We start from the raw sequence: 56,632 nt of genomic DNA, 5'->3' as shown, positions 1-56,632 counted from the left end.
GGAAGCGCGAGGCCGGGCGGATCATCCATAGGCGGCGATCACCCGGGCTTGGCCCGGCTCCGGCACCGTGATGCCGGCCTGCATGTACTCGTTGAGCTTGTTGCGCAGCGTGCGGATCGAGATGCCGAGGATCCGCGCCGCATGGGTGCGGTTGCCCAGGCAATGGTCGAGTGTGTCGAGGATGAGGTCGCGCTCGACCTCCGCGACGGTCCGCCCGACCAGGCTGCGCGTGACCGCCTCCGCATTCTGAACCGCCCGCGCCGCCGCGCCCGCAGCCCCGCCGAGGGCCTCGCCCTCCGGGGCGAGTGCCTCGCCTTCCGGGGTGCGGATCGCCTCGGGTCCGATCTCGGGCCCGCTCGCGAGCAGCACGGCCCGGTGGAGCGTATTTTCCAGTTCCCGCACGTTGCCCCGCCAGGGATTGGCGACGACGAGCCGGCGCGCCTCGGCCGAGAGCGGGCGGGCCGGGACGCCGTTCACCGCCGCGTATTGGCGGGCAAAGTGCTCGGCGAGTTCGAGGATGTCGGCCGGGCGCTCCCGAAGGGCCGGCAGGCGCAGATGCACCACGTTGAGGCGGTAGAGCAGATCCTCCCGGAAGGTGCCCTTCCGGACCTCCTCGGCAAGGTTGCGGTTCGAGGTGGCCAGCACCCGCAGGTCCACCCGCACCGGCTTGTCGCCGCCGACCCGGTCGATCACCCGCTCCTGCAGCGCCCGCAGCAGCTTGGCCTGCAGCCGCACATCCATCTCGGAGATCTCGTCGAGGAGGAGCGTGCCGCCCGACGCCTCCTCGAACTTGCCGATGCGCCGCGCCACCGCGCCCGTGAAGGCGCCCTTCTCGTGCCCGAACAGCTCGGATTCGAGGAGCGCGTCGGGGATCGCCGCGCAGTTGACGCTCACGAAGGGTTTTCGGGCGCGGCCTGACCTGGCGTGGACATACCGGGCGAGCACCTCCTTGCCGGTGCCGCTCTCGCCGCTGATCAGCACCGAGGCATCCGAGCGCGCCACCTGCTCGGCGAGTTTCACCACCCGCTCCATGGCGGGGTCGCGCCACACGAAGGCCCGGGCATCCGCCGCCACCGCCTCCAGCACCGCGGCGATCAGCTCCGGATCGGGGGGCAGCGGGATGTATTCCTTGGCCCCCGCCTGGATCGCCGCCACCGCCGCGCGGGCATCCGAGCCCGTGCCACAGGCGACCACGGGCGTGCGGATGCGCTCCTCGGCGAGCGCCGCGACGAGCGTCCGGATCGGGAGCGAGACATCGACCATCACGAGGTCGGCGCCCTTGGCGCGCAGGACGGTCAGGCCCTGCTCGATTCCATCGGCCTGGGTGACGGCCGCTCCCCGGCTCATGGCCATCTTCGAGGCGGTGACGAGCTCGCCGTTCAGGCGGCCGATGATCAGAAGGCGCATCGCGGGCACTCCGCTTTATGTCGTCGGGCGCCGTGCGGCGCCGATGGGATCGGGTTCGATTGGCTCAACCGTCGCTCTTGACGATCTCGGTCATGGTGACGCCGAGGCGCTCCTCGACCAGCACCACCTCGCCGCGGGCGACGAGGCGGTTGTTGACGTAGATGTCGATCGCCTCGCCGACCTTGCGGTCGAGTTCCAGCACCGTGCCGGGACCGAGGCGCAGGAGGTCGCCGATCGGCATCCGGGAGGCGCCGAGCACCGCCGAGACCACCACCGGCACGTCGAAGACCTGCTCCAGGTCCGCGGCGCTCTTGGGGCTGGGCGGGCCGTCCCGCAGGGAATCGGCGCCGTTCTGGTCGAGGGCGAGGTCGGCTTCGCTGAGCTGGGGCAGGCCGAGGTCGTCGTCGGGGGCCATCGGGAATCCTTCGGGATCAGGCGGGAGCGAGCGCGGTGGCGAGGGCGGCCTCGATGGCGGCGCGCTCGCGCACGACGCCGCCATCGGCCCATTCCAGGCGGGTGTCGCCCGGTGGCAGGTCGGGGTCGCCGAGCACGATCAGGCGGCCCTCATAGCCGCGCTCGCGGGCGAGGCGCTTGAGGGCCGTCTCGGCCTCCTCCACGAGGCGGTCGTTCACCCGCACGGCGAGATGCGGCACGCCGCGCAGGTGATGCAGGGCGGACCGGGCGGCCTCCAGGATCGCCGCGACCGGATGTGCGTCGAGGGCTTCGCCCGCGAGCTTGCGGCCGAGCGCCACCGCGAAGTCGAGGGCCTGGGCCTCGCGCTCCGCGTCCCGGGCATCCGCCGCCGCGAGCAGGCCGGCGGCTGCGGTCGCGAGGCGGTTGAGGGCATCGGCGAGACGGGCCTGGACCTGCGCCTCGGCCTGGGCGCGGCCCTCCTGCAGGCCGCGCGCATGGGCGGCGTCGAGCTGCGCCCGCAGGGTGGCCTCGGCCCGGGCTTCCGCCTCGGCCTGCGCGGTGGCCTCCGCCTGGGCCGCGGCCTCCCGCGCCCGCGCGGCGCTGCCGCCGGGGACCCGGAAGTCGTTGTCGAAGAGGAAGCGCTGAACCTGAGCCATCGGATCTCGGGGCGGTGAGAGGGGGCTGGTCAGTAGACCAGCTCCTCCTCGGCGCTGTTCTTGGCGATCATGATCTCGCCCTTCTCGGCGAGTTCCTTGGCCATCTCGGTGATCCTGGCCTGCGCCTCATCGACCTCCTTGAGGCGGATCGGGCCGAGGGAGGCTATCTCGTCCTGCAGGTTCTTGGCCGCGCGGCTCGACATGTTGCTGAAGAAGAAGGCGCGCACCGGCTCGGACGCCCCTTTCAGCGCGCGGCCGAGCGCGTCGCGGTCGACGTTGCGCATGAGCGTCTGCACGCTGCCGGCATCGAGCTTCAGCAGGTCCTCGAAGGTGAACATGAGCTGCCGGATCTTCTTGGCAGCCCCCCGGTTGTTCTGGTCCAGGGCGGTGAGGAAGCGCGTCTCCGTCTGGCGGTCGAAGGCGTTGAAGACGTCCGCCATGAGTTCGTGCGCATCGCGCCGGGTCGTCTGCGCGATGGTCGAGACGAACTCGCTCCTCAGCGTCTCCTCGATGTGGCGCAGGGCCTCCTTCTGCACCGTCTCCATGCGCAGCATCCGGTTGAGGACGTCGATGGCGAAGTCCTCCGGCAGGATGGTGAGCACCCGCGCGGCATAGTCCGAGCGCACCCGCGACAGGATCACCGCCACGGTCTGCGGGTACTCGCTGCGCAGGAACGAGGCGAGGATCTCGGGGTCGATCTGGGTCAGGCTGGTCCAGACCCGGCGGGCCGAGGCCCCCTTCACCTCCGCCATGATCAGCGAGACCTGCTCGGGCGGGAAGATCTTGAGGAGCAGCGCCTCGGTGCGCTCGTAGCTGGAGCTGACGCCGCCGCTCGCGGAGAGCTTCGACACGAACTCGATGATGAGCTGCTCCACCGTCTCGACCTCCAGCGAGCCGAGCTGGACCATGGCGTGCGAGACCTTCTTGACCTCGTCCTCCTCGAGCATCTTCCAGATCGGCGCGCCGACCTCGTCGCCGAGGAGCAGAAGGAGCGCCGCCGCCCGCTGCGGGCCGGGCAGCTCGGCGAGGCGCGAATTCTCCATCAGCGCCTCGGCGAGGGCGGGTTTCGGGGACGCGGCCATGCTCTCGTCTCTCAACCTCTCGGGCGGGGCTTTAGCGGTCGTTGATCCAGTTGCGCAGGACTTCGGCGGTCTCGGCGGGGTTCTGCCGCACGATGTCGGCCACCCGCTCTATCGTCTCGGCTTGGAGCTTCCCGTTGATCCTGGCGAAGTCGACGAGGTGCTTGGCGGGGCTGTCGGGGGGCGGCGCGTCCTCCGCGGGCGCGGCGCCCGGCAGGGCGCCCGGCAGGACCGGGATCCCGGCCGCCACCAGCTCGGCGGGCGGGGCGTCGACGGCGATCACCCGCCGCAGCAGCGGGCGCACCACGGCGAGCACCACCACCAGGGTGAGGAGCGCCAGCACGCCGAGTTCGGCGAGGCGCAGCACGTCCTCCTTGGTCGGCTTGAAGGAGGCGAGGAGCCCCTCCTCCGGGATCTCCGCCGGGACCGGGCCCTCGGCGAAGCGCAGGTTGACCACCTCGATCTGGTCGCCCCGGGCCTTGTCGTAGCCGACGGCGGTGCGCACCAGCGCGGTGATGCGGTCGAGCTCGTCCTGCGGGCGCGGCGCATAGACGGGCCGGCCGTCGGGCCCGGGCGTATAGGTGCCGTCGATCACCACCGCCACCGAGAGGCGCCTGATGCGGCCGCCCTCGTTGATCTCCGTCCGCGTCACCCGGGAGATCTCGTAGTTGGTGGTCTCCTCGTTCTTGTTCGACGCCTCGCGGGTACCGTTCTGCTGCGCCGGGTCCCGGGCGCCGGGCAACTCGTTGCCGACGCTGACCCCGGTCTCGCCGGGCCCCTGCGATTGCTGGGTCTCCGAGCGGGTCTGGGTCGAGCGCACGACCCGGCTCTCGGGATCGAAGGTCTCCGAGCGGCTCTCGATCCGGTTCGCGTCGAGCTCGGCCGCGACCTGCACGCGCGCCCGGCCCGATCCCACGATGCCGGCGACGATTCCCTCGACCTGCGCGCGCAGGCGGTGCTCCAGATTGGCCTGCCGCTCGTCGAGGCCGAGGCGGCCTTGCGCGTCCTCGGGCTTCGCGCCGTCGGCGAGGAGCCGCCCGCGCTCGTCCACGATCGAGATGCGGTCGGGCTTCAGCCCCTCCACCGAGGAGGCCACGAGGTGGCGCACCGCCCGCACCTGCCCCGGATCGAGATCTCCCGACAGCTTGAGCACGATCGCGGCGCTCGGCGGCTCGCGGTCGCGGGCGAACAGCCGCTTCTCCGGGATGACGAGGTGGATGCGGGCCGCCTGCACCCGCCCGATCGCCCGGATCGAGCGGGCGAGCTCGCCTTCGAGGGCGCGCAGGTGGTTGACGTTCTGGACGAAGGTCGTGGACGAGAAGGCGTCCCCCTTGTCGAAGATCTCGTAGCCGACCCCGCCCGCGCTCGGCAGCCCCTTGCCGGCGAGGTCCATGCGCAGGCGCGCGAGGTCGGCGCGGGGCGCCAGGATGGTCTGGCCCATCTCGCCCCGCGTCTCGTAGCGGAGCCCGCGCGCATCGAGGTCCCGGATCACCGCGCTCGCATCCTGCATCGACAGGTCGGCGTAGAGCACGCCCATCTCGGGCCGCGACACGCGCAGGATCACGAAGGCGAAGAAGCCCACGAGGGTGAGCGTCACGGCGCCCATCGCGGCAAGCCGCGCCGGCCCGAACTTCGCCACCAGATCGAGAACCGGCTTCACGACGCGCTTGAACCCGCCACCCGGACCGGCCGGGCTCTTAGGCAAAAATTGCCGGGCCGTGGTTAGTAGGCGGTTAACGGCGCGCCGCGACGGCCTGCGGCTCTAGACCCTCAGGTCGAGGCGGTACGCATAGGCGTCGCCCCGGAACAGGCCCTCGACATACTCGATCATCTGGTCGTCGCGGGCATAGGAGCGCCGCTTGATCAGCAGGCAGGGGCGCGGCTCGGAAAAACCGAACACCGCGCAGGCATCGGCGTCCGGCAGCGCGGCCTCGATCGTCTGCTGGCAGCGCACCAGCCGCGCCCCGGACCGACCGAGATGGGCGTAGACCGACCCGCTCAGGTCCGCATCCGCGAGGTCCGGGACCGCCGTGAGGTCGTACCACGCCATCTCCCGCGACAGCGGGATGCCGTCGCCCTTGCGGATGCGCACGAGCCGCAGGAAGGTCGCCTGCGGCGGGCGGCCGAACAGCTCCGCCAGGGCAGGGTCCCGGACGACGACCCGCTCCAGGATCTCGGAGGAGGGCACGCGGCCGAGTTCGTGCATCTCCTCGGTGAAGCCCTTGAGGCGGTCCATGCCGGGACTGAGCCGGGTGCGGCCGGCCTCGACGATGTAGCCGAGCCGCCCATGGGCGCTCAGGTAGCGCTGCCGGCGCAGGGCGTCGTAGCAGCGCTGGACCGTGGTGCGGCTCACCCCCATCGCCTCCGCGAAGGTGCGTTCCGCCGGCAGGGTGGTGCCGGCCGCGAGGGTGCCGTCCTCGATGAGCGCGCGCAGCTGCTCCTCGAGCTGCTGATACAGGGGTTTGGCCGTGTCCTGGCGCAGATGGACGAGGCTCGGCAGCGGAGGAGCCGCCGGCCCATGGCTCCAGCGGACGCGGACGGGATCTCCCTCAGACATCGGGCTCGACGCTCCGCTTCGTGAGGCCCGTCATGACAAGCCGCCCGCCACATGGTGTCGTATCGCCGGGAGGTGCGGCCGCAGGGCCGAGAGGGAGCATAGCCGTGACCGACATCGGAGAGGATCCGGACCTGTTCGTCCTGGGGAGCTTCGTGGCGGCCTGTTCTGCCATGGTTGCGCGGCAGCCGCGACCCGGGGAGACGCTGGAGGCGCAGGCCTTCTGGCTCGATCCCGGTGGTAAAGGACTGAACCTTGCCGTCGGTGCCCGGCGCCTCGGCGCCCGGGTCGACGGTCTCGTGGCGGTCGGCCGCGACCCGTTCGGCGACATGGCGGAGGCGGCCCTGCGGCGGGCCGGCCTGCCGGCCGCGATGCTGCGCCGGGTGGATGCGCCCACGGGGGCGGGGATCGGCCTCGTGGATGCGGCCGGCGAGAACTGCATTGCGGTCTTTCCGGGCGCCAATGCCCATCTCGATTCCGCGGCGGTGGCGCAGGCGGCGGGCCGCCTGATCCGGGCGCGCTGCGTGCTCGCGCAGTTCGAGATCGGCGAGGCGCCGATCGCCGAAGCGTTCCGCCGCGCCCGCGCGGCCGGGGTCGCGACCCTGCTCAACCCCTCGCCGTTCCGGCCGGTTCCGGCGGCGCTCCTCGCCGACACCACCATCCTCGTCCTCAACGCCACCGAGGCGGCGGCCCTGCGCGAGGATCTCGGCCTGCCGACGGGAGCCTGGGAGGATCTCGTCGCGGCGCTGCTGGCGCGGGGGCCGCGCATCGTCGTGGTGACGCTCGGCGAAAGGGGCGCCCTCGCCCGGGAGGCCGGCGGCCCGTTGCTGACCCAGCCCGCCTTCCCGGTCGCGGCGGTGGACACGATCGGGGCGGGCGATGCCTTCACGGCCGGGCTCGCGGTTGCGCTCGTGGAGAATCGTCCCCTCGCCGAGGCCCTGCGCCAGGCCGCCGCCTGCGGCGCCTGCGTGGTCGCCCGGCCCGGCGTGTTCGATGCCCTGCCCGACCGGGCGGCCCGGGACGCGATCCTCGCCGCCGGAGCGTGACACGCCGAAGGCCCTCCTCCCGGGAGGGCGGCGGTGCGGGTCTCCACACCCGCCCGCGGGAGCGCCGGTCCGGCGAACGATCGGCCCCGCTCCGAGTTGGTGAGGGCGAGAGCAACCCGGAGGATGCCATGACCCAATCCGCGACACCCGGCCCGGAGGTCCGGCCCGAATCCGAGGAGCGCATCAGCGGCCAGTGCCTTGCCGACCGGGCGGCCGAATCCGCCCCCGGCCCGCGCCGGCCGGGCGAGGATCTGAAGGCGCGTCAGGAGCAGCTTCTCGACGAGGCCGTGGAGGAGACCTTTCCGGCGAGCGACCCGATCGCGCCGAAGCGGATCACCCGGTGAGCGCCGCTCGCGGGCCGGAGCGCCGCCCGGGAGGCTTCCGGCCGTGAGGCGCCCGGTCAGGGATTGAGCCGCGGCGCGGCCGCCGCGGAGGGATCGCCGCCCGCCCCGAACAGCTTGCGCAGGAAGCCCGGCGCGATGGCCGAGAGCGGGTTCACGGCGACGTTCGGCGCGCTCATCGGGCCCGTCACCGAGAAGTTGATGCCGAACAGGCCCTCGTTGTGGCCGCCGCCGAGCAGCGGGCCGACGATCGGCACCTGCGAGAAGACGTTGTTGAGCCCGTAGAGCGGCACGAAGGTGCCGCGGATGTCGGTGGCGTTGCGGCCGGTATCGAGCCAGCCGCCCAGCGTGAAGCCCATGGCCGGACCCGAGATGGCCGCGTCCGAGAAGTCGATCCGGGTGCCCGTGCGCACGAATTCCGCGGTGAGCCGGTCGAAGCCCACGTCGTTCGCCTCCGGCCGCCGCCCGGGCGAGCGGCCGCCCCGGTCCTCCGGGGCGGGCTCGCCCTGCGCCATGATGCGGCCGAGCGCCGGCTCGTCGCGCAGGGTGAAGGAGCGGATCTGCACGGCGCCCGCCTGCGGCCCGTCATTCATGGTGGTTTGGAGAGAGAGCCGGCCGCCCTGCATGCGCCGGTAGATGTCGAGGAAGCGCAGCACCGCGCCCGCATCGGTGGACTCGGCCGTGAGGACCGGCGTGCCGCCCCGCTCGCCCCGTCCCACCTCGACGCGGACCGAGGCCCCCCGCAGGCGTCCCTGGATGCGGGCCTGCCGCAGGTCGTCGCCGCGTAAGGAGAGCTTGAGAGTCGCGTTCGTCAGCGCCTCGTCGTTGAAGCCCGTGAGGATGGCGAAGCTCAGATCCGCATCGACGTCCCGGGAGGCCGCCTCCTTGCCGCCCTTCCTGGCGGGGGCGGAGAGCGCGCGCAGGAAGGGCCGCGCATCCGCGACCCCGCCCTTCAGCATCACCTTGTAGACGCCGCCGCTGCGCTCCAGCTGGCCGCGCACGTCGTCGCCGGGCGAGAGCTTGAGGCTCGTGAACTCCGCGCGCTCCAGGCCGCCCTCGGCCGAGATCACGGCGCTGCCCTTGGCCGCCACGCTGCCCGCCTCGAGGGCGAGGTCCTTCAGTTCCGTGCCGTTGCCCGTATCGGTGAGCGCGAAGGTGAGCCGGCCGGGCTTGCCCGCAGCCTTGGTCCAGCCGGGCACGAGCCCGTCGATCGAGGCCCGGGTGAGGTCGGCCTCGACCCGGGCGGTCGTCTTGCCGGGGCGGCCGATCGGCACCACGAAGCGCGCCGGCACCGGGCCGGCGAGCGCCGGCGCGACGGGCAGGCCCCGGCGCGCCCGGGCCGCCTCGTCCAGGGTGAGCGCCACCACGGCCTCGCCCGGCGCGCCCGGCTTCGGCTGATGCAGGTCGACGCTCATCGGCGCGCCCGAGAGCCTGGCCTCGCCCTTCATCGAGAAGCCGCTACGGTCGTAGGCGAGGCTGAAGCGGCCGTTCTCCAGCCGGTCCTTGCCGACGAGCCGGTCCACCGAGACGTCGCTGAAGCTGCCGGACATCACCACCGGCAGGTCCGCGATCTCCGGCACCGCGTTGAGGCTCAACGGAAAGTCGATCCGCAGATCCGCCTGGCCGCGGGTCGTGGCCGGATCGATCTCGGCGCCGGTGAGGCCGCGGAACAGCTTCGCCTGGAGGAGCGAGGCGAGCGCGTCCGTGCCGCCGGTCAGGCGCAGGCCGATCTGGGCCGTCACGTCCCTGGGCACCGCATCCTTGATGACGAAGGATCCGTCCTGGAGGGTGAGCGCCCGCCCGTCCGGCATCCGGATCTCGGCCGTGGCGCCGCGGATCGTGGTGTTGCGCCCGGTCACCAGCCCGGAGACGCGCCCGCGGGTGAGCGGTGGCGCCTCCGGCGAGATCACCAGGCTCCCGTCGCTGACCGCGAAGGCGATCCGCACCGCCTTGTCCGGCACCGGGTCGCCGCGGGTGGCCGCGGCGAATTCCGCCTGCGTCATGTCGACGGTGATGTCGAGGCTGTCGAGATGCCCGCCGCGCAGGTTGTCGACCAGGTAGGTGCGGATCGGCGGCGCGATGTGCTCGGGCCAGAGCCGCAGGGCGGTGCGCCCCTCGGCCCGGTCGGCCAGGATGTGCAGGGTGAGGCCGCCCTCGTCGGCGTGGGTGCCCAATGTCCCGGTGATGGTGCCGCTCGCCGTCGGTCCCGACAGGGCGAAGCGCTCGATGGCGACGCCGTCGTCCCGGCCCGAGAGCGTCGCCTCGATGCTGTCGATCCGGATCGGGGCGTCGCCGTCGACGGCGCCCCGCAGCACCGCGTCGCGGCCCGCGAGCGTTGCCGTCCAGGCCGGATCGGCCCCCGCCGCTCCGGCGACCCACTCGCCCGCGAGCCGCACGGCGTTGCCGGCGCCGCGGTAGTCCAGCGCGTCGAGCTTGAGCGCGCGCCGGGCCTCGTCCCAGCTCGCTTCGACCGAGACGCCCTCGATGGTCACCGGATTGAAGTCCTTCTCCTCGATGAGGAGGGTGCCCTCGCTCGAGGTCAGCGAGAGGGACATGGTGTCGAGGCGCGCGCCGTGCATCGCCACCGCGGCCCGGCCCGACAGCTTCACGTCGGTGGTCAGCGGCAGGCGCGACTGGCCGGAGAGGAGCAGCAGGTCGGTGACCGGGAGGTCATCGAGGGTGAGAACGCCGCGCCGGATGTTTCCCGCCGCCCGTTCCACATCCCCGCCGAAGCGCCAGGGGCCGTGCGGTCCCATGATGCGCATCTCGAACACCTTGGCGTCGCGCACCGCGTCGCGGGTGAAGATCCCGTCGACGCGGGGAAACACCGCGCGCTCGGTGCCGCTGTCGTCCGTCAGGGTGAGGCGGGCATTGGTCAGGCGGGCACGGTCGAGGGAGCCGATCACGCCGGCCGGATCGAGGACGAGGCTCAGGATCGAGGCCATCGTGGCCGAGAGCGGCGAGACGGTGCCGCGGGCGGCGTCCACGCCGGGCGGGGTGGTCGGCTGCGCATCCGAGGGATCCGCCGAGGCCGCGATGGAGCCGTCCCGATGGACGACGGCCCGCAATTGCAGGTCGCGGAACTCCACCGAGCGCGGCTGGATCGTCAGGCCGAGCAGCGGGGCGAGATCGATGCTGACCAGGGCGAGCGGCGCGCGCACGACGAGCGCGCCTTCCGGGTTGCGGATGTCGAGCCCGGTGGTGCGCAGCGCGAGCGCCCCCTCGCGGTCGATCTCGATGGCGCTGTCGCGCAGGTCGACGGTCCAGCCCGGGCCGAGCCGCCCGGCGATGGCGGCGGCGAGGCGGGGCTCCAGCCAGGCGAAGCTCATCGGCCCGCTCGACAGGCGCAGGTAAGCGAGGCCGCAGCCGAGGCCGAGCAGCAGCGCGACGGCGAGCTTCAGGAGGAGCACCCCCCGCACGCATCGCTGCACGACCGATCGCCGCCGGGCCGGGCCGGGCGCCACGCGCAGCGGTGCGCGGCGAGGGGGAGGAGCCTGATCCATGCCTGTCATCGCCGGGAGAGGGGCCTGCGGGACTTGTCCGCCCAGTGTCTTCTCCGTCCGGTTACCTGCGATTAATCGTGTGTCCGCATGCCGGACGTCCCGTGGCAGCCCGCCTCGGACGCTGTGCGCCTCCACGGCTGTTCCTCCCCCCGGGCCGTCGCGGCGGCCTCGGCAATGAGGCACACCATCATTCGGCCGAAAGGAAGGCACGATGCCCCTGAATCCTGGCGATCCCGCCCCCGATTTCTCCCTGCCGGCCACCGGCGGCGAGACGATCAGCCTCACCTGCCTCAAGGGCCGCAAGGCCGTGCTCTACTTCTACCCGAAGGACAACACGAGCGGCTGCACCCTGGAGGCGAAGGCCTTCAACGATCTGCGGGACGCCTTCGCGGCCGCCGACACGGTGGTGATCGGGGTCTCGCCCGATCCGATGAAGAGCCACGACAAGTTCCGCGACAAGTACGGGCTCGGCTTCCCGCTCGCCTCCGACGAGGAGAAGGCGATGCTTCAGGCCTACGGCGTCTGGGTCGAGAAGAGCATGTATGGCCGGAAATACATGGGGGTGGAGCGCACCACCGTGCTGATCGACCGCGACGGCCGAATCGCGGAGGTCTGGCCGAAGGTGAAGGTGCCGGGCCATGCCGAGGCGGTGCTGAAGGCGGCCAAGGCCCTGTAGCGCAAGGCCCTGTCGCATCGGTTCACTGCCAGCCGGGCCGCCCCTGGCGGATGGAACCGCGGCTGACCGAGCGCCCCTCCGATGGCACCCTCAACCGTCCTCTTGCTGAGGCGCGGGCGATCGCAGATCGCACTGGCGATCGTAGATCGCGCAGGCTGCCTCGAAGCACGCCTGACCGCTGGTCCGAGGCTCTGGCGGATGGGAGCACCGGTCCGGGGTGCCTGCCGGCTGATGCCGGCCAGAGGGCTGGCTTTCGCCGGCCACCTCAGCATGAGGAGCGGGGCGGCTTCCACCTACGTCAGGTTCTATTGGGCTGCCTGGATCCGCGCCGCCCCGGATCGGAGCGCGCCGCCCGGCTTCGGTGCGTCCCGCCGTGAACGGGGGCGGCGCGCGGCGCCGGAATTTTCGCGGTTCCTTAACCTTAAGGAATTCAATTCGGGGGCATATCTTCGGAATCCCCGATGTCCTCACCTCTCCCCCGATCCGGTTCCTCGCCTCGTCCCGTCCCGGCCGCGGAGCCGGAGGTCTGGGTGGTCCGGCGGCGGACCGCCGCGGCGGCGGGTGCGCTCTTCGCCCTGCTGGCCGTGTGGGCGAGCGCCGCCACGTGGTTCATCGTCTTCCACGACGACGCGCTCGCGCGGTTCATGACCCGCCAGAGCGCGCTGCAATACGCCTACGAGGAGCGGGTGAGCGCCCTGCGTGCCCGCCTCGACCGGGTGGCGACCCAGAAGCTCCTGGAACAGGATGGCGTCGAGACCCGCATCGCCGAGCTGGCGAGCCGGCAGGTCGCCCTGGAGAACCGGCAGGCGATGCTGCTGGGCCTGACCGAGCCGGCGGCCGACGCGGCCCGCGATTCCGCCGCCTCCACGGGCGCCCTCCCCGGCCGCACGGCCCGGCAGAAGCCGGTGCCGACGCCCGAGGCGTTGGGCCTGCGCAGCGAGCTCCCGGATCCGGCCGCGACCCCGGCTCCGGGCCTGAGCCTGCCCCTGCGCGTCGCCGGCCTCGAAGCCTCCCTCGACGCGGTCGCGGCCCAGCAGAGCCTCGCGCTCGACCGGATCCTGCAGAGCAGCCGCAGCGAGGCCGTGCGGCTGCGCCGGGTCGTGGCCGATCTCGGCCTCGATCCCGGCCGATTCGCCCCGCCGCGTTCCGCCGGCCTCGGCGGCCCGCTCGTGCCGGTCGGCGCGGGAGCGTTCGAGACGCTGCTGGTGCAGGCGCAGCGCAGCGTCGGCGAGCGCGACGACTTGCGGCGGATCGTGAGGGGCCTGCCGCTGACCCGCCCGATCGTCGGCGATGCCGGCCTGTCGAGCCAGTACGGCTACCGGGTCGATCCGTTCACCCGGGGGCTTGCCCTCCACACGGGCGTCGATCTGAAGGCGGAGTACGGCGCACCGGCCCGCGCGGCGGCGGCCGGCACGGTGGTCTCGGCGGATTATGCGGGCGGTTACGGCAACATGGTCGAGATCGACCACGGCCACGGCATCGCCACCCGCTACGCCCATCTCTCGGCCTTCGCGGTCTCGCCGGGCCAGACCGTCGAGGCCGGCCAGATCATCGGCCGCGTCGGCTCGACCGGCCGCTCGACGGCGCCGCATCTCCATTACGAGACCCGCATCGACGGCGAGCCGGTCGACCCGCAGCGCTTCCTGCGGGCGGGCGCCTGGGCGCTCGCCGCGCGCTGAGGGACCGGGCAAGACTCTAGTCGATGTCCTCCACGGCCTCGCCGCCGCCATAGACCCTTTGGGCGAGCGAGGCCTCGATGAAGGGGTCGATCTCGCCGTCGAGCACGTCGCCCGGGCTCGTCGACTGGGCCCCGGTGCGAAGGTCCTTCACGAGCTGGTAGGGCTGCAGCACGTAGGAGCGGATCTGGTGGCCCCAGCCGATGTCGGTCTTCGACGCGGCCTCGGCGTTTGCCTTCTCCTCCCGCTTCTTCAGCTCCAGCTCGTAGAGCCGGGCGCGCAGCATGTTCCAGGCGGTGGCCCGGTTCTTGTGCTGCGAGCGCTCCTGCTGGCAGGCCACCACGATCCCGGTCGGGATGTGGGTGATGCGCACGGCCGAATCCGTGGTGTTCACGTGCTGGCCGCCCGCCCCCGAGGAGCGGTAGGTGTCGATGCGGCAGTCCGACTCCTTCACCTCGATGGTGATGCGGTCGTCGATGACCGGATAGACCCAGACGCTCGCGAAGCTCGTGTGCCGCCGCGCATTCGAGTCGTACGGCGAGATGCGCACCAGCCGGTGCACGCCCGACTCGGTCTTGAGCCAGCCATAGGCGTTGTGGCCCTTGATGAGCAGCGTGGCGCCCTTGATGCCGGCCTCCTCGCCCTCGGACCACTCGACGATCTCGACCTTGTACTTCCGGCGCTCGGCCCAGCGGGCATACATGCGATGGAGCATGTTGGCCCAGTCCTGGCTCTCGGTGCCGCCCGCGCCCGCATGGACCTCGAGATAGGTGTCGTTCCCGTCGGCCTCGCCCGCGAGCAGGGTCTCGATCTGGCGGCGCGCGGCCTCGGCCTGGACGGCGCGGATCTGCTCCTCGCCCTCCCGGATGCTGGCCTCGTCGCCCTCCATCTCGCCGAGCTCGATCAGGGTGGCGGCATCCTCCAGCCCCTGCTCCAGGCGCCGGATGGCGGAGACCGCCTCCTCGAGCTGCGTGCGCTCGCGCATGACCTTCTGGGCCGCCTCCGGGTCGTTCCAGAGGGCGGGGTCCTCGGAGCGGGCGTTCAGCTCCGCGAGGCGCTTATCGGCAGTATCCCAGTCAAAGATGCCTCCTCAGCAGTCCGATCGACTGCTTGGCGGCATCCGAGAGTTGTTCGATCTCGGCGCGCATCTGGTGTGACGATGGTTGGTGAGGTGGGCCGGTGTGATAGCGCCCCGGCCCGCCGGTGTAAACGGAGGCCGCTGCGGATCCCGCGTCTCCCGCCCGGAGGGCGCAGGCACGGGTCACGCCCGCGGGGCGCGCCCGTTCAGTAGAGCCCGCCCGCCTGGGCCGCGCGGTCCGCGTCCGGCGGCGGGGCGCCGGGCTGGGCCACCGGCGGGGCCGAGTAGCTGTCGGGCGGCGCCGTGCCGGGCTTGAACGCCTCCAGGATGCCGCCCTCACTGCCGCCCGCGCGGGTGCCGCTGGCGAGATTGACCCGGATCAGCTTGATGCCCGGCGGCACCCGGAAGGGGGTCGGCGGCTTGTCGGCGAGCGCCGCCTTGAGGAAGTCCCGGGCGATCGGCGCCGCGAGGCCGCCGCCGGTGGCGCGGTCGCCGAGCGAGCGGGGCTTGTCGAAGCCGAGATAGACGCCCACCGCGAGGTCCGGCGAGAAGCCCACGAACCACGCGTCCTTGGCCTCGTTGGTGGTGCCGGTCTTGCCCGCGAGCGGCTTGCCGATCTCCTTCAGGATCGTGGCGGTGCCGCGCTGCACGACGCCCTCCATGATCGAGACCATCTGGTAGGCGGTGAGCGGGTCGAGCACCTGCTCGGATTCGTCCACCAGCTTCGGCTCGTCCTGGCCCGACCATTTCTCGGCGTCGCAGCCGATGCACTTGCGGTTGTCGTGCCGGTAGATCGTCTCGCCGGTGCGGTCCTGGATGCGGTCGATCAGCGTCGGGCGGATGCGCCGCCCGCCATTGTCGAGCATCGAATAGGCCGTGACCATGCGCATGACCGTGGTCTCGCCGGCGCCGAGCGACATCGGCAGCACCGGGAGCATGTCGTCGTAGACCCCGAAGCGGCGGGCATACTCGGCGATGAGCGGCATGCCGATGTCCTTGGCGAGCCGCACGGTCATCAGGTTCTTCGAATGCTCGATGCCGTAGCGCAGGGTGTGCGGGCCGCCCGACTTGCCGTCGTAGTTTGAGGGCGTCCAGGCCTCCTGGCCCGGCCCCGCCTCGATGGTGATCGGCGTGTCGAGCACGATCGAGGATGGGGTGTAGCCGTTGTCGAGGGCCGCCGAGTAGACGATCGGCTTGAAGGACGAGCCCGGCTGGCGCATCGCCTGGGTGGCGCGGTTGAACTCGCTCTCGTCGAAGGAGAAGCCGCCCACCATGGCGTGGACGCGGCCGGTATGCGGATCCATGGCCACGATGGCGCCGGAGATCTCCGGCACCTGCCGCAGCCGGTAGGCGTTGCCGGCCCCGTCCATGCGCTCCACGTAGACGACATCGCCCGGGCTCAGCACCGAGGCGATACCCCGCCCGGTCCAGCGCACGCCCTCCGGGCCGATGATCCCGGTCTCGCGCTCCTTCGAGACATGGCCCGAGTTCTCGCGCCGCGGCTGCAGGCCGATCTGCGCCCGCCCGCCGCTCGTGTCGAGCACCACGGCGAGGCGCCAGGGCTGCACGTCGCCGAGCGCCGGCACCTCGGCCACCGCCTGGCCCCAGTCGCGGCCGGTAAGGTCGATGCGCGCCTGCGGCCCGCGCCAGCCCCGGGCCTGGTCGTAGCGCACGAGCCCGTCGACGAGCGCCTTGCGGGCCTGGGCCTGCATCTTCGGGTCGAGGGTGGTTCGCACCGACAGGCCGCCCTCGTAGAGCTTCTTCTCGCCGTAGCGCTCGGAGATCTCGCGGCGCACCTCCTCGGCGAAGTAGTTCGCGTTGGCGGTGTTGGGCGAGACGCTGCGCGGGTTGACGCCGAGCGGCAGCTTGCGCTCGGCCTCGGCCTCCTCGCGGGTGATGTAGCCGTTCTGGGCCATCAGGCCGATGATCTCGTTGCGCCGCGCCAGCGCCGCCTGGGTCTTGCGGAAGGGGTGATAGTTGTTCGGGCCCTTCGGCAGCGCCGCCAGATAGGCCGCCTCGTGGATCGTCAGCTCGTGCACCGACTTGCCGAAATAGTCGAGCGCGGCGGCCGCGATGCCGTGCAGGTTGCGGCCCGGCACGATCGTGCCGAGGAAGATCTCGTTGAGGTAGAGCTCGAGGATCTTGTCCTTCGAATAGGTCGACTCGATGCGCAGCGCGATGAGCGCCTCGCGGATCTTGCGGTCGAGGGTCTGCTCGCTGGAGAGCAGGAAGTTCTTGGCGACCTGCTGGGTGATGGTCGAGGCGCCCTGCTTCTTGCCGCTCTGGGCGTTGGTGAGCGCCGCGCGGACGATGCCCTCGGGGTCGATGCCGCCGTGCTTGTAGAAGTTCTTGTCCTCCGCCGACAGGAAGGCCGCGATGACGATCTTGGGCATCGCCTGGATCGGCAGATAGAGCCGGCGCTCGCGGGCGTATTCGGCGAGCAGGCTGCCATCCGCGGCGTGCACGCGCGTCATCACCGGCGGTTCGTAATTGGCGAGCGCGGCGTGGTCCGGCAGGTCCTGGGAGTACTTCCAGTAGAAATAGCCTCCGACCGCGGCGCCGGCGACGAAGACCATCGCGGCGATGCTGAACAGGAAGCCGAAGAAGCGAAGGACAAAGCGCATCCGAACCCGATCCGTCGATGATGAGCCGCAGGGGGCCGCAGGCCGCGCCGCGGTCAGGATATCCCCATCGCACCGCTTCGGCGAGAGGCGCGGCGTGGCGGGCTTAAGGGGAATCAAGGCGCCGACAGGCGCCCATCGACACGGGATCTATGGTGAAACTGGGGCGGTCATCGCCGCGGACCGGCGGGCGAAGGCCGGACCGAAGCCCGGGGCGACCCGGCCGGCGAAGAAGGTCTCGACCGCCTCCGCCATCCGGGCGGTGACCCTGCTCCGCCACTCCTCCGAGAGCAGGAGGTCGAGGTCGTGCTTGCTCGACAGATAGCCGAGCTCGACGAGGACCGAGGGCACGTCGGGGGAGCGCAGCACCCTGAACCCCGCCTCGCGGTGGGGCTTGGCGCTCATCTCCATCACCCGGTCGAGCTGGCCGAGCAGCCCGTGGGCGAAGCGGGCCGAGAAGCTGCGGGTCTCCCGCAGCGTGAGTTCCTGCAGGATGTCGGCGACATCGCCCGGCCCCTCGGCGCTGTCGGCGCCGGCCGCCTGGTCGGCCTTGTTCTCGCGCTCGGCGAGGCGGGCCGATTCCGCGTCGGTGGCCTTCTCGGAGCCCGTGTAGATGGTGGCGCCGCGCACCTGCGGGGCGGCCGAGATCGAATCCGCATGGATCGACACGAACAGGTCCGCCTTCGCCTCGCGGGCGATGCGCACCCGCTCGGCCAGCGGCACGAAGACGTCGCCCTCGCGGGTCATCCGCACCCGCACGCGGCCGCCCTGTTCCAGGCGCCGCGCCAGGTCGCGGGCGACCCCGAACACGATATCCTTCTCGAAGGCGCCGTTCGCCGCGATCGCGCCCGGATCCGTGCCGCCATGGCCCGCATCGACGATGACGAGCGGGCGGGTGTCGCCCGGATTCGCCGGCACGGCTTTCGAAGCGGCGGGCGGCTCGGGGGCGACGGCGGCGCGGCGGAAGCTGTCGCGGTCGGTGCGGGCGAGGTCGATGGTGAGGAGCGTCGCGCCGTCCCGCTGGCGCGGCGCGGTCGCCACCCGCGCCACGGTCGCGGTCTGGGCGAGGTCGATGACGATGCGCGAGCGGCCCGGGGCGAACAGGCCGTAGCGGAAGGAGGCGACGAGCCCTTCGCGGCGCCGGCCCGTCTCGGGAGGCAGCTGGAAATTCACCTCCGGCAGGTCGACGATGGCGCGGTCCGGCCGCTCCATCACGAAGGCCCTGGCCTCGACGGGGCGCGACAGCACCACGCTGAGCCGCGTGCCGCCTTCCGGCCCGGCCGAGATCTCGGCCGCGATGGCGACCGCGGGCGCGTCCCCGGCCCGCGCGGGGACGAGCGCGAAGCACAGCCACGCGGCGGCCATGAGAACAGCGGCCGTCCGAGCGGCAGCAGCCGTCCGGAAGGCAGTCGCCGCTGCCCGGAGGGCAGCGCAGGGCAGGAGGCGGGCGGCGCGTCTCGGCATGGGCTTCGCGCGAATCTGAAGGCTCGGGTCCGGTTACGCGATAACCGGGCTATGGTTAACGCACCGCAAAGCCGTCCGGATCGCCGGCGCCGATCTGTTGCCGCGACGGCACAGGCGCGGGCCCGACCGCGCGCCGCCGATCCGGCTTGCCAAGCGGGCTCAACCCTCTGTAATGGTATCGACCCCTGCCCGTCGCCGCCGGTTCCCGTCGCGGCCCGCGGGCCTGCACGGGCTCGTTATCGAGCCCCGGCGCCAGGTCCGTCGCCGGCTTACCGCCAGACGGTTCGGCCCCCGAGCCGGGCAGGTGTCGCCTTCGCCAGCGGCGGCGCTCTTTCACGAGAAGACGCGTCGCCGCCGTTTTATCGCCGGTCGGCCTCCTCAGCGAGCGCCGGCCCGTCGTTTCGAGAGGTCGGTGGGAGAATGCGCGGACGCACAGCTTCGGGTTCCGTTGCTGCCGTTCCGAGCGCGCGCATCCGGCGTCGCGCCCTTCCGCGCCCCCTGCCCCCGGCCGTGGTCAACCCCTCGCGCGCAAGGACGCGCGCAGCGGCGATTGACGGCAAACCCAGCGCGAGATCAGCCGCCGTGGTCCACAGGCCGCGGCCCATGAGAGCCTTCCGGAGGCCGGCGTCACCGCCGGGCCGGCTCGGTCGAGCTTTGCTGCCGTCACTCGCCATGTCGAAAGTTCGTCATGGCCAACAAGATGCTCATCGATGCCTCCCACCCGGAAGAGACCCGGGTGGTGACGGTCAAGGGATCGAAGGTCGAGGAATTCGACTTCGAAGCCGCTAACCGCCGCCAGCTGCGCGGCAACATCTACCTCGCCAAGGTCACCCGGGTCGAACCCTCCCTGCAGGCCGCCTTCGTCGAGTATGGCGGCAACCGGCACGGCTTTCTCGCCTTCAGCGAGATCCATCCCGACTACTACCAGATCCCGATCGCCGACCGGCTCGCCCTCCTGGAGGAGGAGGCGCAGGCCGAGCGCGAGCAGGCCGAGCGCCCCGAGCGGGAGCCCGACGAGCGCCGTCGCCGCCGCCGCCGCGGCCGGCGCGCGGAGGCCGCCTCCGCCAAGGCCGATTCCGTGGTGAGCGCCCCGGCCGAGGGGCTCGAACCCGAGGAGGGCGAGAACTCGGCCGCCGAGACCGTCTCCGCGGCGCCGGACATGACCGACGCGGCGCCGGACGCAGCCGACGCGGCCCCCGCGGCCGAGACCGGGGCGGCCGCCCAGGAGGTGCCGGCCCAGGAAGTGTCGACCCAAGAGGCATCCCAAGAGGCACCGGCCGGGGAGCCTCCGACCGAGGAGGCGCCCGCGGTCGCCGCGGGCGAGACACCGGCCGCCGACGCCGCGCCTGCGGAAGCCCCCGCGACGATCGCCGCCGAGGTCGCGCCCGAGGCGCCTGCGCCGGAGGAGCCTGTGGCGCCCGAAGCCGCCGCGGTCCCGTCGGAGACGGAGCCGGCCCCGGCCGAGCCGGTCGCCGCGGACGCGGCCGAGCCCGCTTCCGGGCCGGCCGAGGCTGAGGCCGAGCCGGCGGTGGCCGCCGAGGCGGCGCCCGCCGCGGCCACGGCCGTTTCCGCCGACGAAGCCGACGATCAGGATGCCGATGAGGACGAGGATCGCGAGGACGACGAGGACGAGGCCCGCACCGAGGCGGACGAGGCGGACGAGGATGAGGACGACGAGTCCGACGAGGAAGAGGGGTCCGACGAGGAAGAGGGCGAGGACGAGGAGCCCGTCGTCGAGCAGGTCGGCGGCCGCGGCGACGCGCTCGCCGAGATCCCCGACCGGCCCCGCGCGCCCCGCCGCCACTACAAGATCCAGGAGGTCATCAAGCGCCGCCAGGTGATCCTGGTTCAGGTGGTCAAGGAGGAGCGCGGCACCAAGGGCGCTGCGCTCACCACCTACCTGTCGCTCGCCGGCCGCTACTCGGTGCTGATGCCCAATACCGGCCGGGGCGGCGGCATCTCGCGCAAGATCACGAGCGCGGCCGACCGCAAGCGCCTCAAGGAGATCGCCTCCGACCTGGAGGTGCCGGAGGGGATGGGCGTCATCCTGCGCACGGCCGGCGCCTCGCGCACCAAGCCCGAGATCAAGCGCGACTTCGAGTACCTGATGCGGCTGTGGGAGAGCGTGCGCGAGCTGACGCTCTCGTCCTCGGCGCCGGCCCTCGTCTACGAGGAGGGCTCGCTGATCAAGCGCGCCATCCGCGACCTCTACACCAAGGACATCGAGGAGGTCCTGGTCTCGGGCGAGGACGCCTACCGCGAGGCCAAGGACTTCATGCGGATGCTCATGCCGAGCCAGTCCAAGGTGGTGAAGCCCTATCGCGATCCGACGCCGCTCTTCGCCCGCTACGGGGTCGAGCAGCAGCTCGACGCGATGTTCTCCAACCACGTGTCCCTGCGCTCGGGCGGCTACCTCGTCATCAACCCGACCGAGGCGCTCGTCTCCATCGACGTGAATTCAGGGCGCGCCACGCGCGAGCACGACATCGAGGACACCGCGCTCAAGACGAATCTGGAGGCCGCCGAGGAGGTGGCCCGCCAGCTCCGCCTGCGCGACCTCGCGGGCCTGATCGTCATCGACTTCATCGACATGGAGGAGAAGCGCAACAACCGGGCGGTCGAGCGCAAGCTGAACGAGTGCCTGAAGGACGATCGGGCGCGCATCCAGGTCGGGCGCATCTCGCCCTTCGGCCTGCTCGAAATGTCGCGCCAGCGCATCCGCACCGGCGTGCTCGAATCCTCCTCCGTGCCCTGCCCGCATTGCGGCGGCTCGGGCTTCGTGCGCGCGACCTCGTCGGTCGCCCTGCAGATCCTGCGGGCCATCGAGGAGGCGCTGATCAAGTCGAGCAGCCACAACCTGATCCTGCGCACCCGCACCGACGTGGCGCTCTACATCCTCAACCAGAAGCGCGTGCATCTGCGCGAGCTGGAGACGCGCTTCGGGGTCACGATCACGATCGCGGCCGACGAGCGCCTCCCGGCCACCTCGGCCTTCAACCTCGATCGCGGCGAGCCGGCGCAGCCGCCCGAGCCGCGCCTGCCCGTCACCAGCATCCGGGCCGAGGCCGTCGAGCCTCCGCCGCTCGAGGACGAGGAAGAGGAGGAGACCGCGGAGGAAGCCGAGGGCGCCGAGGAATCCGCCGAGGCGGCGGAATCCTCCGAGGACGAGGGCGGCGGCCGCCGTCGGCGCCGCCGTCGCCGTCGCCGCGCCCGCGGCGACGGCCGCGCGGTCGAGGCGGAGGCAGAGACGGAGGCGGGAGCCGAGGCCGAGCCGGAGGGCGAGACCGTGTCCGCCGAGGGGCCGGTCTCGATCCCGATCACCGAGGGCGGCGAGGCGCCGTCCGTCCGGGAGGGCGACGAGGGCGGCGGGCGCCGGCGTCGGCGCGGTCGCCGCGGCGGGCGCAGCCGCGATCGCCACGAGGAGGAGTTCGGCCATATCGGTGACGAGGTCGTGGTCGGCGAGATCGAGGCCGCCGAGGCGGGTCCTGCCGGCGGCAGCCTCGCTCAGGACGCCCTCGCGGAGGAGATCGTCGCCGTCGGCGAGATCACCGGGCCCTCGCCCGAAGCGGTCGCACCGGCCGGGGCCGCCGAGATCCCCGACCTCTCGGCCATCGACCGCGAGGCCGCCACCGTGGCGGCGATCGAGGCGCTGGCGCCCGGCGCTCCGGCGCCCGGAGAGGCCGCGGCCGCCGAGCCTGCGCCCGCCCCCGCGGCTCCCGAGCCCGAGCCGGAGCCCGTCGCGGTGGTGCTGACGCCCCCCGATCCGGACCGGCCCAAGCGGGCCGGCTGGTGGTCGCGCACCAAGGCTGCGATCGGCGGCCACTGATACCAACGGTCATTTCCATGTGACCGTTGGTTCCGTTCTCGGATTTTCGCCAAGCCTTTGGCTTGGTGTCGAAAATTCGAGATGGGTCAACGGCCCGCTGTGTGAGCATGCGCGGCAGTATCTTGGGCCGTTGGTATGAACGCCGCGCGGTCCCGCGACCGCGCCGCACGCGAGATGACGGGGCCCGGTCCTCAGGCGAGGACTGGGCCCCGTTCGTGTTGGAAAGGTCTTCCCCGAAGGTCGCGCGAACCGTGCTGCGCGACTCCGAGGCTCATCCTGTGCGGGCCGCAGATGACGCCCGACTCGGTATTACCGCAGCGCGTCCCCTGTGTTGCCCTCTGCCACGGGTGTCATTGTAAGAAAGCTTTGGGTCGTCTCTGCTCTTGCGGTCTGATTTATCCATTTTACAGGAGGGTGGATTCCGGATAGAGCTTGCAGTGAAGCAAAGTATAAAGATCAGCGGTGGGCGGTGGCGGTATATTAACGGAATCGCAAGCGTTTCGATGAAAAAAGACAGCGACCCAATGTGAGCTGTCCGAGATGTTCCGAGCCCTCCGACCCGCGCGTCCGCAACCCGCCGTGGCTACCGAACCCGCGGAGGCGGCCGAGGAGAGGATCGCCGGCCTGCTCGATCGGGTGGCGTTGTCGGGCTCGGTCGGCGGGGCCGACGGCCGGGTCGGCGCGGCCCTCGGCCGGCTCGTGGACCGCAGCCGCCGCGCGGCGGCGGCCGATCTCGGCCTCGGCGCCCGCATCGCGGCCGAAGCGTCGGAGGCCGGCACCATCCTGGCGTGGATGACGCATGACGCCTCCGAGGTTGCCGCCCAGACCCGCACCATGGCGGCGGCGGTGGAGGAGGTGGCGGCGTCCACGCGCGAGCTGTGGAGCCGGTCCCAGAGCAGCGCGGACCTCGCCGAGCGGGCCCGCACGGGAATTGCCGGATGCGCCTCCGACATGCAGGAGGCGACCCGGACCATGGAGGTGATCGAGGCCGGCGCTGTCCAGATGGAGCAGCGCCTGCGGGGCTTCGAGAGCGCCGCCCTGCAGATCCAGGAGATCGCCGGTGCGATCGAGGCGATCTCCAGCCAGACCAACCTGCTGGCGCTGAACGCCACCATCGAGGCGGCGCGCGCGGGCGAGGCCGGCCGCGGCTTTGCGGTCGTCGCCGCCGAGGTCAAGCAGCTCTCGGGCCAGACGGCGCGGGCGACCGACCAGATCCGGACCCGCCTCGCGGCCCTCCTGCAGGAACTGGCGGCGATCCAGAACGCGGTCTCGGAGAGCCGGCAGGCGGTCGCGACCGGCACCGCCGCGGTAAGCCGGGTCGGCTCCCGGATCGTGGAGGAAGGGCAGGCCGTCGCCGGCTCGGCCGAGGGCATCCGGGCGCTCGCCGAGGTGCTGGGCCAGCAGCAATCCGCCACCCAGGAGATCTCGGCCGGCGTGCAGCAGGTCGCGGCCAAGACCGAGAAGACCCGCCAGGAGATCGACGGCCTGATGGGGCAGCTCGCCAAGGCCGAGACGCTGGCCCGCGAGACCCTGGACCTGGCCGGCCGCCGCGACATCCCGGCCTATGGCTTCGTGCGCCTGCCGGCGGACCTCGCCGCCTGGAAGCGCCGGATGGCGATGGTGCTGATCGGCATGCGGCCGGCCAAGCCCGAGGAGGCGGTGTTCGACGCCGCCGTCGACCTGCCGGCCCTCTGCGCGGCCCTGAAGGCCGATCCGGCCTATGCGGGGGCACCCCTCGACGCGGCCTTGTCCGCCTTCGAGGAGGCGCGCCGGAGCGCGGCCGCGGTGGTGCAGGGCGTGAGCAGCCACGACTGGGATCGCGCCACGCCCGCCTTCCAGTCCTTCGAGAAGGCCGTGCGGGCGCTGGCGGACCATGCCCAGGCGATCGTGAAGGGCTGATCTGGGCCGGCGGCCGGCTCCGCGACGGATCGCCGGCCTGTCGCGGCTTGGCGAGGGTTTGGCGAGGCGAGCGCCTCAGCCGAGCCAGATCCGCAGCCGCCGCACCGCCTCATGCGCCTCCCGCTCGCCGCCCGCGAAGGAGAAGCGCAGGTGGTGGTTGCCCTCAGTGGGATCGAAATCGAGCCCTGGGGTCGCCGCGACGCCGGCCTCGTCGAGCATGCGACGGCAGAAGCCGCTCGCGTCGTTGGTGAGCCGCGCCACGTCCGCGTAGAGGTAGAAGGCGCCGTCGGCCGGATGCACGTCGCCGAGGCCGAGCCCCGGCAGCTCGTTGAGGAGGACGGCCCGCGCCCGGGCGTAGTCGGCCTTGACCGCCTCCAGCTCCTGCGTGGCGTCGAAGGCGGCAAGCGCCGCCACCTGCGACAGGTAGGGCGCCGAAATGTAGAGGTTCTGCGCCAGCCGCTCGATCGGGCGCACCAGCTCCTCCGGCACCACCATCCAGCCGATCCGCCAGCCGGTCATGCAGTAGTATTTCGAGAAGGAGTTGATGATCACCGCGTCCGGGTCGCTCTGAAGCGCGGTCGCGGCCGGCACCCCGTAGGTGAGGCCGTGATAGATCTCGTCGGAGACGAAGGAGAGCCGGAGCGCCCGGCAGGTGCGGCCGAGCTCGGCGAGGCCGACCGGGTCGATCATGGTGCCGGAGGGGTTGGCCGGGCTCATCACCAGCAGCCCCGAGAGCGGGCGCTCCGCATGCGCCGCCCGGACCGCCGCGGCCGTGGGCACGAAGCCGTCCTCCGCCCGCAGGCGCAGCGGCACGGGCTCGAGGTCGAGGGCCTGCAGGATGCTGCGATAGGCCGGGTAGCCCGGCTCCGCGATGGCGACCCGGCCGCCGGCGTCGAACAGCGCCAGGAAGGCGAGGACGAAGCCCGCCGAGGAGCCCGTGGTCACGACGATCCGCTCCGGCGACACCGCGATCCCGTAGGTCTCGGCGTAGTGGCGGGCGATGCGCTCGCGCAAGGGGGTGATGCCGAGCGCCTCCGTGTAGGGGATGCGCCCGGCCGCGAGCGCGCCCTGCGCGGCCGCGATGGCGGCGCGCGGCGCGGGCGCCGCCGGTTGGCCCACCTCCATGTGAACAACGCTATCCCCGCGTCGCTCCCGGGCGGCCGCCGCGGAGAGCACGTCCATGGCGAGGAAGGGGGCCACCCGCGCGGCGCGGCGGGAGACGAGCGGGTCGGTCGGGGCAGGCCGCATCAGAGAGGATCCGTGGCGGAGACGGGAGCCCGGCAGATAGGGCGGATCGCCCGCATCCCGCAACGCCGCGGGCGCTCTAGAGCCGTGCCCGTTTCAACCGAAACGGGCACGGCTCTTCAGTCTTTGATTTTTCGCGCTCCTTTACGCCGAACCGGCATCCACTTCGGCGGGGAGCGCTCTAGGGGGCCGCGGGCGCTTGGCCGCCCTCCCTTGACGAGCCTTTAGGCGACGCGACCGTGATTTGCCGCACGCCGCGAAACCGCCTAACCCCACAGGCAAGAGAGCGCTCGCGCGACGAGAGCCGCCTGCCGGACGACCCCACGAGGACGACGATGCCCCCCCTCCCCCGCCTTCTGCCCGCCCTCGCCCTCACGGGCGCCCTCGCGCTCGCCGCCGCGCCGACCCGCGCCGAGGCGCCGATGACGGATGCTCAGCGCCAAGCCATCGAGGGCGTGATCCGCGACTACCTCCTGAAGAACCCCGAGGTGCTGCAGGAGGCGATGGCCGAGCTGGAGAAGCGCCAGCAGGAGGCCCAGCGGCAGGCCCAGGCGAGCGCGCTCAAGGAGACCCGCGACATCCTGCACAATGCGGCGACGAGCTACACGGCCGGCAACCCGAACGGCGACGTCACCCTGGTGGAGTTCTTCGATTACAATTGCGGCTACTGCAAGCGGGCACTCGGCGACATCCAGGCCCTGATGAAGTCCGATCCGAAGCTCAAGGTCGTGCTCAAGGACTTCCCCGTCCTCGGCCCGGATTCGGTCGAGGCGAGCAAGGTCGCGCTCGCGGCGAAGCAGCAGCTCAAGGGCGACAAGCTGTTCGAGTACCACACCAGGCTGCTCGAGACCCGCGGCCGCGTGAACGGCGAGCGGGCGATCGCGGTGGCGCGTGAGATGGGCCTCGACATCGCCCGCCTGCAGAAGGACATGCAGTCTCCCGACGTACAGACCGCTCTGCAGGAGAATGTGGGGCTCGGCGACAAGCTCGGCCTCTCGGGGACGCCGGCCTTCATCATCGGCGAGGAGATCATCCCGGGGGCGGTCGGCGCCGAGCCGATCCGCAAGACCATCGCGGGCGTGCGCCAGTGCGGCCACGCGACCTGCTGAGGCGCCCGTTCGGGCTATCCCGGCCCGGGGCGATCGGTTAAGAGCGCGCTCGCGCCGGCTCGCCCGGTGTCGGCCCGGCCGGCGCCGGGCGGGTGCGGCCCCTGCCCCCGCGGGCCTCATCGCCAACACATCGATTGCCACCGCATGTCCAAGCAAGATCCGTTCGATCCCGATCTGGTGCGCCAGCTCGCGACCCTGATCGCCGAGACCGACCTGACCGAGATTGAGGTCGAGAAGGGCGATCTGCGCATCCGCGTCGCCCGCAACCTCACGGCGGCGACGATCCAGGTGCCGGTGACGGCCCCGGCGGCCGCAGCGCCGCCTCCGCTTCCGGCCGCTTCCGTCCCGTCCTCCGCCGCGGCGGAGCCGGATGCCAAGGCGCTGGCGAGCCATCCGGGCGCCGTGCTCTCGCCGATGGTCGGCACCGCCTACCGGCGCCCCTCGCCGGAGGCCAAGCCCTTCGTGGAGGTGGGCTCGCGGGTCGAGAGCGGCGCGCGCCTCCTCCTCGTCGAGGCGATGAAGACCTTCAACGACATCGTCGCGCCCCGGGCCGGCACGGTCACGGCGATCTTCATCGAGGACGGCCAGCCGGTGGAGTTCGGCGAGCCCCTCCTGGTGATCGAGTGACGAAGCCGCGATGTTTGACAAGATCCTGATCGCGAACCGGGGCGAGATCGCGCTGCGCATCCTGCGGGCGGCCAAGGAACTCGGCATCGCCACCGTGGCGGTCCATTCCACCGCCGATGCCGATGCCATGCATGTGCGGCTCGCCGACGAGAGCGTCTGCATCGGTCCGCCGCCCGCCCGCGACAGCTACCTCAACATTCCCTCGATCATCGCCGCCTGCGAGATCACCGGGGCGGATGCGGTGCATCCGGGCTACGGCTTCCTGTCCGAAAACGCGCGCTTCGCCGAGGTGCTGGGTCACCACCGCATCGCCTTCATCGGGCCGAAGGCGGAGCACATCCGCCTGATGGGCGACAAGATCGAGGCCAAGCGCACGGCCACGCGGCTCGGCATTCCCTGCGTGCCGGGCTCGGAGGGCGGCGTCGCCGATCCCGACGAGGCCAGGCGCATCGCCGCCGATATCGGCTACCCGGTCCTCATCAAGGCCGCCTCCGGCGGCGGCGGGCGCGGCATGAAGGTTGCCCGCAGCGAGGAGGATCTGGAAACCGCGCTCGCCACCGCCCGCACCGAGGCGAAGGCCGCCTTCGGGGACGACGCGGTCTATATCGAGAAGTACCTGGAAAAACCGCGCCACATCGAGGTGCAGGTGCTGGGCGACGGGCGCGGCGGCGCGATCCACCTCGCGGAGCGCGACTGCTCGCTCCAGCGCCGCCACCAGAAGGTCTGGGAGGAGGGCCCCTCCCCGGCTCTCAACGCGGAGATGCGCGAGCGCATCGGCGGCATCTGCGCCAGGGCCATGCAGGAGCTTGGCTATACGGGCGCCGGCACGATCGAGTTCCTGTACGAGGACGGCGAGTTCTACTTCATCGAGATGAACACCCGGATCCAGGTCGAGCATCCGGTGACCGAGATGATCACCGGGATCGACCTCGTGAACGAGCAGATCCGGGTCGCGGCCGGGGCGCCGCTGTCGCTGCGCCAGGAGGATGTGCGGGTCGAGGGCCACGCCGTCGAATGCCGCATCAATGCCGAGCACCCGGCGACCTTCCGGCCCTCGCCCGGCACCATCACCTATTTCCACCCGCCGGGGGGCCTGGGCGTCCGGGTCGATTCCGCAGCCTTCCAGGGCTACCGGATCCCGCCGCACTACGACTCGCTGGTCGGCAAGCTCATCGTGCACGGCCGCACCCGGACCGAGTGCCTGATGCGCCTGCGCCGGGCCCTCGACGAGTTCGTGGTCGACGGCATCGACACGACGCTGCCGCTCTTCCGCACCCTCGTGCGCAACGCCGACATCCAGAACGGGCTCTACGACATCCACTGGCTGGAGGAGTTCCTGAAGACCGGCGGCCTCGACGTTGCCTGACGGCACCGCGGCCATTTACAAGGGCCGCCCGCCCCGTGAAGAATACCGCCTTCTCTCGACCGGAAGCCTTCGATGCACGGCAGCGTCTTCGTCGAGATCACGCCTGAGATCCTGCTCAAGGCCTATGCGGCGGGCATCTTCCCGATGGCGGAGGATGCCGACGACCCGGCGATCTACTGGGTCGAGCCGCGGGAGCGGGGCATCCTGCCCCTCGACCGCTTCCACGTGGCGAGCCGGCTCGCCCGCACCGTGCGCTCCGGCGGCTTCGAGGTCGTGACCGATCGCGACTTCGACGGGGTCATCGCGGGCTGCGCCGCGCCGCGCCGGGACAGCGCCCGCACCTGGATCAATAGCCGCATCCGCGCCCTCTACGGCGAGCTCTTCGACCTCGGCTATTGCCACACGGTCGAGGTCTATGCGGGCGAGCCGCGGGTCCTCGTCGGCGGGCTCTACGGCGTCTCGCTCGGCGGCGCCTTCTTCGGCGAGAGCATGTTCCACTTGGCCCGTGACGCCTCGAAGGTGGCGCTGGTCCACCTCGCCGCCCGCCTGCGCCGCGACGGCTACCGCCTCCTCGACGCGCAGTTCGTGACCAGCCACCTCACCCAATTCGGCGCCGTCGAGGTGCCGCGGCAGGTCTACAAGCGCCTGCTGCGCGAGGCCGTCGAGCATCCGGCGCGCTGGGACCCGACGCCGCTCTCCGGGTCCGAGGCGCTCGCGTGGCTCTCAGGATAATCAGGTCGCAAGTCCGGGATAATTCGGCAATCCCAAGTTCCGAATCATCATGAAAAAGCTCCGCCGGTGATGATCTGGCCGGCGGAGCAGGATATAGACTGTGCCGAGAGCGGACCCGGCAGCCGGTAATCTACACGTGCGGATGGGATTGTACAGGCAGAACTGCGTCAGGACGGTGGGCTTGCGGTCTCGTGCGGCTTCCGGTCTCTCTGTTCGGAGACAAGAGGGCGCGGGGAACCCCTCTCCCGTGCGGGAGAGGGGCAGGCGATCGAAGATCGCGCGTGAGGGCCCAGGTGGTTCAGCAAGTATTCTGAACCGGCCCGCCGCCAGCACCACGGTTGTGGGTGCTTGCTGCACGGTCCGGGACTCTCACCCCTACCCCTCTCCCGCACGGGAGAGGGGTTCCCCGCGCCCTCTTGTCTCCGAACAGATCAACCGGAAACCGGATCAAGCGGTGTGTTCGGCTGAAGGAACGCAGGTTCCCGCGTGGACGCCGCCGACATCGAAGATCGCCAGCCCCTCAGAGGCTGTGAATCTTTCGGTTTTGGACTTTTCTGATCCTAATAAGATCAATCACTTAGCGGACGCTAGAAGGTCGAAAATCCAAAAGATTCACACGCTCTCAGCATGAGGGCCGTTCCGGCCTCCAGGATCGTCTTTGCGGAGATCGCCGCTGCCCTCTCCCGCCCACCGAGAGGGGCCCCCGCGCCTCAGCGCGGATCCGAGCTGAAGTTCGATGGCCCCTCGTTGGTCGGGAAGAAGCGCCGCGACGGGGATTGGCGCGGCTGCACCGGCGTGCCGCGCAGGGGCGTCACGTCGACCTGACCCTGGCGGTTGACCGGCTGCGCCCGCCGGGCCTCCTCGCGCTGGTTCGGGTCCCGGCGGCGACGCTCGGGCTTGGCTGCGGCGACCGGCGCGTCGTCCTGCTCCTTCGCCTCCGCGATGATGTCCGTGCCGCCTTTGCAGTCGACGAGCCAGACGTCGTAGATCGGGTGCTCGATCGCGTGCAGGCCGGGGCTCGCCGCGAACATCCAGCCGGTGAAGATCCGCCGATACTTGTTCTCCAGCGTGACCTCGTCGACCTCCAGGAAGGCGGTCGTCTTGGCGCTCTCGGTCGGGGGGCGGGTATAGCAGACCCGGGGCGTGAGCTGGAGCGCGCCGAACTGCACGGTCTCGTCCACCGCCACCTCGAACGACACGATGCGGCCGGTGATCTTGTCGAGCCCGGAGAAGACCGCGGTCGGGTTGCGGATCTTGTCGGCCCGGGCCGGAGGCGCGGCGAGGGCCGCGAGACCCAGGATGAGGGCCGCGCGCGCGGCGGATCGTGCGGTGATGCGGCTCAACGCGAACTCCCTTCGGCTCCCCCGCTCTCTCCACCCGAAGGGTGGTGGAAAAAGGGCGCTGCCTACTCGCCCGGCCTCCAGGGCACGTAATCGCCGGTCGCGGCCGGGCGCAGGCCGTAGGAGAGCTGCGAGCCGCGCGGCCGGTAGGCCGCCGCCGTGCCGGTCAGGTTCTCCTCGTGCGGCTTCTGCCACTCGCGCGGGACATAGGTCTCCTCGCTCGGCGCCACATCCACCGTGTGGCTGAGCCAGCCGCGCCAGCCCGGCGGCACCTTCGAGGCCTCCGCCTCGCCGTTATAGATCACCCAGCGGCGCTCCGGCCCCACGGAGGGGTCGATCAGCGGGCCGTTGGCCCGGTAGTAGCGGTTGCCGAACTCGTCCGTGCCCACCAGGGTGCCATGGCGCTTGGTGTAGAGGTCGAGGCTCACGGTCGAGCCGCTCCACCACGTGAAGATCCGCAGGAGAGTGTCTTTCAGCGCCATCCCGGCCGTCTCGTCGCTGGCGCGGGCCTCGCGCCCGCGCTGGAAGTCGCGGCGGACTATGGTGACCCGACCCGGCGAAGTCCAGCCGCAGCGCGTCGCAGGGGTGCCGCCCGGGCTTGGGCTCCCGGGCGTTGCGGATTTGCACCAGATCGGCATCTCCCGGACCGTCCCCGGGGGTGAGTCGCCGGTGCACAGCGAAAAATCTCATGGCGAATCCCGAAGGGCCGATGCGGGGTTAGGCAGGGCTCCGCAGATATCCACAGGAATTGGGTGGTCGGCACAACATCTAGCGGGGAACAGGGAGGCCGCACACTAGTTGTTGACGCGGAGCCCCGAAGCTCGCTAGCTTGCCCGTATGTCGGACGGCCGGTTCGCCGGCTCACGATCCGACAGCCCCGCGGTGCCAAGCTGCGGTGGGCGCCCCTGGCCGCGCGTTGATGCGCTGGGGAGAGGCATCCTGAACCTGTCTTAAGGAAACGGCCGCGCGGGTCGCGGTTCGGGCTGTCGTGTCTTTTTCGGGAGAGGGCGTTTCATGCGGATCGAGCGGCGCATCACCACGGCCGGGCAATCCCCCTATGCGGGCATCCCCTTCAGGAAGGCGGTGAGCGAGATCCGCAATCCGGACGGGTCGGTCGTGTTCCGCCTCGACGGCATCGACGTGCCGGAGGCCTGGAGCCAGGTCGCCTGCGACGTGCTGGCCCAGAAGTACTTCCGCAAGGCGGGCGTGCCGGCAGCCCTGACGCGCGTGGAGGAGAACGACGTCCCCTCCTTCCTCTGGCGCTCGGTGCCCGACGAGGCGGCGCTCGCGGCGATGCCCGAGGAGGCGCGCTACGGCTCCGAGACCTCCGCGACCCAGGTCTTCGACCGGCTCGCCGGCTGCTGGACCTATTGGGGCTGGAAGGGCGGCTACTTCACCGCCGAGGAGGATGCGCGCGCCTTCTTCGACGAGCTGCGCGCCATGCTGGCCCGCCAGATGGTGGCGCCGAACTCGCCGCAATGGTTCAACACCGGCCTACACTGGGCCTACGGCATCGACGGTCCGAGCCAGGGCCATTTCTACGTCGATCACCACACCGGCGTACTGACGAAGTCGGCGAGCGCCTACGAGCACCCGCAGCCGCATGCCTGCTTCATCCAGTCGGTGCAGGACGACCTCGTCAACGAGGGCGGCATCATGGACCTCTGGGTCCGCGAGGCGCGCCTGTTCAAGTACGGCTCGGGCACCGGCTCGAATTTTTCCGCCCTGCGCGGCGAGAACGAGAAGCTCGCGGGCGGCGGGCGCTCGTCGGGCCTGATGAGCTTCCTGAAGATCGGCGATCGCGCGGCGGGCGCCATCAAGTCGGGCGGCACGACGCGCCGCGCCGCCAAGATGGTGATCGTCGACATCGACCACCCGGACGTCGAGGCCTTCATCGACTGGAAGGTGAAGGAGGAGCAGAAGGTCGCCGCCCTGGTCACCGGCTCGAAGGTCGCGGCCAAGCACCTCAAGGCGGTGATGCGGGCCTGCGTGAACTGCGAGGCCGAGGGCGACGCCTGCTTCGACCCCGAGCGCAACCCGGCGCTGAAGCGCGAGGTGAAGGCCGCCCGCCGGGCCATGGTGCCGGACGCCTATATCAAGCGCGTGATCCAGTCCGCCCGCCAGGGCGCGACCGAGGTCGACTTCCCGGTCTTCGACACCGACTGGGACTCGGAGGCCTATCTCACGGTCTCGGGCCAGAACTCCAACAACTCCGTCTCCCTGACCGACGAGTTCCTGCGCGCCGTCGAGGCGGATGGGGACTGGCCGCTCAAGGCCCGCATCGGCGGCAAGGTGACGAAGACGCTCAAGGCCCGCGACCTGTGGGACAAGATCGGCGCGGCCGCCTGGGCCTCGGCCGATCCGGGCCTGCACTTCAACACCACCATGAACGACTGGCACACCTGCCCGGCGGGCGGGCGGATCCGGGCCTCGAACCCGTGCTCCGAGTACATGTTCCTGGACGACACCGCCTGCAATCTCGCCTCGGCGAACCTGCTGGCGCTCTACGACCGCACCACCAAGACCTTCGACGTCGAAGCTTACGAGCATCTCTGCCGGCTCTGGACCGTGGTGCTCGAGATCTCGGTGACGATGGCGCAGTTCCCGAGCCGGGAGATCGCCGACCTCTCCTACAAGTACCGCACGCTGGGCCTCGGCTACGCCAATGTCGGCGGCCTGCTCATGACCATGGGCCTTCCCTACGATTCCCGCGAGGGCCGGGCGCTTGCCGGTGCGCTCACCGCCATCATGACGGGCGTGGCCTACGCCACCTCCGCCGAGATGGCGCGCGAGCTCGGGCCCTTCCCGGCCTATGAGGAGAATGCCGACGCGATGCTGCGGGTGATCCGCAACCATCGCCGCGCCGCCCATGGCGAGGCCGAGGGCTACGAGTTCCTCAGCACCCGGCCGGTGCCCCTCGACCATGCGGCCTGCCCGCAGCGGAACCTGGTGGCGCATGCGACGCAGGCCTGGGACCGGGCGCTGGCGCTCGGGGAGGAGCACGGCTACCGCAACGCGCAGGCCACCGTGATCGCGCCGACCGGCACGATCGGCCTCGTGATGGATTGCGACACCACCGGCATCGAGCCCGACTTCGCGCTGGTGAAGTTCAAGAAGCTCGCGGGCGGCGGCTACTTCAAGATCATCAACCGGGCGGTGCCGGATGCCCTGCGGGCGCTCGGCTACCGGGAATCCGAGATCGCCGAGATCGAGGCCTATGCGGTGGGCCACGGCTCTCTCGGCCAGGCGCCCGGCATCAACCCGGGCACGCTTCGCGCCAAGGGCTTCACGGACGAAAAAATCGCCGCGGTGGAGGCGGGCTTGAAGTCGGCCTTCGACATCAAGTTCGTGTTCAACCGCTGGACCCTCGGCGACGAGTTCCTGACCCAGACCCTCAAGGTCCCGGCGGACAGGCTCGCCGACCCGACCTTCGATCTCCTGGCGCATCTCGGCTTCGGCAGGCGCGAGATCGAGGCGGCGAACATCCATGTCTGCGGGGCGATGACGCTGGAGGGCGCGCCGCACCTAGCTGCCAAGCATTATGCGGTGTTCGACTGCGCCAATCCGTGCGGGCGCACGGGCAAGCGCTATCTCTCGGTCGAGAGCCACATCCGCATGATGGCGGCGGCGCAGCCCTTCATCTCGGGGGCGATCTCCAAGACCATCAACATGCCCAACGACGCCACGGTGGAGGATTGCAAGGAGGCCTACCGGCTGTCCTGGACTCTCGGCCTCAAGGCGAACGCTCTCTACCGCGACGGCTCGAAGCTCTCGCAGCCCCTCAACGCCGCGCTCATCGCCGATGACGACGAGGACGAGGTCGAGGAGGTGGTGGAGACGCTGCTGGCCCAGCCGAATGCGGCCAGGGCCGCGGCGGTGGCGGAGAAGATCGTCGAGCGGGTGATCGAGCGCGTCGAGCGCATCCGCTCCCGCGAGAAGATGCCGGACCGCCGCAAGGGCTACACCCAGAAGGCGGTGGTCGGCGGGCACAAGGTCTATCTGCGCACCGGCGAGTACGACGACGGCCGGCTCGGCGAAATCTTCATCGACATGCACAAGGAGGGCGCTGCCTTCCGCAGCCTGATGAACAACTTCGCCATCGCGATCTCGCTCGGCCTGCAATACGGGGTGCCGCTGGAGGAGTATGTCGACGCCTTCACCTTCACCCGCTTCGAGCCGGCGGGCTTCGTGCAGGGCAACGACGCGATCAAGAACGCGACCTCGATCCTGGACTATGTCTTCCGCGAACTCGCGATTTCCTATCTGGGCCGGACCGACCTCGCGCATGTCGACCCGTCCGAGATCGGCTCGACCGTGATGGGCGGCGGCGTCGCGCAGTCGAAGCAGCCGGCGCCGGAGCCCGTCATCGCCCACAGCATCGTGTCGCGGGGGCTGCTGCGCGGCTCGGCCGACCGGCTGACGCTGATCCATGGTGGCCCGGCCGGCGCCACCTCCGGGGTGGCGGCGCCCTCGACCGGCCAGTCGGCCCCGGCGGGCGGCACGATCCATGCGGTGCGCGGCGCGGTGGCGCTGAAGACCGAGCCGGCCCTCGCCGGCCGGATCGAGGCGGCCACGGAGGCCCTCCCCTTCGCCAAGCCCGAGCGCAGTGTCGCCGACCGGCGCGCCGAGGCGAAGATGAAGGGCTATGTGGGCGAGGCCTGCCCCGAATGCGCGAACTTCACGCTGGTCCGCAACGGCACCTGCCTGAAGTGCGACACCTGCGGCAGCACGACCGGGTGCTCATAGGTGCGCCGCCTGCAGGTGGTCCGACCCGAAGTTCCGCACGCACTCTCAGTTGTAGTGCGTGCGGGCCGGCCCAACCGGGTGGGCAAAACATGCGGGCGGTGGGCGAGGTTCATATGCGGTGAACTTCGCCCCCGCGACGTCACTGGAATCGCCGAGCCCTGGCGATGGCGATCGTGGATGACGGCAGCCTGACCAGGGCACGGCATCACGTGGGATACAGCGGGCAACCCGCTCACTCTGCGCTGGAGCGTGCCTGGAACGCGGTGATTTCCCGCCACATCAGGGCCGGATTGGAATACATCGGGAAGTGGCCGCAGGCGGGAATCTCCGCCAGCTGCACGCCCTCCGCCTGAGTGTGCGTCAGGTCGGAGAGCGATGCATTCTGCTCGCCGTACATGAGGATGCCGCAGGCGATCGAACCGGCCGAGACCGGCCGGCTCCACGACGGAGAGGCACCGGAAGCCTCTTCAACAAAGTCTCTGGCTTGGCATTGACAATTCGAGATGGGCCAACGGCCCGATGCGTCAGTAGCCTGGGCCGTTGGGATCAGTTCACCACCGGCCTTTGCCGACCCTGACGGATGAAACCGGCCGTAAGAGCGCCCCCTTCGATGGCAGCCCCACCGGCCCTCATGCTGAGGTGCTGCGGCGCAGCCGCAGCCTCGAAGCATTGGCGGACCTGCCCGAGATCCCGCTCGGCACGCTCGCGCACGAGGACTTCGCAATGTTCTCCCGTCGGCTGAGCCCGGTCTACTTCGATCATGTGGTCGCGGCCTGTCGCGCGCATGGTTTCTCGCCTCGCATCCTGCACGAGGTTCGCTCCGTCACGTCACAGATTGCCTTTGTCGGCTGTGGTCAGGGTATCGCGCTCGTTCCCTCGACCTTCGAAAGGCTCGCTCCAGGCAACGTCATCTTCCGCCCCTTGAAGGAGCGCGTCGACATCGTCGCAGCGGCGCTGGCCTGGTCCACCGCGCGTCACAATCCGCTCGTCCATACCGTGGTCGAGCTTGTTCGAAGCGGTGCTCGCGCTCCTGCTGCCGAGAATGAATAAATCTATTACCAAACGCACTGTCCCGCTGGCTCGGGCCGCTACTCCAGCAAACCAGCGGCAGATCGCAACGCATCTGGTTCCGCGGCGGGTCCGCGGAGCTGGAGGATGACCGGCAGGCCGAGGATCCTGCCTGACGAAGCCGATCGGCGCCGATGTTGCGCCGCATCGTGTCATGTGCTTAGGTCGAAACGTCCGAACAGGGCGATGCGGGAGAGCCCAGCCCGGCCCATGGGCCGAGTATGGCGCCGACGGAGCAACCACCCCCGGAAACTCTCAGGCACAATCACCGTATCGTTGGACGATCTGGAGAGAGGCGCCATCTGGCGTCCACCGAAGGAGAAACCTCGCGCTCCGGCGTGAGGGAAGCTCTCAGGTAACCGCGACAGATGGGGGTAGCCGGAGGCGCAGCCGCGCGTCCGGTGCTTTCTGCCGCGGAGGATCCAGAGATGCCGGCGCAACCTGCCGAGACCGTTGCTCTCAGACAAACGCCCCTTCACGACCTGCATCAGCGCCTCGGCGCTCGGATGGTGCCGTTCGCGGGCTACGCCATGCCCCTGCACTATCCGGCGGGTCTGCTGAAGGAACATCTGCACACACGGGCGGCGGCCGGTCTGTTCGACGTGTCTCACATGGGGCAGATCGCCCTGCGTGGCGACGACCTGAGCCAGATCGCCCTGGCTCTCGAAAGCGTGATCCCGGCCGACCTCCTCGGCCTGAGTGATGGTCGCCAGCGCTACGGACTGCTCACCGACGCATCCGGCGGCATACTCGACGACCTGATGATCGCGCGTTCCGGCGATGGCCTCGTCCTCGTCGTGAATGCGGCGAACAAGCAGGCTGACGCTGCCTACCTGAGGGCCCATCTGCCGGCCTGGATCACGATCGAGGAGCTTCCCCGTGCGCTTCTGGCGCTTCAGGGGCCTGCCGCCGAGGCCGCCATGGCCGAGCTGGCGCCCGAGATCGTGCAGATGCGCTTCATGGATGTGCGCCCGGTCACGCTTCTGGGCATCCCCTGCTTGGTCACGCGTTCCGGCTACACGGGCGAGGATGGTTTCGAAATCTCGGTTCCGGCAGACGGGGCCGAGACCATCGCCGAGGCGCTGCTTGCCAAGCCTGCCGTGCTCCCGGTCGGACTCGGCGCCCGCGATACGCTGCGGCTCGAAGCGGGCCTGTGCCTGCATGGCGCCGACATCGACGTGACCACGAGTCCCGTCGAGGCGGGTCTGAGCTTCGCGATCCCCCGAATCCGGCGTCGCGGCGGCGCGCGCGAAGGGGGGTTCCCGGGCGCCGAGCGCATTCTGCACGAATTGGAGGCGGGCGTCGCACGACGGCGGGTCGGTCTGAGGCCGCAGGGGCGTACCCCCGTGCGGGCCGGTGCCTCGCTTCATGCGGCGGCGGACGGGATCCGCCTGGGCCACGTCACATCGGGCAGCTTCGGCCCGAGCCTCGGCGGCCCGGTGGCGATGGGTTACCTGCCGACCGCCTACACCGACAGCGGCACATGCGTCTTTGCGGAAGTGCGCGGGCAGCGCCTGCCGCTCACCGTCACGTCGCTTCCCTTCCACCCTGCCGGCTTCAAGCGCGGCTGACCGATCCGGAGTGCAAGTATGCTGCGGTTTACCGAGGAACACGAGTGGCTGAAGCTCGACGGAGAGATCGCGACCGTTGGGATCACCAGCCATGCTGCAGAACAGCTCGGCGATCTCGTCTTCGTTGAACTCCCGAAGGTCGGCGCCGTTCTGACGAAGGGCGAGGCCGCCGCCGTCGTCGAGTCGGTCAAGGCTGCGTCCGACGTTTACGCCCCGCTCGATGGCGAGGTGACGGAGATCAACGAGGCCGTTGTCGCCGCTCCGGAGACCGTGAACGCCGACCCGCAGGGCGCAGGCTGGCTCTACCGGATGAGGCTCAAGGATCCGTCTGCCATGGAAGCCCTGATGGACGAAGCGGCCTATGCCGCCTTCCCGAAATGAACAATCGGAAAACTTGAGATCATGGCCGCCTACGATCCTTACGATTTCGCGAACCGCCGCCATATCGGCCCGACCCAGGGTGAAATCGCCGAGATGCTGCAGCGTGTGGGCGTGGCAAGCCTCGACGCGCTGATCGATGAGACGCTGCCTCCCGACATTCGCCAGCGTGAGCCGATCGATTTCGGCCGCCCTCTGACCGAGCGGCGGCTGATGGAGCGGATGCGCACGGTTGCAAACAAGAACCGTCTCCTCGTCTCGCTGATCGGCCAGGGCTACCACGGCACGACGATGCCGCCTGCGATCCAGCGCAACATCTTCGAGAATCCGGCCTGGTACACCGCCTACTCGCCATATCAGCCGGAGATCAGCCAAGGCCGTCTTGAGGCGCTGCTGAATTTCCAGACCATGGTCTGCGACCTCACGGCGCTCGATATCGCCAACGCGTCGCTTCTCGACGAGGCGACCGCCGCTGCCGAGGCGATGAGCATGGCCAAGCGCGTCGCGACCTCGCAGCGAGACACCTTCTTCGTCGATCGGGACTGCCTCCCCCAAACGATTGCGGTGCTGCGGACGAGGGCCGCGCCGCTCGGTTGGCGCGTCGTCGTCGGAGATCCTTTTCGGGACCTCGAGGCGGAAGCGGTCTTCGGCGCGCTCTTCCAGTACCCGGGCGTGAATGGAGCCATCCACGATTTCACGGGCCTGATCACGGGCCTGCACGCGGCCGGGGCCGTGGCGGTGATGGCCGCCGACCCGCTGGCGCTCACGCTGCTCAAGGCGCCGGGCGAGATGGGCGCCGACATCGCGATCGGGTCGATGCAGCGCTACGGCGTGCCGATGGGTTATGGCGGCCCCCATGCCGGCTACATGGCGACCCGTGATGCGTACAAGCGGGCGCTGCCGGGCCGCATCGTCGGTGTCTCCGTCGATGCCAGGGGCCACCGTGCCTATCGGCTCGCGCTCCAGACCCGCGAGCAGCACATCCGCCGCGAGAAGGCGACCTCGAACATCTGCACGAGTCAAGTGCTGCTGGCCGTCGTCGCTTCGATGTACGCCGTCTATCATGGTCCGGAGGGCCTGAAGGCGATCGCCCAGAGAGTGCACCGGGATGCGGTGCGCCTGGCGGACGGGCTGACGCAACTCGGCTTCTCGGTCGAGCCGGCTCACTTCTTCGATACCATCACCGTGGCGGTCGGCCCGTTCCAGGGAATGATCCTGAGAAGCGCCGTCGAGAACGGGGTGAATCTTCGGAAGATTGGTGACGACCGGATCGGTATCACGGTCGACGAGCGCACGCGACCGGACATCATTCAGGCCGTCTGGCGCGCCTTCGGGGGGACGGAACTCGTCTATGACGAGGCTTGGCCCGAGCCCCGTCTGCCGGCAGCCCTCACCCGCACCTCCGCCTATCTCACCCACCCGATCTTCCACATGAACCGGGCCGAGAGCGAGATGACGCGCTACATGCGGCGTCTCGCCGATCGGGATCTCGCGCTCGACCGAACCATGATCCCGCTCGGCTCCTGTACGATGAAGCTCAACGCGACGGCCGAGATGCTGCCGATCTCGTGGCCTGAATTCTCCGAGATTCATCCGTTCGTTCCCGACGATCAGGCTCGGGGCTATGCCGAGCTGATCGGCGATCTCTCGAAAAAGCTCTGCGAGATCACCGGATACGATGCGATCTCGATGCAGCCGAATTCGGGAGCGCAGGGGGAATATGCGGGGCTTCTCGCGATCCGCGCCTACCATCAGGCCCGCGGTGAGGGGCACCGCACGATCTGCCTGATCCCCTCCTCCGCCCATGGCACCAATCCGGCCTCGGCGCAGATGTGCGGGATGAGCGTGATCGTCGTGGGTGCCGACGCTCACGGCAACATCGACGTGGACGATTTCCGCAGGAAGGCCGAGCTGCATTCGCACAACCTTGCCGCCTGCATGATCACCTACCCGTCGACACACGGCGTGTTCGAGGCGCGGGTGCGCGAATTGTGCGACATCGTTCACGCCCATGGCGGCCAGGTTTATCTCGATGGCGCGAATCTCAACGCGCTCGTCGGCCTCGCGCGGCCGGGCGACATCGGTGCGGATGTCAGCCACCTCAACCTTCACAAGACGTTCTGCATCCCGCATGGCGGCGGCGGGCCCGGCATGGGGCCGATCGGCGTCAAGGCGCATCTCATCCCGTATCTCCCCACCGATCCCCGCTCCGGGGAGACGGGGGCGGTCTCGGCCGCGCCGTTCGGTTCGGCCTCGATCCTGCCGATTTCGTGGGGCTACTGCCTGATGATGGGGGGGCGCGGGCTCACCCAGGCAACGCGTATCGCGATCCTCAACGCCAACTACATCGCCAAGCGGCTCGAGGGCGCCTACTCGATCCTGTATGCGGGGCAAAAGGGGCGGGTTGCTCACGAATGCATCGTGGATGTGCGTCCCTTCCAGAAGAGCGCCGGGATCAGCGTCGACGATATCGCCAAGCGCCTGATCGATTGCGGCTTCCACCCGCCGACCATGAGCTGGCCGGTGGCCGGGACGCTGATGATCGAGCCGACCGAATCCGAAACCAAGGCCGAGATCGATCGCTTCTGCGATGCCTTGCTGGCGATCCGCGAGGAAATCCGGGCGATCGAGGAAGGGCGCGCCGACCGGACGAACAATCCCCTGAAACAAGCCCCGCATACGGTGCAGGATCTCATTGGTTCCTGGGAACGGCCTTATTCACGGGAGGCAGCCTGCTTCCCGGCTGGATCGCTGGGAATTGATAAGTACTGGCCGCCGGTCAACCGTGTCGACAATGCCTACGGCGACCGCAATCTCGTGTGCAGTTGCCCGCCGGTAGAGCTCTATGATGCGGCTGCCGAGTAGGCTGGTGAGCTGTCCGCGTGTCTTTCGCCAAGCAGCTCGGAGATAAGGCTTGTCCTTATCCCATGGGCTGCTCCAGGGTGAACTTCGTCGCTGGCCGGGCCGACCCTGAGGGATGAAACTGGCCGCAAGGCCCCCGATGGCAGCTGCACCGGCCCTCATGCTGAGGCGCCGGCGATCGAAGATCGCCGGCGCCTCAGCATGAGGACGATTCAGCCCGCCAATCCGGGCGGGCCATGCCGCCCTCGCCAGCGGGATTCGCGCGTAGGATTGGGGCGCGCGGCGATCTCGCGCGCTCGTTCATCCGAGGGCTCGGTATCGATCCCTCCCCCTCCCCCTCCCCCCTCAGCGGGCCGCCTGCCGGTGGCGCCGCTGCACCCGGGCGTGCCGGCGGTGGACCGGCGCCGCTGCTCGCACGCGGTGGCGCGGCGTCATCGCGGGGGTCTCGTCGGCGAAGGGCGCCAGGCCCGCCCGCCGTCCAGGACCCTGCACGTCCTCGTAGACGCCCCGACCGGTGCGGGCGCGATAGGCGGCGCCCGCATAGTCGCCGGGTGTCGGCGGAGTGCCGGGCTGGGAGAAGCTGGTCTCGGGCCGGTAGGCCGGGCCCCAGCCGATCTCGTCGTCGTCCGCCGGGTCGCGGCCCGGGAAGCCGGTGACGTAGCCGACGCTCTGCGCGGCCGCAGGGCCGGCGGCGCCCGTCAGGGCGAGCAGGGCGACGGCGAGGGCTGGAGCGAGACGCATGGGAGGCTCCTGACTCAATAAGGCAGGCTGCCGAGATAGTAGACGGCGGGCCTCGGGCGGCGGTTGAGCGGGCCCTCGCTGATGGAATCGGTGTAGTAGCCGAAGCCGGTCGGGCCGAAGGCGGCACCGTTCTGCACGGAGGCGACGGGGACGGCCCGGATGGCGACGAGCGGGGCGCCGCTCGGCGGGGCGAAGGGATCGACCCGCAGGACCACCGGTCCGCGGGCCGCCGCACGGGCATAGATGTCCTCGCGCACGACCGGCTCCGGCCGCACCCGCAGGGTGAGCGGCGCTTCCGCGGCGGTCTGGGCCGCAGCGGGGCCGGCGAGAAGGGCGGCGACGAGCAGGAGCGAGGGGCGGAGCACGGGCGGATCCTCGGCGCGAGGGGCGGACAGCCCGTCAACGCACCAGGATTGCGACCGTTGCCGCCGGGCGATCAGCCCCTGCTGCGGACCACCACCGCGGGCTCGCGCAGCACCGGGTCGCAATCGGTCCAGTAGCCGTTCAGCACCGTCGGCCGGGAGTGGCAGCGATAGGCCTCCTCCGGTCCCGGCGCGGGCACCGGATCGCGGGCGACGATCGGGTTCGGCGCGCAGGCGGCCGGGGCGAGGGCCGCGAGCACGAGACCGACGATTGTCAGCGAACGACGCATGGGAAACCCGGGGGTGGCGAGAACAGCGTGGCCGCAACCCTGCCGCCGCGTCTCGTCCCGATCAAGGCGGGCCCGGGCCGAGGGCCCCGGCCGCGGGCCTTTCGCCCCGCCCTGTCACCCCCCGGCCACAACCGGGCCGTTCACGGCCGGTCGCTCACACCGCCTTCTGCATCGGCACCACGTTGTGCAGGGTGCGCTCGGCCCCGTCGAAGAAGCGGCGGATGTTGCGGGCGGCCTGCCGGATGCGCTGCTCGTTCTCGACGAGGGCGATGCGGACGAAATCGTCCCCGTGCTCGCCGAAGCCGATGCCCGGCGCCACCGCCACGTCGGCCTTCTCGACCAGGAGCTTCGAGAATTCGAGGCTCCCCAGGCTGCGGAATTTCTCCGGGATCGGCACCCAGGCGAACATCGAGGCCGAGGGCACGGGAATCGTCCAGCCGCATTTCTGGAAGGAATCGACCAGCGCGTCGCGCCGCCGCCGGTAGGTGGCGCGCATCTCGTGGATGCAGGCCTCCGGGCCGTTCAGCGCGGCCGTCGCCGCGACCTGGATCGGCGTGAAGGCGCCGTAGTCGAGATAGGACTTCACCCGCGTCAGCGCCGCGAGCAGCCGCTCGTTGCCGACCGCAAAGCCCATCCGCCAGCCCGCCATCGAGAAGGTCTTCGACAGCGAGGTGAACTCCACCGTCACGTCGATGGCGCCCGGCACCTGCAGCACGGAGGGCGGCGGGTTGGCGTCGTCGAAATAGACCTCCGCGTAGGCGAGGTCCGAGAGCAGGATCAGCTCGTGCTTCTTCGCGAAGGCGACGAGGTCGCGGTAGAAGTCGAGGGAGGCGACGTAGGCGGTCGGGTTCGACGGGTAGCAGACGACGAGCGCCACGGGCTTGGGGATCGAGTGCAGCACCGCCCGCTCGACGGCCGGGAAGAAGGCGGGCGTCGGCTCGGCGGGGACCGAGCGGATCACGCCGCCCGCCATCAGGAAGCCGAAGGCGTGGATCGGGTAGCTCGGGTTCGGCACCAGCACCACGTCGCCCGGCGCGGTGATCGCCTGCGCCATGTTGGCGAAGCCCTCCTTCGAGCCCAGCGTCGCCACGACCTGCGTCTCGGGGTTGAGGGTCACGCCGAACCGGCGCGCGTAGTAGCCGGCCTGGGCCCGGCGCAGGCCCGCGATGCCCTTCGAGGCGGAATAGCGGTCGGTGCGCGGCTTGCCCGCCGTCTCGACGAGCTTCTCGATCACGTGGCGGGGCGCGTCGAGGTCCGGGTTGCCCATGCCGAGATCGATGATGTCGGCGCCATTGGCGCGGGCGGCGGCCTTGATCCGGTTGACCTGCTCGAAGACGTAGGGCGGCAGTCGCTTGATGCGGTGAAAGTCGGTCATCGGCCGGATCCTGGTCGGCGCCGCCTCCGGGGCGCCTGTCGCGTCATAACACGTCCGGCGGCTCCCGTGCCGCCGGAGCCGTCCTGCTTATCGCGGTTCGGGCCGCGGCGAAACCGCCCGCGGACCCGACGGAGGTCGAATCCCGTAAGGGAGGCCCGGCGTTGCCGCAATGTCGCAAAACTCCGGCATGGTCCGGCGCCCGCGATGATCGTCCGTCCTGCCCTCGGTCCGATCCCGCGCCTCCCGCTCAAGGGGCCGGCTTTGCCGCCGCGCCGGCCTTGGCCGCGTCCTTGCCTCTCGCCTCGTTGCGGCGGCGGCTGGCATCGAGCTCGGCCTCCAGGTCCTTCGCGCCCGCGGGCGACTTGGCGCGGATCGGGCGGGGCGGCGCCGAGACGCCGACCGGCAGGTAGTCGGTGCCCTCGCGCCGCGACTGGACCACGAAGTCCGGCGCCTGCACCGGCTTGGGGGTGAAGCCGGCGGCCTTGGCGGCATCGCGGACCGGGTTGCCGCCGTCGAGGACGCAGGCCGAGAGCGCCGGGGCAAGGGCGAGCGGGAGAAGGATGAGAAGCCGGGGGCACATGGTGGCGTTAAGAAAACCCGAGCGAGATCTGGCGAAGGCCGGTTGTGAGGGGCTAATTTGTCTGAAAGGCGGCTCGTCCCTTCGGGGCAGCCGACCCGCAGGGAGGAGTTGCGCGTGACGGTCGAGAAGATCGCGACGCCTGTCGTGGATGTGGAGTCGATGTCCCGCAATGCGGGGCAGCTGGTCGAGGAATTCGGGCGGGCGGTCGCCGCCTACGCCAAACCCTTCGAGCCGGGCAAGACCGATCCGTCCATGGCCGAGGGCGTCGCGGAGATGGTCAGGACGCTCGGCACGGTGGCCGAGCGCTGGCTCGCCGATCCCCAGAAGGCGGCGGAGGCCCAGACGCTGATCGGCGGCCAGTTCCTGGCCCTGTGGGGCTCGACCCTGCAGCGGATGCAGGGCGAGGCGGCGTCCCCGGTCGTCATGCCCGACCCGCGCGACAAGCGCTTCGCGGCCCCGGAATGGTCGACGAACCCGATGTTCGACTTCCTCAAGCAGGGCTATCTCATCACCAGCCGCTGGGCCGAGATCCTGGTGGACGAGGCCGAGGGGCTCGACGACCACACCCGCGCCAAGGCCCGCTTCTACGTCAGGCAGCTGTCGAGCGCCCTGTCGCCCTCGAACTTCGTGATGACGAACCCGGAGCTGATCCGAGATACCCTGCGGGAGAACGGCGCGAACCTCGTGCGCGGCATGAAGATGCTGGCCGAGGATGTCGAGGCCGGCCGCGGGGAGCTGCGCCTGCGCCAGACCGATCCGGGCCGCTTCGAGATCGGCGTCAACATGGCGAGCACGCCGGGCGAGGTCGTCTTCCGCAACGACCTCATCGAGCTGATCCAGTACGCGCCCCAGACCGAGACGGTACTCAGGCGCCCGCTCCTGATCGTGCCGCCCTGGATCAACAAGTTCTACATCCTCGACCTCAACAAGGAGAAGAGCTTCATCGGCTGGGCGGTGTCGCAGGGTCTCACGGTCTTCGTGATCTCCTGGGTCAACCCGGACGAGCGGCACGCGGCCAAGGATTTCGAGAGCTACATGCGCGAGGGCATCTTCGCGGCTCTCGACGCGATCGAGGCGGCGACGGGCGAGCGGACGGTCACGGCGGCCGGCTACTGCGTGGGCGGCACGCTGCTCGGCGTGACGCTCGCCTACATGGCGGCGACCGGCGACGATCGCATCGACAGCGCCACCTTCCTGACCACCCAGGTCGACTTCACCCATGCCGGCGACCTCAAGGTCTTCGTCGACGAGCCGCAGATCCAGGCGGTCGAGGCCAGCATGCAGAGCCGCGGCTATCTCGACGGCTCGAAGATGGCGACCGCCTTCAACATGCTGCGGCCCAACGACCTGATCTGGCCCTACGTCGTGAACAACTACCTGAAGGGCAAGGCGCCGCTGCCCTTCGACTTGCTCTACTGGAACTCCGACGCGACCCGGATGCCGGCCGCGAACCACTCGTTCTACCTGCGCAACTGCTATCTGGAGAACAGGCTCTCGCGAGGCGAGATGATTCTGGGCGGCGTCCGGCTCGATCTCGGCAAGGTGACGATCCCGATCTTCAACCTCGCCACCCGCGAGGACCACATCGCTCCCGCCCTCTCGGTCTTCGAGGGCTGCCGCAGCTTCGGCGGGCCGGTCGACTATGTGCTGGCCGGTTCCGGCCACATCGCGGGCGTGGTCAACCCGCCGACCAAGCCCAAGTACCAGTTCTGGACCGGCGGCCCGGCCCACGGCGCCTTCGGCGACTGGCTCTCCGCCGCCGTCGAGCATCCGGGCTCCTGGTGGCCCTACTGGTTCTCCTGGATCGAGGGCCAGGCCCCCGAGCGGGTCCCGGCCCGCGAGCCCGGCGGCGGCAAGCTCCCCTCGCTCGCCCCCGCCCCCGGCACCTATGTGCGCGTGCGGGCTTGAGGGAAGCCGGGGCGCGGGCCCCGGCCTCCCCGTCAATACTTGCGGATGATCGGCGCGGGCGCGAGCGGGGCCGGCGGATTGTCCCAGCGGTACTTCAGGCCCACCGACACGATGTCGGCACTCACATCCGTCGTCGCCAGATAGGTGAGCGGCGGCGTGAAGAGCGGCTCGCCCGGTACGAGCGCGATCCGGTTGCGGCCGGCCGCGAACAGATGCGAATAGGCGACGTCGAACTGGATCTTCTCGCTGTAGCGGTAGCTCGCGCCGATCGAGCCCCAGTAGCGGTCGCCGTCCGGCAGGCGGGTCGAGCGATTGGAGTTGTCGATCGGCGAGATCTCGTAGGCGAAGCCCGCGCGCACCGTCCATTGCGGGTTGACGTCGTACTCGCCGCCGACGGAGTAGTAGAACCCGTCCTTGTAATTGAGCGGCAGGGCCGCGACCGGGAGGTTGAGCGCGGTCGAGACGATCGCGGGCGTGCCGAGCCTCGACCAATTGTCCCATTCGAAGCCGAAATTGAGCCGGAAATCCGGCGTGATGGCCTGGGTGAGGCCGACCGAGACCTTCTCGGGGGTGTTCAGGTTGGCGCGCACCCGGCCGGGAACGACCGAGAGCAGGCCGTCGAGCTCATGATGGATCGAGGAGCGGTAGCCGACGCCGATCGTGGTGGCGGCATTCGGCTGGATCAGCACGCCGGCCGTGAAGCCGACGCCCCAATCCTCCCCCTTCAGGAGCACGCTCGGCGCCGTCGGCGTGATGCCGGTGGCCTGACGCAGCTTGAGCTTGAAGAACTCGATCGTGGGACCGGCCGCCACCGACAGCCAATCCGTCACCCTGTAGCCGATCACCGGGTTGAAGTTCAGCGAGAGGATCCGCGAGGAGCGGCTGTAGGTCTGTCCTGCCCAGACCTGGTTGGGCTTGGTGACGAGGCCGAAGGGCGCCGCTCCGCTAAGGCCGATGAACAGGCGGTCGCCGAGCTGGTAGTTGGTGGCGGTCGCCGGCATCACCGCGGCCTGCCCGATATCGCCGGATTCGCCGAGGGTGCGCAGCGGCGCGAAGGTGCCCGGCAGCGTCGTGAATTCCGCGTGCGGGACCACCACGGTGGCGTTGAAATCCGAATTCCAGCCCGGCTTCATCGTCACGACGGCGGGGTTCCAGAACATCGACGACAGGCCGCCGGATCCCGCGGCCGCGCCCGCGAAGGCCAGGCCCTGCGCCTCGGCGCTCTGCTCGCGCAGGCCGAATGCGCCCGCCATCGCCCCGCCGATCGTCCCGACGGTCATCCCCAGGGCGATGCCTGCCAGCAACGCGCCCCTGATCCTCGTGACCATGACGTTTCCATTCCCTCGATCGGTGCCGCCGCGCTCAAGGCACGGACCCGGCCAGCGGCTTGGCCGGACTCTGCCGCACTCCGCGCCGCCGCCGCAATCGACCCGCGGGAAAAGCCGCCGGCCCCGACCATTCCGCCTCGACTGGTCATCGGCAGGCTCACCTTAAAGGGAGGTTGCCTGATCTGGTTTTCGCTATTGTCACTATTTGCGGTAATCCTCCGTGGGAGTGGTCCGAGGCGTGTGGGCAGGGTGTGAATCTCGGCCGGTGTAGCGAAACTGTCACGAACCGTGGCGGTGGTCCCGGCGTTTCGGTGCTTGCCGGAAGGGGGGCGGGCGCCCCATCTCCGCGCCCAGAGCAGGGGCCGGGGAGCCGGGCGGGGCGCGCCCGGCGCGGTCGCCGGCCGCACGCGGGAGGTTCGGTCATGAAGCTGGTACGCTGGGGCGAGAGCGGCGCGGAGAAGCCTGGGATCGTCGGCCGGGACGGCACGATCCGTGACCTGTCGGGCCTGATCCGCGACATCGCGGGGCCGGTCCTCGCGGCCGAGAGCCTCGCCAACCTGCGGACGATCGACCCGGCGACCCTGCCGGCGGTCCCGTCCGGGACGCGGCTCGGGCCCTGCATCGGCTTCGTGCGGAACTTCGTCGCCATCGGGCTCAACTACGCCGACCACGCGGCCGAGACGAATTCGCCGATTCCGGCCGAGCCGATCATCTTCAACAAGGCGCCGTCCTGCATCGTCGGGCCGAACGACGACGTCATTATCCCGAAAGGCTCGGCCAAGACCGACTGGGAGGTCGAGCTGGCGATCATCATCGGCCGGCGCGCCTCCTACGTCCACGCGAACGAGGCGATGGACTACGTGGCGGGATTCTGCGTCTGCAACGACGTGTCGGAGCGGGAATTCCAGCTGGAGCGGGGCGGCACCTGGACCAAGGGCAAGGGCTGCCCGACCTTCGGCCCGCTCGGCCCCTGGCTCGTCACCCCGGACGAGATCCCGGACGTGCAGAACCTGTCCCTGTGGCTCGACGTGAACGGCAAGCGGATGCAGTCCGGCTCGACGAAGACGATGATCTTCGATTGCCGTCAGATCGTCTCCTACCTGTCGCATTTCATGCTGCTGGAGCCGGGCGACGTCATCACCACCGGCACGCCGCCGGGCGTCGGGCTCGGCATGACGCCGCCGCGCTACCTCAAGCCCGGCGACGTGGTGAGCCTCGGCATCGAGGGGCTCGGCGAGCAGCGCCAGAAGGTGGTCGCCTTCGACGACTGGACCGCCAAGGTCGCGGCGGGCGAGCCGACGAACTGATCCGCCCTCCACCCGAACCGATCGGACCAGAACCTCGAAGCCCGAGCCCGCGCGGATCCTTGCCCTGCGCAGGCTCGGGCAAAGCCGCGTCCCCGGGTCACCGGCACGAGTCCCGCCCCGTGGAACGCCCGGTCGCCGCGCCGGCTATGACCGGGCTTTCGCCTTGCGGCCTCAGCTTTCATACCATACGGTACGGTATGCTGATCGAGGAGGAGAGTGAGCGTGAATGGATGGTTTGCGGCGGCGGCTGGCCTGTCGGCCTTCACCTGCGGGCTGCACGTCATCGTCGGCGGGCGGATAGCGGCGCGCCCGCTGCTCGCGGCGACGGATCTCGGCCGCATCGTGAAGTTCACGACCTATTACTGCTGGCACCTCGTCACGATTGCCATCGGCGCGCTGGCCGTCGCCTTCGCCTGCTCGGCGCGGGCAGGTGCAGCGACAGACCTTGCCGTGTTCGCGACCGTCATCGCATTTCTCTTCGCGATGTGGAGCCTCGGCATGATCGCCATGTTCCGATTGTCCCTGGTGCAGTTCTGCCAATGGATCCTGTTTTTCCCCATCGGCGTTCTCGGCCTGATCGGGTCCTTGGGATGACGCGTGACCAGCCGTCGCGGATCTCCGCGCAGGACTGGATCGAGGTCGCCACCGCGGCGCTGTCCGAGCGGGGACCCGACGCGCTCACCATCGATGCGCTGTGCCGGGCAACCCGGAAGACGAAAGGATCCTTCTACGCCCATTTCGACAGTTACGACGCGTTCCTGGCGGCCCTCGCGGCCTCTTGGCGAGAGAGCAACACCCAGGCCGTGATACGGGCGGTAGAGGGGGTATGTCCGGGAGACCGGCTCGGCCTGCTCAACCATCTCGCCGTGCGGCTCGACCCCAAGCTCGACCAGGGCATGCGTCGGCTGTCCGACCGCAGCCCGCTGATCGCCGACGCGGTCGCCGAGGTCGACCGGCAAAGGATCGCTTACCTCGCAGGCCTCCATCACACCGTTGCAGATTATTCGGAGCAGGACGCGCTTGATCTCGCGACGATCGAGTACGCGGCCTATGTCGGCCTGCAGCAGATCAACCCAAAGTGTTCACCTGAGGAATTGGAGCGTCTCTGCGCGATGTTCTTGAAGCTTATGCCAGGGGGCGACTGAACGGGCGCCGCGGTGGCACGCCGGGTCGGCCATGCCGCCGCGCACGATTCGGGACGGTTTTTCCGGACGGATCGTCCGGAAAAACCGTCCCGGCCTCTCGGCGGCCGCTGCGTGGCCTGTCCGGATGGAGACGCGCTGCCCCGCTTCTCGGGAGCGGAGGTCGCCGCCCGTCAGTCCTTGAGGTCGTCCGGCACCTTGCCGCCGTTCTCCTCGAGCTTCTTGATCACCTGCTTGTGCAGCCAGATGTTCATCGTGGCGGAATCGTCGGTGTCGCCCGTGTAGTGCAGTTCGGCCGCGAGCTGCTTGCGGGCGGTCAGGCTGCTGTCGAGGTGCAGGAGCTTCATCAGATCGACGATCGAGGTCCGCCAGTTGAGCGGCTGGCCGGCCTTGGCGGCGAGATTCGTCAGCACCGCCTCGACATCGACCTTGCCGTCGACGGTCGGGACCGTGCCGGTCGCGCCCGGTGCGGACGATTCGGGCGCGGTCGCGGAGGGGGACGAGCCTTCCGGGGTCGCGGCCTGGGCTTCTCCCCCGCCGAAGGGGTGCAGGATCTTGCTGACGATTGTTCCGAGCAGGCTCATCGCATTCTCTCCTCTTCTCCGCATCCGGTCGGGCGATCCCGGTGCCGTCGCGGGCCCATGGCCGCGGTTCAACGAACCGTCCCGCACTCCGTTCCTGCCGTTGCGTCGCCGATGACGCGGACCGCACTTTGCCTTAAACAGCCGGCGCCCGCATGACACCCGGGCCCCGCTCCAACCGCAGGACCGCATGACAGGGGATCCGATCCGCCGCCCGCTCGACGACGTCTGGTACTGCGTCGGGGAGAGCCGCCGCTTCCGCCCGGGGCGGTTATCCGCCGTGACCCTCGGCGAGGAGGCGATCGTGGTCGGTCGCGCGGAGACGGGTGCGCTCTTCGCCCTGCGCGACCGCTGCCCGCACCGGGGCATGGCGCTCTCGGCCGGGCGCCTCGTCGAGGGCAACCTCGTCTGCCCCTTCCACGGCTGGCAGTTCCGGCCGGACGGGCAATGCGCGGCGATCCCCGCCCTCGCCCGCCGGGACGACGCGGATTTCACCACGGTGCGGCTGCCGCGCTTCGCGGTCGCGGAGGTCTCTGACCTCGTCTGGATCGCGGCCGGGCCGAACCCGCAGGCCGCCCCGCCGATCCCCGAGGTGGACTTCCCGTATTGCGGGATGCTGGTCGAGATCCTGGAGGTCGAGGCTTCCTTCGACCTCGTGGCGCTGAGCTTCGTCGATCCGGCCCATGTCGCCTACGTGCACGATTCCTGGTGGTGGCGCCCGTCGAAGACCCTGAAGGAGAAGGTGAAGCACTTCGCCCCCTCGCCATTCGGGTTCACCATGACGAGCCACACGGCCAAGACCGCCTCGGTCGTCTACCGCCTGCTCGGCGCGGTGCCTCAGGTCGAGATCGAGTTCCGCCTGCCCGGCGTGCGCCTGGAACGGATCACGGCCGGGCGCAAGCGCATCGCGAACTACACCTTCGCGTCGCCGCTCGGCCAGGGCCGCACGGCGCTCATCAACGCCATGTACTGGAACGTCCCGGCCCTGAACCTGCTCAAGCCGATCGCCCGCCCCCTGATGCGCCAGTTCCTCGGCCAGGACCGGGACGTGCTGCAGATCGCCCAGAAGGGCCTCGACCGGAAACCCGCCATGGTGCTGATGGGCGAGAGCGACGTGCAGTCCCAGTGGTATTTCAGCCTCAAGCGCGAGTTCCTGCGCGCCCGCGAGGCCGGAAGCGCCTTCGTCAATCCCCTGGCGTCGCGCGAGCTGCGCTGGCGCAGCTGAGGCCCGATCCGGCGCCTCTCCGGCCAGGCCTGCAATCCGACGGACAGCTGGCTGTCGATGGGCCGCCCGTCCGGACGGAGAAAAGGTGCCGGAGAACCGGTGCCCACTTCTCCTGGACGGAACCGAACTCTAGTCGCCCCGGCGGCCCTCCGTCGCCCGGTCCTTGCAGCGATAGCCGAGGAAGCACTGGCCGGCCTCGGCAGAGGGGCCATAAAACGGCTCGGTGGTCTGCTCGATGGTGCAGAAGCCCATATCCCGCACGAGCCGCTCGTAGGTATAGGGGCCGGTGCTGACGAGGGCCGCCCCGCGCTGGGTGACGATGGCCGCCACTTGGCCGCAGGGCAATGCCGGGGCGGGCACGCGCTCCGGCGCCGGCTGCGCCAGGGCGGCGGCCGGGAGAACGAGGGCGAGGAGGCTGGCGAGCTTGGGCATGGGGCTCCTATAGCGCCGCCGCGCCGGGAAATCTCGCCCTCAGATCAGCGGCGCCACTAGAAAGGCGAGGCCGACGCCGAGCCCGAAGCTGCCGGCGATCAGCAGGGCTTCGTGCAGGCGCTGCCGCATGTTCGACGCGCCCCCTACCGCACCGTTCCGCCGCCGGCGAGTCGGGCGAGGCGCGCGATCCCCGGCGCGGCCTGCGCCGTGGCAGGGCCGGAGGCATCGGCGAGGCAGCTGGCGCCCTCGAAGGGCCATGCGCGGCAGGGTCTCTCGGCCACCCGCAGCGTCTCTCCGCCCGCATTTCCGAGCGAGAACAGGGCCAGGTCCTGGGCCGAGGGCGCGAAGGAGGCCGCCGGCAAGCGGTCGGTATAGGGCTTGCCGGGTGCGACCCGCGCGGGTTCGGCCCGGCCCCCGGCGACCAGGGCATAAGAGGCCAGGGCGGCAGTCGCCGCGATCAGCGTGGCGGTCCGGATCATGGTTGCGCTCCCCTCGCGGCCCTTCGGCCGTCATCTCGGGGATGTGTAGGCAGCGGCCATTACGGGGCGATTGCATCATCATGCCCGGATCGTTGCGTCGCGCGCCGCGGGACGAAACGGATCGCTCGGCAAGCCTTGTGCGGGAACGATCCCCTCAGCTTGACCGTTGAGACGTCGGCAGCCGGGCGAGGCGCCCGCCGACAGGGAGAAGACGATGACAGGCTTGATCCGCACGGTCGTGCTCGGCGCCGCGTTCCTCCTTCCGGCGCTCGCCCAGGCAGGCCCCTACCGGCTCGCGCCCGACATCGACGCGACCGGCTCGGTCGGCGGCCGGGCCCCATGGTCGCAGCCCTGGGAGTACGATTCGGGCAGCGACAACGACCGGCATCCCGAACGGCCCTACTATCAGCAGGGCCGCGGCCAGCAGACGGGCGGGCCGGCCCGCAACCTGCTGCCGGATGACGGGATTCACATCGTGCCGCGCTGATCCGCCGCCTGCCGGCGATGCGCGGCGCGCTCGCCGGCCTCGGCCGCGCATTTGCCCGCATGGGCCGCCCGGTTGACGACCTGGAGGTTGGGCAGGCCCCAATAGCCGAGAAGCTCCGGCCAGGGCGCGTCGCGGTGCTCGCGCCAGACCCGGTAGAGCGGCACGCGATGGTCGACCTCGGCGGTGCGCAGGAGTCGCTTGCCGGTCTCGCTGCAGCGGTGGCGCTGGCGGGCCTTGAGCAGCTTCACGTGGTCGCTCGCCGCGATCCAGAACTTCCAGGCCGCGACGCAGGCGGCGTGCCAGCCGGCGTTGCGGTTCGGCTCGCCGGTGCCCCAGAGATCCTCGTGCCAGCCGAAGCGGAAGACCGGCTGGCCGCAGACGCAGCAATGCCCGCGCCCCCGCGCGAAGGCCGGCTCGCGGAAGGGGGCGGGCGGTATCCGGAAGCTGGTCGCGAGCCCCTCCTCCTTCGGCCCGAGCCGCCACGTCCACCCCTCGGGGTGGCCGCTGCGGGCAGCGAGGCCGCGGGCGAGCCGGTCGGCGCGCAGCACATGCGTGCGCCAGTAGCTCTCGACCGCGAGCCGGGGCGTCGGCGGCACGAAGGGTCGCGAGAGAGCGTGGCGCAGGACCAGGGGTGGGAACACGGCGGGCAGCGCCTTGTCGAGGCGGGCCCGGGCGCGGGCGTTGCGGGCCTCGCGCCACTCCGACGTCGCGCTCCCGCGCCGCTCCCCCTTGGCCGCCATCCGCCGTCCCCGCCTCCGCCCGAATCACGGGATGTTATCGCGGGTCGCCGGTGAAGGCCGGGTTGCCGCCCGGAGAGGCGCATGAGTTCACCATACCGGCCGAGCTGCCCCTGACGGATGACAGCGGCGGTTTCATCGGCCAGGGTCGGCCCGGCCGGTGGTGAACTCGATGATCCAGTCTGCGAACGGATCCTTTGCAGACCGGGTCGCAGGTTTTCCGCCCTCTCCGGATTCTCCCCCCGCTTTCCCGGACGACTGGAGCGATAGCGGAAGGAAATCCGGGACCCATATGTGGACGGCCCGTTCTCGCAAGCGGACAATCCCGGTCCGGCTCTGCCGTTGCATCCATATGTTCGGCCTTCGGGTGCGGCTCTGCCGACCGCGGCCCAGGTGGTGGTGCGCGACACGCCGCCCAATCAGCACAGTGACCTCGAACGGCCCTTGGATCCCCCGGAGTGAGGCATGTCACGACAGCCGAGCTGACCAACCATCTCCCGCTTGCAAGCTCATGGGCGCCTCACCGGCCCCCGGTTCCCTCCTGATCGCGCCACCGGCCCGGTCAGGCCCGGGCCGGCTCCGCCCCTCCCATCGGCGGGCCGGCCCGGGCCGGGTCGTAGCTCGCCCCGCTCACCAACAGCCGCCAGGCGATCCGCGCCAGCTTGTTGGCCAGCGCCACCGCCACCAGCCGCCGCGCCTTGCGCGCCACCAGCCGCGTCAGCCAGCCCGCCAGCCCCGCGCTCTCCGGCTTGAGCTGGCGCAGCACCGCCATCGCGCCGGCCACCAGCACGCTGCGCAGTTGCTCGTCGCCCGCCCGCGTGATCCCGCCCAGCCGCGGCTTGCCCGCGGTCGCGTGATCCTTGGGCGTCAGCCCCAGCCAGGCCGCAAAGTCCCGCCCGCTGCGGAACGCCTGGGGGGCCGGCGTCTTCAGCACCAGCAGCGCCGCGCCCACCGGACCGATCCCCGGCACGGCGCTCAGCCGCCGGCAGCTGGCGTTGCCCCGCTGCCACACTTTGAGCTGGCGGTCGGCCTCCTGCACCCGGGCCTCGATCTCCTGGTACTCGGCCCACAGCGCCGCAAACAGCGGGCGGGCCAGAGCCGGCACGCGCGGGTCCTCGGCCAGGCGCGCGACCAGTTCCGCGAGACGGGCCAGCCCCTGAGGCGCCGCCAGCCCGAACTCGGCCGCATACCCGCGCAGGCTGTTGCTGACCTGGGTGCGCCGCTTGAGCCATTGCTCGCGCAGGCCCGTGAGCATCAGCGCCGCCTGCTGCTCGGCGGTCTTGACCGGCACGAAGCGCATCTGCGGCCGGCTGACCGCCTCGCACAGGCCCGCCGCATCGGCCGCGTCGGTCTTGGAGCCGGGCACGTAGGGCTTGACGTGCTGGGGCGCGATCAGGCGCACCGTGTGGCCCAGCCCGGCCAGGGTGCGGGCCCAGTGATGCGAGGCCCCGCAGGCTTCCAGCGCCACCAGGCAGGGCGGCTGCTGGGCGAAGAAGGCCAGCATCTTGCTGCGCGACAGCTTCAGCTTCAGCACCGGCCGCTCGGCCGCATCGACCCCGTGCAGCTGGAAAACAGACTTGGACGTATCCAGCCCAATGCGGATAATCTCGCTCATGGACGGCCTCCTCGGATGAGATCCTGACGACCTCATTCTGGCACACACTGATGCCGTGGGGGGCCGTCCACACCATCAGCACAAGACGCCGCGAAGCGTCCGTTCGTCAGCACCGCTGCTGGAAGTCGGAGCCGCTGCGCGGCAAGCTCTCGTGCTGGATCCCGGGTCGATTCCGCTGACGCTGCATGCGCCCAGGAATGGGGGGAGCGGACATCCTCTGGTCGATGACGTGCCGGACGGCGACCGGGCCGCCCCGCCGGTCGGAAGCCCCGGGACGGCTCTATGCGCCGCCGATCGGCTCGGTCACCTTGCCGGTGCCCGCGCAATCCGGACAGGACATACCATCGATCTTGCCGGAGCCGTGGCAGCGCGGACAGATGTTCTCGCCGGTGCCGGGGGTTCCGGGCGGGGCCTTGTCGCCGGGCTTCGCAGGGTCGGGGTGCGTCATGGTCAGGTTCCTCCTGACGAGACATCCGCCGGAACCCCATGAGAGTTCCGCTCAGCCGGTCAATCCGAGCAGCGTGACGGCGCCGAAGATCAGCACCGAGAGGACGGCTGCTGCGAGGAGGATCAGGGCGCCGAGGGATTCGCGCAGTTCGTCGTTCATGGCATGGCCATCCGGCGCGGGATGCCTTCATCCCGTGCGGCGGATCCAAGCACAGGCGGTGCCGGCTTTCGAGATGCCCCGTTCATCCACGGCCGGGGATGCCGGTGGATCGGATCATTGGAAGGGGCGGTCGAGGATTGCCGGCCTCACCC

At 70.5% G+C, this 56,632-nt stretch carries 48 protein-coding genes and 1 riboswitch (1 of these 49 only partly in view); of the genes, 21 read left to right on the top strand and 27 right to left on the bottom strand.

The genetic code is table 11. The annotated features are described in order from the left end of the window. Positions 1 to 21: 21 nt before the first annotated feature. From flbD to MNOD_RS28650, 6 genes are all read right to left on the bottom strand, one after another. Entirely contained in the window at positions 22 to 1,407 is a 1,386-nt protein-coding gene (gene flbD, locus MNOD_RS28675) for a sigma-54-dependent transcriptional regulator FlbD (RefSeq protein WP_015932479.1), read from the bottom strand. 64 nt (positions 1,408 to 1,471) lie between these two features. Continuing rightward, a complete protein-coding gene (gene fliN / locus MNOD_RS28670) occupies positions 1,472 to 1,822 on the bottom strand; it encodes a flagellar motor switch protein FliN (protein WP_015932478.1) in 351 nt (116 codons plus the stop codon). Positions 1,823 to 1,838: 16 nt separating this feature from the next. Next, entirely contained in the window at positions 1,839 to 2,477 is a 639-nt protein-coding gene (locus MNOD_RS28665) for a FliH/SctL family protein (RefSeq protein WP_015932477.1), read from the bottom strand. A 29-nt stretch (positions 2,478 to 2,506) separates the two neighbouring features. Then, positions 2,507 to 3,559: a flagellar motor switch protein FliG gene (gene fliG, locus MNOD_RS28660; protein WP_015932476.1), complete on the bottom strand. Its 1,053-nt coding sequence runs from the start codon at positions 3,557 to 3,559 to the stop codon at positions 2,507 to 2,509. A gap of 31 nt (positions 3,560 to 3,590) precedes the next feature. After that, positions 3,591 to 5,216 carry a flagellar basal-body MS-ring/collar protein FliF gene (fliF, locus tag MNOD_RS28655; RefSeq protein ID WP_015932475.1) on the bottom strand — a complete coding sequence of 542 codons (1,626 nt, stop codon included), beginning with the start codon at positions 5,214 to 5,216 and terminating at the stop codon, positions 3,591 to 3,593. A gap of 102 nt (positions 5,217 to 5,318) precedes the next feature. Next, a complete protein-coding gene (locus MNOD_RS28650) occupies positions 5,319 to 6,113 on the bottom strand; it encodes a GntR family transcriptional regulator (RefSeq protein WP_015932474.1) in 795 nt (264 codons plus the stop codon). Positions 6,114 to 6,217: 104 nt separating this feature from the next. Between MNOD_RS28650 and MNOD_RS28645 the strand changes: the two genes are divergently transcribed. Beyond that, complete coding sequence (locus tag MNOD_RS28645; RefSeq protein WP_015932473.1) at positions 6,218 to 7,156, top strand: ribokinase; 939 nt, start codon at positions 6,218 to 6,220, stop codon at positions 7,154 to 7,156. A 128-nt stretch (positions 7,157 to 7,284) separates the two neighbouring features. After that, positions 7,285 to 7,500, top strand: coding sequence for a hypothetical protein (locus tag MNOD_RS28640; protein WP_015932472.1), 216 nt, complete (start codon positions 7,285 to 7,287; stop codon positions 7,498 to 7,500). A 56-nt stretch (positions 7,501 to 7,556) separates the two neighbouring features. On the opposite strand, the gene MNOD_RS28635 is transcribed toward MNOD_RS28640, so the two are convergent. Then, positions 7,557 to 11,000: a YhdP family protein gene (locus MNOD_RS28635; RefSeq protein WP_157091579.1), complete on the bottom strand. Its 3,444-nt coding sequence runs from the start codon at positions 10,998 to 11,000 to the stop codon at positions 7,557 to 7,559. Positions 11,001 to 11,211: 211 nt separating this feature from the next. On the opposite strand from MNOD_RS28635, the gene MNOD_RS28630 reads away from it, so the two are divergent. Next, a complete protein-coding gene (locus tag MNOD_RS28630) occupies positions 11,212 to 11,676 on the top strand; it encodes a peroxiredoxin (protein WP_015932470.1) in 465 nt (154 codons plus the stop codon). Between the two features lie 530 nt (positions 11,677 to 12,206). Further along, positions 12,207 to 13,355 (top strand): M23 family metallopeptidase, encoded by a 1,149-nt coding sequence (locus MNOD_RS28625; RefSeq protein WP_015932469.1) that lies wholly within the window; start codon positions 12,207 to 12,209, stop codon positions 13,353 to 13,355. Positions 13,356 to 13,371: 16 nt separating this feature from the next. Here the strand turns inward: MNOD_RS28625 and prfB are convergent. The 3 genes from prfB to MNOD_RS28610 form a co-directional block, all read right to left on the bottom strand. Next, a protein-coding gene (gene prfB / locus MNOD_RS28620; RefSeq protein ID WP_015932468.1) for a peptide chain release factor 2 occupies positions 13,372 to 14,500 on the bottom strand; the annotation gives its coding sequence in 2 pieces (ribosomal slippage) (positions 13,372 to 14,430 and positions 14,432 to 14,500; 1,128 coding nt in all). Positions 14,501 to 14,636: 136 nt separating this feature from the next. Then, positions 14,637 to 17,054, bottom strand: coding sequence for a penicillin-binding protein 1A (locus tag MNOD_RS28615; protein WP_015932467.1), 2,418 nt, complete (start codon positions 17,052 to 17,054; stop codon positions 14,637 to 14,639). 147 nt (positions 17,055 to 17,201) lie between these two features. Next, a complete protein-coding gene (locus tag MNOD_RS28610; RefSeq protein WP_083786589.1) occupies positions 17,202 to 18,515 on the bottom strand; it encodes an N-acetylmuramoyl-L-alanine amidase in 1,314 nt (437 codons plus the stop codon). Positions 18,516 to 19,203: 688 nt separating this feature from the next. Here MNOD_RS28610 and MNOD_RS28605 point away from each other — a divergent pair. Together MNOD_RS28605 and MNOD_RS28600 are read left to right on the top strand one after the other, a co-directional pair. Next, positions 19,204 to 22,341 (top strand): Rne/Rng family ribonuclease, encoded by a 3,138-nt coding sequence (locus MNOD_RS28605; protein WP_015932465.1) that lies wholly within the window; start codon positions 19,204 to 19,206, stop codon positions 22,339 to 22,341. A gap of 579 nt (positions 22,342 to 22,920) precedes the next feature. Continuing rightward, the gene (locus tag MNOD_RS28600) at positions 22,921 to 24,240 is read left to right on the top strand and encodes a methyl-accepting chemotaxis protein (protein WP_244424582.1); all 1,320 of its coding nucleotides are present in this window, start codon (positions 22,921 to 22,923) and stop codon (positions 24,238 to 24,240) included. 75 nt (positions 24,241 to 24,315) lie between these two features. On the opposite strand, the gene MNOD_RS28595 is transcribed toward MNOD_RS28600, so the two are convergent. Then, positions 24,316 to 25,488 carry an aminotransferase class I/II-fold pyridoxal phosphate-dependent enzyme gene (locus MNOD_RS28595; RefSeq protein WP_015932463.1) on the bottom strand — a complete coding sequence of 391 codons (1,173 nt, stop codon included), beginning with the start codon at positions 25,486 to 25,488 and terminating at the stop codon, positions 24,316 to 24,318. A gap of 332 nt (positions 25,489 to 25,820) precedes the next feature. Here MNOD_RS28595 and MNOD_RS28590 point away from each other — a divergent pair, with 332 nt between their 5' ends. The 4 genes from MNOD_RS28590 to aat all read left to right on the top strand — a co-directional run bounded on the left by MNOD_RS28590 (position 25,821) and on the right by aat (position 29,319). Beyond that, the gene (locus MNOD_RS28590) at positions 25,821 to 26,594 is read left to right on the top strand and encodes a DsbA family protein (RefSeq protein ID WP_015932462.1); all 774 of its coding nucleotides are present in this window, start codon (positions 25,821 to 25,823) and stop codon (positions 26,592 to 26,594) included. Positions 26,595 to 26,738: 144 nt separating this feature from the next. After that, the gene (gene accB / locus MNOD_RS28585) at positions 26,739 to 27,221 is read left to right on the top strand and encodes an acetyl-CoA carboxylase biotin carboxyl carrier protein (RefSeq protein WP_015932461.1); all 483 of its coding nucleotides are present in this window, start codon (positions 26,739 to 26,741) and stop codon (positions 27,219 to 27,221) included. 10 nt (positions 27,222 to 27,231) lie between these two features. Beyond that, positions 27,232 to 28,587, top strand: coding sequence for an acetyl-CoA carboxylase biotin carboxylase subunit (gene accC, locus MNOD_RS28580; RefSeq protein WP_015932460.1), 1,356 nt, complete (start codon positions 27,232 to 27,234; stop codon positions 28,585 to 28,587). A gap of 72 nt (positions 28,588 to 28,659) precedes the next feature. Then, positions 28,660 to 29,319, top strand: a complete 660-nt coding sequence (gene aat / locus MNOD_RS28575) for a leucyl/phenylalanyl-tRNA--protein transferase (RefSeq protein ID WP_015932459.1) — start codon at positions 28,660 to 28,662, stop codon at positions 29,317 to 29,319. Positions 29,320 to 30,029: 710 nt separating this feature from the next. Here the strand turns inward: aat and MNOD_RS28570 are convergent. Both MNOD_RS28570 and MNOD_RS28565 read right to left on the bottom strand, forming a co-directional pair. Next, entirely contained in the window at positions 30,030 to 30,662 is a 633-nt protein-coding gene (locus tag MNOD_RS28570; protein ID WP_015932458.1) for a DUF2155 domain-containing protein, read from the bottom strand. 62 nt (positions 30,663 to 30,724) lie between these two features. Beyond that, a complete protein-coding gene (locus tag MNOD_RS28565) occupies positions 30,725 to 31,141 on the bottom strand; it encodes an NADH:ubiquinone oxidoreductase subunit NDUFA12 (protein ID WP_015932457.1) in 417 nt (138 codons plus the stop codon). Positions 31,142 to 31,673: 532 nt separating this feature from the next. Between MNOD_RS28565 and MNOD_RS28560 the strand changes: the two genes are divergently transcribed. Continuing rightward, positions 31,674 to 35,405, top strand: a complete 3,732-nt coding sequence (locus MNOD_RS28560) for a vitamin B12-dependent ribonucleotide reductase (RefSeq protein WP_015932456.1) — start codon at positions 31,674 to 31,676, stop codon at positions 35,403 to 35,405. Between the two features lie 232 nt (positions 35,406 to 35,637). Here the strand turns inward: MNOD_RS28560 and MNOD_RS44105 are convergent, their stop codons facing one another. Continuing rightward, a complete protein-coding gene (locus MNOD_RS44105) occupies positions 35,638 to 35,802 on the bottom strand; it encodes an alpha/beta fold hydrolase (RefSeq protein WP_198157546.1) in 165 nt (54 codons plus the stop codon). Positions 35,803 to 35,969: 167 nt separating this feature from the next. Between MNOD_RS44105 and MNOD_RS28555 the strand changes: the two genes are divergently transcribed. The 4 genes from MNOD_RS28555 (at position 35,970) to gcvP (ending at position 41,287) form a co-directional block, all read left to right on the top strand. Next, the gene (locus MNOD_RS28555) at positions 35,970 to 36,455 is read left to right on the top strand and encodes a LysR family substrate-binding domain-containing protein (protein ID WP_050783416.1); all 486 of its coding nucleotides are present in this window, start codon (positions 35,970 to 35,972) and stop codon (positions 36,453 to 36,455) included. 197 nt (positions 36,456 to 36,652) lie between these two features. Further along, a riboswitch (glycine riboswitch) is annotated at positions 36,653 to 36,754 on the top strand. Positions 36,755 to 36,901: 147 nt separating this feature from the next. Next, the gene (gcvT, locus tag MNOD_RS28550; RefSeq protein WP_015932455.1) at positions 36,902 to 38,044 is read left to right on the top strand and encodes a glycine cleavage system aminomethyltransferase GcvT; all 1,143 of its coding nucleotides are present in this window, start codon (positions 36,902 to 36,904) and stop codon (positions 38,042 to 38,044) included. A gap of 18 nt (positions 38,045 to 38,062) precedes the next feature. Then, positions 38,063 to 38,425 carry a glycine cleavage system protein GcvH gene (gcvH, locus tag MNOD_RS28545; RefSeq protein ID WP_015932454.1) on the top strand — a complete coding sequence of 121 codons (363 nt, stop codon included), beginning with the start codon at positions 38,063 to 38,065 and terminating at the stop codon, positions 38,423 to 38,425. A 21-nt stretch (positions 38,426 to 38,446) separates the two neighbouring features. Then, positions 38,447 to 41,287 (top strand): aminomethyl-transferring glycine dehydrogenase, encoded by a 2,841-nt coding sequence (gcvP, locus tag MNOD_RS28540; RefSeq protein WP_015932453.1) that lies wholly within the window; start codon positions 38,447 to 38,449, stop codon positions 41,285 to 41,287. 342 nt (positions 41,288 to 41,629) lie between these two features. On the opposite strand, the gene MNOD_RS41795 is transcribed toward gcvP, so the two are convergent. The 5 genes from MNOD_RS41795 to MNOD_RS28515 all read right to left on the bottom strand — a co-directional run bounded on the left by MNOD_RS41795 (position 41,630) and on the right by MNOD_RS28515 (position 44,632). Beyond that, entirely contained in the window at positions 41,630 to 42,025 is a 396-nt protein-coding gene (locus tag MNOD_RS41795) for a hypothetical protein (RefSeq protein WP_015932452.1), read from the bottom strand. 14 nt (positions 42,026 to 42,039) lie between these two features. After that, entirely contained in the window at positions 42,040 to 42,390 is a 351-nt protein-coding gene (locus MNOD_RS28530; protein WP_015932451.1) for a hypothetical protein, read from the bottom strand. Positions 42,391 to 42,461: 71 nt separating this feature from the next. Beyond that, entirely contained in the window at positions 42,462 to 42,677 is a 216-nt protein-coding gene (locus MNOD_RS28525; RefSeq protein WP_015932450.1) for a hypothetical protein, read from the bottom strand. A gap of 154 nt (positions 42,678 to 42,831) precedes the next feature. Then, on the bottom strand, positions 42,832 to 44,052 hold the full coding sequence (locus tag MNOD_RS28520) for an LL-diaminopimelate aminotransferase (protein ID WP_015932449.1): 1,221 nt from the start codon (positions 44,050 to 44,052) through the stop codon (positions 42,832 to 42,834). Between the two features lie 247 nt (positions 44,053 to 44,299). Next, the gene (locus tag MNOD_RS28515) at positions 44,300 to 44,632 is read right to left on the bottom strand and encodes a hypothetical protein (protein ID WP_015932448.1); all 333 of its coding nucleotides are present in this window, start codon (positions 44,630 to 44,632) and stop codon (positions 44,300 to 44,302) included. Positions 44,633 to 44,791: 159 nt separating this feature from the next. Between MNOD_RS28515 and phaC the strand changes: the two genes are divergently transcribed. Next, complete coding sequence (phaC, locus tag MNOD_RS28510) at positions 44,792 to 46,540, top strand: class I poly(R)-hydroxyalkanoic acid synthase (RefSeq protein ID WP_198157661.1); 1,749 nt, start codon at positions 44,792 to 44,794, stop codon at positions 46,538 to 46,540. Between the two features lie 32 nt (positions 46,541 to 46,572). Here phaC and MNOD_RS28505 read toward each other — a convergent pair whose 3' ends face one another. Continuing rightward, entirely contained in the window at positions 46,573 to 47,868 is a 1,296-nt protein-coding gene (locus MNOD_RS28505; protein ID WP_015932446.1) for an OmpP1/FadL family transporter, read from the bottom strand. A gap of 422 nt (positions 47,869 to 48,290) precedes the next feature. On the opposite strand from MNOD_RS28505, the gene MNOD_RS28500 reads away from it, so the two are divergent. The 3 genes from MNOD_RS28500 to MNOD_RS48330 all read left to right on the top strand — a co-directional run bounded on the left by MNOD_RS28500 (position 48,291) and on the right by MNOD_RS48330 (position 50,320). Next, positions 48,291 to 49,175: a fumarylacetoacetate hydrolase family protein gene (locus tag MNOD_RS28500; RefSeq protein WP_015932445.1), complete on the top strand. Its 885-nt coding sequence runs from the start codon at positions 48,291 to 48,293 to the stop codon at positions 49,173 to 49,175. A 222-nt stretch (positions 49,176 to 49,397) separates the two neighbouring features. Next, positions 49,398 to 49,769, top strand: coding sequence for a hypothetical protein (locus MNOD_RS48335; protein ID WP_015932444.1), 372 nt, complete (start codon positions 49,398 to 49,400; stop codon positions 49,767 to 49,769). Continuing rightward, a complete protein-coding gene (locus MNOD_RS48330; protein ID WP_015932443.1) occupies positions 49,766 to 50,320 on the top strand; it encodes a TetR/AcrR family transcriptional regulator in 555 nt (184 codons plus the stop codon). The genes MNOD_RS48335 and MNOD_RS48330 overlap by 4 nt, the downstream gene beginning before the upstream one ends. Before the next feature lie 170 nt (positions 50,321 to 50,490). Here the strand turns inward: MNOD_RS48330 and MNOD_RS28485 are convergent, their stop codons facing one another. Beyond that, complete coding sequence (locus MNOD_RS28485; protein WP_015932442.1) at positions 50,491 to 50,901, bottom strand: DUF3597 domain-containing protein; 411 nt, start codon at positions 50,899 to 50,901, stop codon at positions 50,491 to 50,493. Positions 50,902 to 51,088: 187 nt separating this feature from the next. Between MNOD_RS28485 and MNOD_RS28480 the strand changes: the two genes are divergently transcribed. Then, the gene (locus MNOD_RS28480; protein ID WP_015932441.1) at positions 51,089 to 52,123 is read left to right on the top strand and encodes an aromatic ring-hydroxylating oxygenase subunit alpha; all 1,035 of its coding nucleotides are present in this window, start codon (positions 51,089 to 51,091) and stop codon (positions 52,121 to 52,123) included. Between the two features lie 129 nt (positions 52,124 to 52,252). On the opposite strand, the gene MNOD_RS28475 is transcribed toward MNOD_RS28480, so the two are convergent. Together MNOD_RS28475 and MNOD_RS28470 are read right to left on the bottom strand one after the other, a co-directional pair. Next, the gene (locus tag MNOD_RS28475; RefSeq protein WP_015932440.1) at positions 52,253 to 52,555 is read right to left on the bottom strand and encodes a hypothetical protein; all 303 of its coding nucleotides are present in this window, start codon (positions 52,553 to 52,555) and stop codon (positions 52,253 to 52,255) included. Between the two features lie 143 nt (positions 52,556 to 52,698). Beyond that, positions 52,699 to 53,034 carry a hypothetical protein gene (locus tag MNOD_RS28470; RefSeq protein ID WP_015932439.1) on the bottom strand — a complete coding sequence of 112 codons (336 nt, stop codon included), beginning with the start codon at positions 53,032 to 53,034 and terminating at the stop codon, positions 52,699 to 52,701. A 214-nt stretch (positions 53,035 to 53,248) separates the two neighbouring features. Here MNOD_RS28470 and MNOD_RS28465 point away from each other — a divergent pair, with 214 nt between their 5' ends. Then, entirely contained in the window at positions 53,249 to 53,521 is a 273-nt protein-coding gene (locus MNOD_RS28465) for a hypothetical protein (protein WP_015932438.1), read from the top strand. On the opposite strand, the gene MNOD_RS28460 is transcribed toward MNOD_RS28465, so the two are convergent. The 4 genes from MNOD_RS28460 to MNOD_RS28450 all read right to left on the bottom strand — a co-directional run. Continuing rightward, positions 53,503 to 54,261, bottom strand: coding sequence for a hypothetical protein (locus MNOD_RS28460; protein ID WP_015932437.1), 759 nt, complete (start codon positions 54,259 to 54,261; stop codon positions 53,503 to 53,505). The two genes, MNOD_RS28465 and MNOD_RS28460, sit on opposite strands and share 19 nt — an antisense overlap. A gap of 559 nt (positions 54,262 to 54,820) precedes the next feature. Beyond that, the gene (locus tag MNOD_RS28455; RefSeq protein WP_015926940.1) at positions 54,821 to 55,873 is read right to left on the bottom strand and encodes an IS110-like element ISMno16 family transposase; all 1,053 of its coding nucleotides are present in this window, start codon (positions 55,871 to 55,873) and stop codon (positions 54,821 to 54,823) included. A 280-nt stretch (positions 55,874 to 56,153) separates the two neighbouring features. Next, on the bottom strand, positions 56,154 to 56,321 hold the full coding sequence (locus MNOD_RS48325; protein ID WP_015932436.1) for a hypothetical protein: 168 nt from the start codon (positions 56,319 to 56,321) through the stop codon (positions 56,154 to 56,156). Between the two features lie 305 nt (positions 56,322 to 56,626). Continuing rightward, positions 56,627 to 56,632: the 3' portion of a hypothetical protein gene (locus MNOD_RS28450; RefSeq protein WP_015932434.1), read on the bottom strand. The gene runs 201 nt beyond the window's last position; the window shows 6 of its 207 coding nt (coding positions 202–207); its start codon lies off the right edge, out of view; its stop codon occupies positions 56,627 to 56,629.

Origin of the sequence: Methylobacterium nodulans ORS 2060 (genome assembly GCF_000022085.1) — a bacterium.
GTDB classification, from domain to species: Bacteria; Pseudomonadota; Alphaproteobacteria; order Rhizobiales; family Beijerinckiaceae; genus Methylobacterium; species Methylobacterium nodulans.
Note: the sequence above shows the minus strand (reverse complement) of the source record. Positions and strands in the feature narration are given on the sequence as shown.

Bases quoted from the DNA above. Each gene is read 5' to 3' on its own strand.
- MNOD_RS28525 (WP_015932450.1), bottom strand. From the start codon at position 42,677: ATGCGTCGTTCGCTGACAATCGTCGGTCTCGTGCTCGCGGCCCTCGCC.
- MNOD_RS48330 (WP_015932443.1), top strand. From the start codon at position 49,766: ATGACGCGTGACCAGCCGTCGCGGATCTCCGCGCAGGACTGGATCGAG.
- fliG (WP_015932476.1), bottom strand. From the start codon at position 3,559: ATGGCCGCGTCCCCGAAACCCGCCCTCGCCGAGGCGCTGATGGAGAAT.
- MNOD_RS28665 (WP_015932477.1), bottom strand. From the start codon at position 2,477: ATGGCTCAGGTTCAGCGCTTCCTCTTCGACAACGACTTCCGGGTCCCC.
- gcvH (WP_015932454.1), top strand. From the start codon at position 38,063: ATGCTGCGGTTTACCGAGGAACACGAGTGGCTGAAGCTCGACGGAGAG.
- accC (WP_015932460.1), top strand. From the start codon at position 27,232: ATGTTTGACAAGATCCTGATCGCGAACCGGGGCGAGATCGCGCTGCGC.
- MNOD_RS28640 (WP_015932472.1), top strand. From the start codon at position 7,285: ATGACCCAATCCGCGACACCCGGCCCGGAGGTCCGGCCCGAATCCGAG.
- MNOD_RS28460 (WP_015932437.1), bottom strand. From the start codon at position 54,261: ATGGCGGCCAAGGGGGAGCGGCGCGGGAGCGCGACGTCGGAGTGGCGC.
- MNOD_RS28500 (WP_015932445.1), top strand. From the start codon at position 48,291: ATGAAGCTGGTACGCTGGGGCGAGAGCGGCGCGGAGAAGCCTGGGATC.
- MNOD_RS28475 (WP_015932440.1), bottom strand. From the start codon at position 52,555: ATGCCCAAGCTCGCCAGCCTCCTCGCCCTCGTTCTCCCGGCCGCCGCC.
- MNOD_RS41795 (WP_015932452.1), bottom strand. From the start codon at position 42,025: ATGCGTCTCGCTCCAGCCCTCGCCGTCGCCCTGCTCGCCCTGACGGGC.
- MNOD_RS28650 (WP_015932474.1), bottom strand. From the start codon at position 6,113: ATGTCTGAGGGAGATCCCGTCCGCGTCCGCTGGAGCCATGGGCCGGCG.
- gcvP (WP_015932453.1), top strand. From the start codon at position 38,447: ATGGCCGCCTACGATCCTTACGATTTCGCGAACCGCCGCCATATCGGC.
- MNOD_RS28520 (WP_015932449.1), bottom strand. From the start codon at position 44,052: ATGACCGACTTTCACCGCATCAAGCGACTGCCGCCCTACGTCTTCGAG.
- MNOD_RS28485 (WP_015932442.1), bottom strand. From the start codon at position 50,901: ATGAGCCTGCTCGGAACAATCGTCAGCAAGATCCTGCACCCCTTCGGC.
- MNOD_RS28465 (WP_015932438.1), top strand. From the start codon at position 53,249: ATGACAGGCTTGATCCGCACGGTCGTGCTCGGCGCCGCGTTCCTCCTT.
- flbD (WP_015932479.1), bottom strand. From the start codon at position 1,407: ATGCGCCTTCTGATCATCGGCCGCCTGAACGGCGAGCTCGTCACCGCC.
- MNOD_RS44105 (WP_198157546.1), bottom strand. From the start codon at position 35,802: ATGTACGGCGAGCAGAATGCATCGCTCTCCGACCTGACGCACACTCAG.
- MNOD_RS28505 (WP_015932446.1), bottom strand. From the start codon at position 47,868: ATGGTCACGAGGATCAGGGGCGCGTTGCTGGCAGGCATCGCCCTGGGG.
- MNOD_RS28565 (WP_015932457.1), bottom strand. From the start codon at position 31,141: ATGGCGCTGAAAGACACTCTCCTGCGGATCTTCACGTGGTGGAGCGGC.
- MNOD_RS28615 (WP_015932467.1), bottom strand. From the start codon at position 17,054: ATGCGCTTTGTCCTTCGCTTCTTCGGCTTCCTGTTCAGCATCGCCGCG.
- MNOD_RS28470 (WP_015932439.1), bottom strand. From the start codon at position 53,034: ATGATCCGGACCGCCACGCTGATCGCGGCGACTGCCGCCCTGGCCTCT.
- MNOD_RS48325 (WP_015932436.1), bottom strand. From the start codon at position 56,321: ATGACGCACCCCGACCCTGCGAAGCCCGGCGACAAGGCCCCGCCCGGA.
- MNOD_RS28635 (WP_157091579.1), bottom strand. From the start codon at position 11,000: ATGGATCAGGCTCCTCCCCCTCGCCGCGCACCGCTGCGCGTGGCGCCC.
- phaC (WP_198157661.1), top strand. From the start codon at position 44,792: ATGTCCCGCAATGCGGGGCAGCTGGTCGAGGAATTCGGGCGGGCGGTC.
- MNOD_RS28595 (WP_015932463.1), bottom strand. From the start codon at position 25,488: ATGCGGCCTGCCCCGACCGACCCGCTCGTCTCCCGCCGCGCCGCGCGG.
- fliN (WP_015932478.1), bottom strand. From the start codon at position 1,822: ATGGCCCCCGACGACGACCTCGGCCTGCCCCAGCTCAGCGAAGCCGAC.
- MNOD_RS28605 (WP_015932465.1), top strand. From the start codon at position 19,204: ATGGCCAACAAGATGCTCATCGATGCCTCCCACCCGGAAGAGACCCGG.
- MNOD_RS28480 (WP_015932441.1), top strand. From the start codon at position 51,089: ATGACAGGGGATCCGATCCGCCGCCCGCTCGACGACGTCTGGTACTGC.
- gcvT (WP_015932455.1), top strand. From the start codon at position 36,902: ATGCCGGCGCAACCTGCCGAGACCGTTGCTCTCAGACAAACGCCCCTT.
- MNOD_RS28610 (WP_083786589.1), bottom strand. From the start codon at position 18,515: ATGCCGAGACGCGCCGCCCGCCTCCTGCCCTGCGCTGCCCTCCGGGCA.
- MNOD_RS28515 (WP_015932448.1), bottom strand. From the start codon at position 44,632: ATGTGCCCCCGGCTTCTCATCCTTCTCCCGCTCGCCCTTGCCCCGGCG.
- aat (WP_015932459.1), top strand. From the start codon at position 28,660: ATGCACGGCAGCGTCTTCGTCGAGATCACGCCTGAGATCCTGCTCAAG.
- MNOD_RS28630 (WP_015932470.1), top strand. From the start codon at position 11,212: ATGCCCCTGAATCCTGGCGATCCCGCCCCCGATTTCTCCCTGCCGGCC.
- MNOD_RS28590 (WP_015932462.1), top strand. From the start codon at position 25,821: ATGCCCCCCCTCCCCCGCCTTCTGCCCGCCCTCGCCCTCACGGGCGCC.
- accB (WP_015932461.1), top strand. From the start codon at position 26,739: ATGTCCAAGCAAGATCCGTTCGATCCCGATCTGGTGCGCCAGCTCGCG.
- MNOD_RS28455 (WP_015926940.1), bottom strand. From the start codon at position 55,873: ATGAGCGAGATTATCCGCATTGGGCTGGATACGTCCAAGTCTGTTTTC.
- MNOD_RS28560 (WP_015932456.1), top strand. From the start codon at position 31,674: ATGCGGATCGAGCGGCGCATCACCACGGCCGGGCAATCCCCCTATGCG.